The sequence below is a fragment of the Haladaptatus sp. CMSO5 genome, from assembly GCF_036689885.1.
Taxonomy (GTDB): Archaea; Halobacteriota; Halobacteria; order Halobacteriales; family Halococcaceae; genus QDMS2.
In genome coordinates, this window is record NZ_JBAHVW010000001.1 from 2435399 (window position 1) to 2491477 (window position 56079).

Below are 56079 nucleotides of genomic sequence, written 5' to 3' on the forward strand. Positions count from 1 at the left end.
GACGGTCACGAGGAGCCCGAAAATGAGACCAAGCACCCCAACGCTGGCCATGATACCGCCACTGTCTGCCTGGGCGCCAGCGGCGAACCCAACGCCAAGAATCGCGAAGCCAATCAGCGCGAGAATCGAGGGGATGGCGACGTACGCGATGCTGATGACGAACACCATCAGCCCGTCGGTGAACAAGTCTGCCCACTCATCGAACTTCGGCGGCGTCTGTTCACCGCTGACGCCCGCACGGAGGACGCGAACGAAGTATCCCTGTACCAAGAAGACAGGGAGGATGAACACGCTCAAGATACTCAACACACCGCCGATTGCGATGGTTTTCACCCAGTCGTCATCGTTTCGCGGAAATGACAGTGCTTCACTAAGCATTACAGCTACTCATTGGGTAGCGGCTGTCTTATATATTATCGAAAATATCACATGAAAAATTATCAGGGCTGCTCGTTGTTCATTCTTCCAGCTATATCGCAACAAGAGAGTCAGGATTAACGGACAATGAACCGATACCCGGAGCCAAAACAACCATTTTATTGAAATGTAAGTAGTTCATACCAATAGTCACACCACCCCCTCCTTCTAGGGTCTATGGCCACTGAAACTTCACAACCAGTTGACGAACCACAAATGTCCCAGCGGTCGGGAACCGGGCTCGACGAAAACGTCGGCGGTGCGCTTTCCTACTTACTCGGATTCATCACGGGTATCATCATGTACTTCGTGGAACCCGAAAACGAGTTCGTGCGCTTTCACGCCGCACAGAGTATCGCGCTCTCAGCCGTCCTCATCGTCGTCAGCATCGTGTTGAGCATCATCTCGACGCTCGTCACCACGCTGTTCTTCGTGAATAGCGCCGGGACGTTCGCGCTCGCAAGCATCCTCTCGCTCATCATCGGGCTCATCTACCTCGTGTTCGCCGTTGGGTCGTTTGCCCTCTGGATTTACATGATGGTTCGGGCCTACCAAGGGAAGACCCCGCGCATCCCCATCGCCGCGGGCATCGCAGACCGGATGGTTTAATCGCGCATCCGACTCCCGCCCGGCGGGAGGAACTCCTGAATTTTATCCGGTGATGCCACCTTCCTGACGAACGACGTGTCCGCAAATCGCTCGCGGAACTCCCGATAGCACATCTTCGCCATGTCGTTTTGGGCGTACTGCCCCGGTTCGAGTTCGATGTACGTCTCGGCTTGCCCCTTGATTGCAGACGGTGGGCCGCCGATGACCTCCGTGCGCGGCTCACAGCGAATCCCGACAGCAACGCCAACCTCGGTGTTCTTGAAATAGGTTCGATCGCCGCGGATGGTGAACGCGCCTTTCTCTAAGTACTCGCCGCTCTCTGGCGTTTTCGACACCTGGTCTTTGCTCACCATGTACGCCTCGTCGGCGAACCGCCCGTCTTTCCAGACCGACGAGTAGGAGACGGCGAACTGAGCAGCCTCCTTTTTGCTCTGCTCGGGGATGTCCACGTCGCGGGCGGGTTCGCTCGGACCGGTTGCCTTGAGAATCGTGATGGGGCCACCGTGGGCTTGCGTGTGGAAGAACAGGTCGCTCTTGTCGAGGTACTTTTTTACGAGTTCCTCGTTGTCGTCGGCGTTTCGCCCGCCGATGACGAGGAAGCCGTCGCTCGTGTGGAACCAACGGAATCGCTCGTACCACTGCTCGTTTTTCCGGACGGGAATCGACTGTCGGTTGAGCCAGTCGATGTCTTCTTCGTCGTCCGTAGGTTCGTCTGGCTCTGCGTCACCAGCTTCCCACTCGTCGCGCTGGCGTTTGACCGACGCCAACTCTTCGCGGGTATCTTCGATGGCGGCGAGCGCGCCCTCTTTCTTCTCTGCGATTCGCTTTGCCTCGGTGTAGAGGCGGTCTGCGTTGTGTTCGACGCCTTGGGTGGTGTCGAGGTCGATTGTGTAATCGTCAATCTGAATCGTCACCGTTGCCGTCGAACCATCGACGCTCACCACGGCCTCTGCGGCGGGAATTTCCCGTTCCTTTCCCTCCTCGAACTTCGCTTCGATTTCACGCCACGGGACGCCCTCGTCGCGTGCGCCGCGCACGGTCGAGAGGATGTCGTTTACGAGGTCGTACTCGCGGTAGAGCAGTTCTGCGCGCTCGCGCTCTGCGTCCGCTCGCTCGTCGAACCCGGAGATGGCCTGTTCTTGTTGCTCGATGATGCGCTGTTGGCGCTCGATGCGCTCTTCGAAGTCGGGACGATTGCTCCCGGCGCTCTTTTTGGGTTTGCCGCTCTGTTTCGCGTCGTCGGCTTCGAGCCGCATGAAGTACTCATCAAGCGCGTCGTTGAACGTCGAGAACGCCTCTGTGTCGAACTCAGCGTGTTCTTCGAGTGGAATCGGCGTCACGTCGACGGGACGGTCGTCTTCAGTGTAGAGCCGTGGGTCGATGTTGCCCGGATTCAACGACTCTTTGAGGCGGCCGAGTGCGTCGTACAGTGCCTCGAAGTCTTCATCAGTCGCGCTGTCGATGTCTTTTGCCTTCTCGACGCCGGCGCGAGTACAGAGTTCTTCTGCGTACAGCCCGCCGAAATTCAGTTGCGTCGCAAGCGTCCGCACGAGGTCGGTGTCGGATTGCTCCATCTTCGCCACGAACTGCTCGTAGCTTGCCTTGAACGGGTGGAAGCGCGAGGAGGGGAACTCGTAAATCGAACCGGGTGCGACCGTCCGCGATTTGAGGCGGACGGTTTCGAGGCTGCTGATAACCTCTCGGTCTTCGTTGAGGACGGCGATGTTCCCCTGCCCGAACAGTTCTGCGACGATGATCGTGTCTTGGTCTTCACGGGTGAAGTGAAAGGAGAGAATCCGGTCGAACTCGAACTGTTCGACGCCGGCGAAATCCGCACCCGACAACCGGTTTCTGAGCATCATAGCGAAATTCGGCGGACGACCTGGTGCGTCCGGGACGTGTTCAGGCGCGAGGAGGTGGGCGCGTTTTTGCTCCCCGACTTCGATCATCAACTCGATGCGCCCCCGCTCGAAATCACGCATCTTCAGCCGGAGCAGGTCGTCGTCGTAGAGGTAGGCCTTGTCGACTTTGGCCCCCTCGTACGACCCGAACTCCGTGACGAGCGCGGCGAGGTCAACGCTCGTCAACTCACGTTTCTGGTCCATATCCGACAAAGCGGGTGAGTTGGGAAAGGTATGTCGCTATGAGAAGTCCAAAAAAGGCCTACGCAGACGGCGGCGCGACCATCCCATGGCGCGCGAGAATCACGCGAACCGCCACCTCCGTCCACCGTATGCGCATGTCGAGCGTGGTGTCGCGTTTCGCCGTCTCGATGAGGATGGCAGACGCGCCGAGTTCGCCAACGGCGCGGCGGGTGAGCGAGTGGCCCGTTCCCATCAGAATGTTCCCGCGTTTGAACTTGTGGTCGGCCATCGAATCCGGTACCTCGTGTTCGTTCAGATACGCGATGGCCGCGTTCGTATCGTCTCGCGCGGAGCCTTCGACGCCGGGGAAGATGGCCTGTCCGACGCTGCCCTCGTCAACCTTGAAAATCCCCTTTGAGCTATGGAGGTCGATGACGATGTCGGGGTCGTGGTATTCGATGGCCGTCCAGATGGCGTTTGCGAGCGACGAGTTGCTCGGCTTGCCGACGGGGAACTGGTTGTTCAAGTCAGTGCCGAACGCCTTTCGCGTCCGGTTCATCACCGCGCGCTTGTTCGCCTCGGGGATGATGACGAGCGTCCCGCTCGTGACCGTCCAGTTGGTCATGTTGTGTGCCGCCGTGAACCCTGCCACCTCGTTGCCGTGCATGCCGCCGACGACCACCGCGGTCGGGCCGGGCTGATTGGATTCGATAACGTACACGTCCGTCTCGTTTGCCGTGCCCGGCAACAGCGAATAGCGCGACACGGTTTGGGTCTCCGATTGCCGGACAATCTCTTGGTCAGGGTTCGGAAACGGCTCCGGGGTGGGCCACGGCGTTCGTGGTGTCGCCGTCTCTGCCTCATTTCCGGGCTCGTCGGGTGCGCCGGGCACTGACGCATTTATACCGGGCGCTACCGGTGGGCTTCCGCCAAAGAGCGCAACCCCCACCCCGGCGAGCACCACGATTGCGACAGCGACGATACCGGCCAGCCGTGCGGCCTGACTCGTTCCCATCTCGTAGTAAAAATGACGCGCTACGAGGTGATAATTAAACGCCGCGTAGCAGTTTGCTTATTCGACGCATAACGCCTGAAATTGTCTGCAAAAGCGGCAATCGGCGGTCTACAGACGCTTGCTCACGTACGGGCCGTCTTGGTGGTAGCCCAACTTCTTGCGGTAGTACTCGCGCACGCCGATACCGGAGATGACGCTCATCTTGTCGAAACCGGCCTCACGGGCGAGTTCCTCTGCGTGGGCGAGCAGTTTCTTCCCGTAGCCCCGGTGTTGCCAGTCGCCTTCGCCCTTTCCGACGCCGATTTCGTTGCCGTAGACGTGGAGTTCGCGGATGAGCGCGGCGTTGTCGAGTTCGCGGCGCACGGGGTTGCCGGGGAAGCGCAGGCGGCAGAAGCCAATCAACAGGTCTTTGACGGGATCTTCGAAGCTGATGAAGTGTTCTGTGCCGCCAGCCGCCTCGTACTCTAACACCTGCAACTCGATGTTCTCCGGGTCGGGGTCTGCGTCGTTCATCCCGACCTCGCGGGCGCGGATGTCGCGGCATTTGCCGCCCTTCTCTTCTAGGCGTTTCTCTGCGAGTTGCCGGAGGTTCGACTTCCAGACACCCGCGTCGATGAAGTCTGCGGGGATGTCGCGTTGGACGCGCTGGAGGCGGGTGTACGGCGGAATCATGTCCATTGCCTCTGCGACGATGTCCGCGGCTTCCTCATTGTCGAGTGGCTCGTACTCGTCGCGTCGCCACATGTCGTACGTAATCGTATCGCGGACGACGAGCGTCGGGTAGATTTTGAGGAAGTCTGGCCGCCAGTCGGGGCTCTCGAACAGTTGGCGGAAATCTTCGATACACATCTCGTGGGACATACCCGGCTGGCCGGGCATCATGTGGAAGCCAACTTTGAACGCCGCATCGCGCAGCCGGCGATTCGCGTCGAGCGAGGCCTGAATCCCGTGGCCACGATGCATGTCGCGGTTGATCCGTTCGTAGGTCGTCTGGACGCCTACCTCGACTTTCGTCCCGCCAAGGTCGAGCATGCGGTCGATTTGTTCGGGGTCACACCAATCCGGTTTCGTCTCGAAGGTGGTGCCGATGTTGCGAATGGCCCCCGTCTCGTTTTCCGCGATAACGTCCTCTAAATATTTGAACTCGTAGTCGTCGAAGTCCTGTGCGAAGCTGACGCCCTCTGCGGGTTCCGGTCGCTTGTCCAGGTTGTAGTCGTTCAGGGCTTCGAGCGCGCGCTTGACGAACCACTCCTGATAGTCGTGGCTCCGCGCGGTCATCGTCCCACCCATCAAGATGAGTTCGACTTTGTCCACAGGATGGCCAATCTCTCGAAGCTGTTCGAGCCGCAGCGTGACCTGTCCGTAGGGGTCGTAGTCGTTTTGCACGCCGCGGGCCGCAGCGGGTTCGTGGCCGGTGTAGCTCTGCGAACTGGAGAACTCAGAGGCCGGGCCGCCGGGACAGTAGAGACACTTCCCGTGGGGGCACATGTGCGGGCTGGTCATGATGGCGACGGGGGAGACGCCGGAAGCCGTCCGTACGGGTTTGCGTTGGAGCACCTCGATGAGTTCTTCGCGGCGCTCGAACGGGCCGTAATCGAGCAGTTCTGTGTTCTTCGGCACTTTTGGCGAGGAGAATTCAGAACAGACGTTCAGCTTCTCCTTCTCCAGATTGTCGCTGTCGATGTCGCCCGCGAGAATCCGTTCGACAAGCTCTGCACAGGCCTGTTCAAACGCATCGGTTTCCGTGGGTTCGGTGTCAGTTCGCATCAGCAGTTGCTATGGGTAGGTCATGGCGTCTGGCGAATAAGATTGTCGCTCGGAAACCGGCGCACGCCCCGTGTAGACAGTTCGCACACCTATTTCTCCGTCACTCGCGTAGAAACTCGCATGCACTCGTTCGAGTTTCACGTCGTCACCGCCGACCGCTGGGACGACTTCGAAACCCTGTTCGGCGACAACGGCGCGTGCGACGGCTGTTGGTGCATGTGGAACCGACAGACGCAGGCCGAGTACAACGCCAATCGAGGCGATTCAAATCGCCGGCAGATGCACGACATCATCCACGCTGACGGGAAACCCGGCATCCTCGCCTACGCCGACGGCGAGCCGGTTGGCTGGTGTTCGGTCGCGCCCCGCGAGGAGTTCGGCCGCCTCGCGCGCTCTCCTGTCATGAAACCCGTCGATGATACGCCGGTCTGGTCGGTCGTCTGCTTCTACGTGGACAGAACTGCACGCGGACAGGGCCTCACCGTCGCCCTGCTGGACGCCGCAAAGGAGTACGTCCGTGCGGAGGGTGGGACGGTGCTTGAAGGCTATCCAGTAGACCCACAGGGTGAGCGCGTCTCGCCTACGTCTGCATGGTACGGCCTCGCGAGCGCGTTCGAGGAAGCAGGGTTCGTGGAAGTGGCTCGCCGCAAAGAGACGCGGCCAGTCATGCGATTTGAATTGGAAACGTAGTCACTCAGGGCTGGTGAGAACGGGGAGAGAATGCCGAGTTACGCGAGCTGTTCTGCGACCGTTGCGATGACGGCTTCGAGAACGGCGTCGCGCTCGCCGACGAGGAATTCGAGTTTCCCGTCGTGGGCGCTGCGCGGAGTGACGCCCGCGTTTGGCACGCGGAGGCGTGCGGCTTCTGCGACTTCGCGTACGTCCACGTTGGTCGTCGCGCGGATGTGGATTTCGTCGTCTGCGAGGCCGATGGTCACGAACGGTTCGCCCTCGCGGTTGCGGCGGTGGACCTCGTCAAGGAGGAGTTCCGTTGGCGGGAAGTCGAAGCGGTTCGTGTAGGCGTCGGTGTCGAGGACGGCGAAGTTGACGCCGCCTTCGTCCACGTAGTCTAAGTTGGCTTCCGCCGTTTCGAGTTCGTCGTCGAGCTTGGTGCGGAACTGCTGGGCGATGTGGCTTGCAAGGCCGCCGACTTCGCCGAACAGGAGGTCGGTGATGACCTCGCGTTTGTCCTCGTAGGACTGGTAGTAGGCTTCGAGTGCGATGGCTTCGCGGAGTTCGCGGGTCGCCTGCTCGTCGTAGCCAGCGTTTGCGGCGAGTTCGACGTACTGTTCTGGAGCGTCCTCCCAGAAGCTGACTGCGGGGAGGTGGGCGAGATCGTCGCGCACACCGGAGTTGACGCTCGCGGCGACGTTCGCGCCGAGGACGGTGCTCGTGAGGTTCGCCTCGAACGCCTCGTCTTTGAGGTTCGGGTTGAGCATCGTATCGACGACTTCAGCGACTTCCTCGTCTGCGACGGCGGCGTCAACGACGACCTTCGGCGCTCCGTAGATGTCGAGGAGTTCGAGGCCGTCGAGCGATTCCTTCGTGGAGCCTGCGGCGGCGAGGACGAACAACGGGAACTGCTCGTCGTGGCGGTCGCGGTTCGAGAGCATGTTGGTGACGTCGCCAGTGGCGTCGTCCATGCCGTAGACGCCGTCCTGCAGCGGACGACGGTCGAAGTAGTGGTAGATGGCGTCTTCGCGGGAGTGCTCCTCGCGGATGAGGGGCAGGGTGGCGCGCTCGATTGCGGCACCGGTGAGGTAGCCGTCTGCCGTTGCGCTATGGCGGACGATGACCGGGCGGCCCTCGATGACGGCGCGGCGGATGGCGGTTGCGACGTCACGAATTTCCGCAGAGAGCGCGGAAACGACGGCGTCCTCTGCGAGTGGCTCGGTCGCTTCGGGGCGGGCGCGGGCGTCTAAGGCGTTCTTGAGACGGCCTTCGACGGCGTCGCGTTCGCCGCCTTCTAAGATATCGAGGTCTTCGGTCTCGACCTGGAGTTCGTCGCGGCGCATTTCGACTTCGCCGTTGAGGCCGATGATGTCGCCAACTTCGACTTCGGGGTAGGCGCGGACGCCTGCTTCGACGAATGCGGCGGCGTCTACGGTGCCGGTTTCGTCGCGGATGGTGAACACGGTGGGGCCGCTCGTCTGGCGGACACCGGTGACCGTCCCTTCGAGGCGGGCGTTCTCGCCTACGTGGTCTGCGAGCGTGCCGATTTCGACGCGCTCGTAGGTGACGCCCGCATCGTCGGCGTCTGCTGGCGTCGCCGGGGTTTTGTCAGGCGTTTCGCGCTCGGTTTCTTCTGCTTGCTGTTCGTCTGCTTGCTGTTCTTCTGCTTGCTGTGCTGACTCTTCCTCTTCTTCTTTCTGCTTTTGCGTGCGACGCTCGTCGTCTTTCTGCTGTTTGGCTTTCTGCTTGTCAGAAAGCGTCTGGCGGACGACGGCGCGCTTTTCTTTCTTTGGCTTCTCCGCCGGCAGCTCGTCGCCCTGTGGCGTCTGGATGAGCTTGCCGCGGAACTCGCTGTCGGCTTGGCGAATCGACCATGCAAGGTCGATGTTGCCGTTGTTGTGCACTTTCGTGACTTGGACGTAGACCGGGTCGCCTTCTTCCCAGTTGAGGGAGTCGAGACGGCGGTCTAGCTCGCTTTTGTGGAGGAGGCCGGTGACGCGCTCGCCGATGTCGATGAACACACCGAACTCAGCGAAGCCGTCTACGGTGCCTTTGTAAAAGCGGCCGGGGGTCAGTTGACCGGGTCGATTACCAGTGAACTCGAACACGACGTCCTCTTGATGGACGTCGCAGATGGGGCCGTTTGCCTCAGCCCCGCAGATGATACACTTATCCATTAGCCGGTAAAAACGGCCCTGGACTAAAACGGTTATCGGATTCCTGCTGTCAGCGACCTACTCGAATATCGCAGTTTCTGCTTCGAGTGAGTCTATCTCGTCTCGCACTTTTTTGGCGTCATCCGGGAACAGCGCGACCTGCACTTCGTTGCCCTCATCGTCGTGAAACACGAGTTTGACGCGCTTATCCCCGAAGGCTCTCGCCTCCGCCTCAGCCACGTCGAACAGCTTCGCCGTCGCGGATTTGTTGGCCGGGCCGACGTTTTTTATCGCACCGTCTTTCAGTTCCACCATGAACTCAGCGAGTTGGAGTGTCAGCATGCCTCCCGATTCACAGCGGAGGGGTTAAACGATACCGAGAAGCGTCGCAAACGCGGGGAACCCACGGAAGCCGAAGCCGAAGATGATGGCCGCGGGTATCGCCCCGAGCACCAGCGCGCGCGGAATCGAGACTTGATGGATTTTATGGACGCCAACGACGAGGAGCACCGCGCCGTACAGCGCACATGCCGCCCGCACCGCGGGTATCGGAATCCCCGCAAACACACACGGGGCCGCGGCGTAGGCGAGCAGTTGCACCGTCTCGCTCACGCCGCCGCGCTCGGGGGCGAACGGAATCAACAGGAGCGTCTGGATGGCGGCGGTCAGGTGGAGTGCGGCGGGCGCGACGAACAGCGCCGCGAGCGCGAGCGCGAAGATGAATGAGAGTGATTCCTGTCCGCCGAAGATGGGATAGGCGTTCTCGACGAGCAGAAAGCGCGTCGCCTCTTCGATGGTCACGACGAGACCCGCGAACACGAGGCCCGGCGCTTGGTCGCCCGGCGCGACGGCTGCGCGAAAGAAGCGCCGAGGGCGAACCAAGACTTCGACCCATGCCTGCGCGAGTGCGACCGGCCCGCGGTCGCGGCCACCGGTCGGATTTTCAACCCACTGCGTCACAGGTGTCCTAGTCGGTGCGAAGGGTATGACAGTTGCGACAGCGCGCTTCGTAGCTCTCCTCTGCGCCGACGAGAATCGTCGGGTCGTCTACGTGCGCGGGCACGCCGTCGATGAGTCGCTGGGTGCGGGTCGCGGGTTCGCCACATTTGATGCAGATGGCTTGTACCTTATCGACGTACTCTGCGACCGCAATCAGGTTCGGAACCGGCTCGAACGGCTCGCCGCGAAACGTCATGTCGAGGCCGCTCGCGATGACCCGGCGACCGTCTTCTGCGAGCTGTTCGCAGACGGCAACGAGATTCTCTGAGAAGAAATTTGCCTCGTCGATGCCGACGACCTGCTCGCCGTTGAGTGCCTCGAAGATTTCCGGGCCGGGATTCTCAGGGTCTACGACGAGCGCCTCCCACTTCGCGCCGTCGTGGGAGCCAATCGTTTCGGTGCCGTAGCGGTCGTCGATGGAGGGTTTGAACGCCGCGACCTCCTGACCCGCGATTTCGGCGCGTCGAAGACGACGGAGAAGCTCCTCCGTTTTCCCGGAGAACATACAGCCGGAAATCACCTCGACCCACCCGCTGTTGGTGATAGCGTGCATATCCTCTACACGGACGAGCGAGTAGCAAAATAGTTGTCAATCGCGGCGGCGCGACACTCCGGATTGCTTAATCGTCCGCGCCGACGTTCTCCTCGCTCTCTGCGGTGCGCGGGTCGGCTTCGATGTTCCAGAACTGCACCACGCGACGGCCGAGTGTGCGAACGCGTTTTTCCATCTCTTCGTCGACGAACTCGCCGTCGTAGAACTGGTCGCGGACGCCCGGAATCGCGGCCTGGTGGGGCAAGACCCACGCGCCGAGCGACCGGCCGACGCTCCGGAGGTGTTCGAGCGCCGTCGTCGGGAATCGGCCACCAGACACCGCAAGGAGGCCAACGGTTTTGTCGTCGAACTCGTCGAACCCGGCGTAGTCGAGAATTGTCTTGAGCGGCGATGAGTAGGAGCCGTGGTACATCGGCGTCCCGAGGACGATAGCGTCTGCGTCCTGCAGTGTCTGCATCAGGGCAGGCACGTCACCCGGCTCGCGCTCGTCTGCGTCGAAAATAGGGATGTCAAACTCTCGTGGGTCTACGAGTTCCGTCGTCGCGCCCGCGAGTTCGGCTTCAGCAAGGACGTGTTTGAGCGCGGTTCGCGTGTAGCTCTCGTCACGGAGGCTACCACAGACGGCAACGACGTGTGGGGCGTCAGTCATAGCTGTTGGTCACGACCGGGTATTGAAAAGCAGACGGATTTCGGGGCTATCGGCGGAGCGCCGCTTCGTTCGTCTCCGGGTCGAATGCGACGAGTTCGTCGCGGTCTAAGTCTGCGAGCAAGCCAGCAAGCCACTCGCGACCATACTCGCCCTCCGGCGTGTAATCGACGCGAATGCGCGGCCCGAGTTCGTCGACCGTGAGCGAATCGTACTCTTTGAGCACGTTCACGACGCGACCGCGGAACTGCCGACGACTCCCCTCGAACTTCGGTTGGGTGGGCACGTCCGGCGCGGTGAAATCACCCGTCTCGTAGGCCTGACACCATGTCCGCCACGGACACTCAGCCGCGTCGCACTCGGGAACCTTCCCGCAGGCCACCCCACCTAATTCCATGATGGCGTTGTTCCACACCCGCGATTCGCCTTCGGGCATGAGGTGGTTTGCGGCCTCCTCGAACACCGCGTCGTCGTCCGGCAGGTCGAAGGCGCGATACGTGACGCGTTTGACGTTCGTGTCCACGACGGCATCGCCGGTGTTGAACGCGAAACTCGCCACCGCATTCGCGGTGTACGGGCCAACGCCCATGAGTTCCTGTAAGCCCTCGGGTGTTTTTGGGAACTCGCCGTCAAACTCTTCGACCACCTGTCGGGCGGCCTCGTGGAGGTACTTCGCCCGGTTGTTGTAGCCAAGACTCATCTCGCTCCAGAAGCCAACCACGTCGGCGCGGTCTGCGTCGGCGAGTTTTTCAGGAGTAGGCCAGCGGTCGAGGAACGCCTCCCACGCCTCCACGACGCGCCCGAGTTGGGTCTGCTGGCTCATCACCTCGGAGACGAGAATGGCGTAGGGGTCGTCGGTTTGCCGCCACGGGAAGTCGCGGTGGTCTGCCTCGTACCACTCGACCAGCGCCTGCTGGACGGCGTCTAAGTCTGCGGGAAGCGACCACGCTTCAGTCATTGGCGGAGGTAGGCACAGCGCGCGTTTAGGGGTAGTGGTTTTCTCCCCGCACGGAGTGGGGTCAGCCATGGCACGACAGAACGTTTCGAGCGGGACGACGTGGGAACTGATTGTTGGGTATTCGCGGGCAGTTCGAATCGGCAAGCGCGTCTCGGTGTCGGGAACCACCGCGACAGACGAGGCGGGGAACGTCGTCGGCGAAGACGACCCCTACGCCCAGACGAAGCAAGCACTCGCAAACGTCGAAATGGCGCTCAATGAGACGGGAGCTGGATTCGAGGACGTGATTCGCACCCGTATGTTCGTCACGGACATCGAGGCCTGGGAAGCGATTGGTCGCGCCCACGGGGAAGTATTCTCTGAGATACGCCCGGCGACGAGCATGGTCGAGGTGCGGCGGCTCATCGACCCCGCGATGCTGGTCGAAATCGAAGTCGAAGCCGTCGTGGAAGCCACGAACTGAACAGGCGAAACCGGTTTCAGTCGTCCCATCCACCTACCGGCTATGAGTCTCGACGACCTCTCCGAGGATATCGAACACCAGTATACGGCGCTCGATGAATCGTTGCCCGTGAATTTAGACCGGGAGACGAAAAACGAACTCGCAGTGCTCACGACCGCGCTCGAACCCGACAACCCGGACGAACTCGTCCGCCGGGCAGTACACCTGTTGTTTCAGTCGATTGTCGAGCGCGGGACGCTCGATTTCCACCTCCGGCGGCGCTACGACGTGACCTACGACGAGTACCTCTCGGGGATGACTTACGAAGACATGACCGGCGGTGGGTACGACTACCCACAGCGCGACGACGAACGGCGCTACCAGTTCTGATTACTTCGGCCGTTCGAGCGCGTAGCGGTCTGATGTTTTCGCATACCAGTTGCCCGACAGCCGACCCACGGCATCGAGTTTCTCTACGTCGAGCTTGCCGCCGGTCGTCACCTCGTCTGCGACGTGGACGTTCACGACCTCACCGAGCACCATCGACGACGCGCCCACGTCGACGAAATCAGCGAGGCGACACTCGTAGGCGACCTTCACGCCCGCGACGCGCGGCGGGTCAACCTTGGTCGAGTCGGCGCGTTCGAGACCTGCGTGGTCGAACTCGCTTTCGCCGTGGGGGAGCGTGGCCGAACTCTCGTTCATCTGTTCGACGAACGCCTCGGTGACGACGTTCACGACGAATTCTTCGGTATCAAGAATGTTCTTCGGCGTGTCTTTGAGGTCGTCACCGCGGTCTACGGGCGCGAACATGACCGTCGGCGGTTCGACGCTCACGACGTTGAAAAACGAGTACGGTGCGAGATTGTCTACACCGGCTTCGCTGTGGGTGCTCACCCACGCAATCGGGCGCGGGATGACGCCAGCGGCGAGCGTGCGATACAGGGTTCCGTCGAGGGTGTCCGGGTCGATTTCCATGGGTAGTAAACGACGTGGGTACGGCCGCGTCGTGAAGGTGGTTGCGTGTCAGGGCTCCTCGTAGATGAGCGTGGTGGTGTCGGTGGTCGTCGAAGCACCATTTTCTTCAGACATAAATAGACATGATTTTATACCATTGTGAACATCTCCCAGTCACACGCCGACGTGTGGGACTGTCGGCACCCGGCGAGGGGGGATAGGTTGTGACCGAATTTCAATCGAGCAAAATGTACAACGACGCAGTCAGTGACAATGGAAGCGCCGGAGAGCAAGCAGCGGTTGCAGCGGGTGAAGAGCAGATTGCGCAGTGCGCCGCCGTCGTAGAGGGGTACGACGACGCACCCGATGAGTGTACGATTTTCCCGCTCTACGTGGACGAGGGAGCACAGACGACGACGTGGATTTCGGCCGCAGAAGGGTCGTTCGTCCCACGCAGCGAGATGTGTTAGCCCGTTAGAACAGGCCGATGTCGAGCGCGTAGGGCCACGAGGCACCGCCGAGGGCGAGCAAGACGAGGACGCCGCCGAGCAGTCCAACGTTTTTGAGGAAGGCCGTCATCTCGGACTGCTGTTGGTCTTCGGGCGCGTTCCAGAAGTCGTGCATCTTCGGCGTGGCGACGACGAGGAACACCGCAAGCGCGCCCGCACCGACGACGGGGTACACGCCGAGAATCAGCGAGAGGCCGCCGAAGACGAGCATGACACCGGAGGCCACCACCGAGAACGTCGGCGCTGGGACGCCTTTCATCTCCGCGTAGCCGCTCATCTGGTCGGTCTGCATGAAGTGGTTGAGGCCGGTAAAGGCGAGCATGCCGCCGAGGAGGACGCGAGCGAGCAGGAACGCAATCGCACCAGCGGTCGTTTCGAACACCATCAGACAGCCACCTCCACCGGGTGAGCAGGTTGCAGTTCGATACGTGATTTCTGACGGGGAGTTAGTAGCATCACGTTACCAGTCACGGGCCTGCCGAATATATAATTTAGCTGACATAGGTGTTACCAGGTGACTTCGACAGCCACTACGTTACACCGGTGTCACTGACAAGGTATCACACCGGGGAAAAGAAACGGGCGGTTAGTCGTACTTCTCGGGGTACGCCGCTGTGAGGAGGTCGCGCTGTGCGGCGAAGCGTTCTCTGATTGGGTCGATGATGTCGGAGATGTACGCTCCCGTTGCCTTCTTTAAGTCGAGGGGGTGGAGGTCTTCTGCGACGAAGTCGGCTTCCAAGTCGTCGTAGTCGTCGTAGACGATGTCGCCGCCGTACTTCTCGGGGCGGTCTATGACGAACGGCTCGCCGCGCTCTTCGAGAATCGGGAAGACGAGGAAGCGGAGGTATTCGAGCACGCCGTTTTCCTCGACTTCGCCCTGCGGACAGTACGCGTCGGTGATTTTCTCGATGACAACGTCCTCGGCGTCGGTGAGGTTCACCTTCGACGATTCGTCAGACGCGCTCATTTTGCCGCCCGAAAGCCCCGAGAGCAGCGGCGCGAAGACGCAGATTGGCGTCTCGAAGCCGTGCTCGGGCAGAATTTCGCGGCTGAGCATGTAGATGCCACGCTGGTCGATACCGCCGTAGGCGATGTCGGCGTCGAGAGCGGGAATGTCCAGCGTCTGCATCAGCGGGTAGATGAGGCCGCCGAGTTTCGGATTGTCACTCTGGCGGACGACCTCGCTCCCGGCGCGCTGGACGCGGCTGATGGTCGTGTCTGCGGCCATGCGAAGCAGGTCGAGTGAGTAGTCGCGTTCCAGTTCGAAATCGCGCCCGCGGATGAACTCGATTTGTGAGCCATCTGCACCGGCGGCGTCAATCATGCCCTCGATGGCTTCTTGGTAGTAGTCGGTGCGGGCGTCTAAGAGGTCGAACGGACTCTTTTCGTCGTCTAAGTGCGCGTGGAGGTCTGCGACGAGCACTTTCACGGTGAGACCGGCGTTGAGGAAATCAGCGAGTTTGCGCATCGTCGTGAAATGACCGATGTGCATCTCGCCGGTCGGAGCCAAGCCGATATAGACGGTGGGCGTCTCCGATTCCGCAAAAATTGCCGACAGCTCATCTTCGGTGACGACCTCCTCTGTATTGCGCGAAACGAGGTGTACGCGCTCCTCTCGGTCCATACGGGTGTTTGCCGTGGGCGGTGGTTAAAGGGTTTGATTCACGGGACGTCACCTCTCAGGAACAGCAACATTATTAGGTTCAGAAACATCCTTTGCGTATAGTACTCTTCAGGAAGCAGAACGCAGACGAATCTTCGTCTGTGAACCACCGGATCTGGCCCTGAGGAAGCACGGAGGAATGCAGACTCCTCGATTCCTGTCTTCGGACGTAAACAGGCACACCCGTTACCGCCGTCGAAGGAAGAGGGGGACTACGACTGCACACTAACCCAGTCGTGTGGTACCGCGCCTGCGAGAACCCACAAAAGAGACGAACTTCCGTCCGATGAAACGACGGCAAAAAACGCGTCGTTTCTCTTACATACACCGCGAACACACCCACCTTGTCATCACGCACGATATGACCGAACCCACGTCCGATAAAACACCGCTTGCCCGCCTCACGGAGACGGTACAGCACCTCACAGCAAGCGATTCGCCCACTGCCCTCTATGACCAACTCGTCGCGGGTGGCGAGCGGCTTGCTGGCTGTGAGAAACTCGTCGTCTACGAGTTCAACGAGGAGCGTGGCGTGTTAGACCCCGTATCTGGGTCCGGCAGTGAGACGATTCCCCCGGTCGAACACGGCGACGGTATCGTCTGGGAGGCGTTCATGGAAGGCCACGTGGTTCGGTCTGCGTTAGAGACTGAGACCATCGTCGCCGTCCCCATTTCCACACACGGCGTGGCGGTTGCAACCCTCGACCAAGACGTGCCAGCCGAAACGAACGAGGCGCTCACTGTACTCGCACACACCGTCGGCGCGTTCCGCGACCGACAAAAAAGCGACGAGCGGGCGCAAGCCCACGAACACCGCGTTGACGAACAGGCGCGCAACCTCGAACGGGCGGCGACGCTGAACGCCATCTTCTGTGATATTGGCGAAGCAATCGTGACCGCCACGTCGCACAGCGATCTCACCGAGGCGGTGTGTGAGAGTTTCGAAGCGGCGAAACCGTACGTGTTCGCGTGGCTGTGTCGATACGATGAGCCGCCGCTCGAAGTCGTTTCACACGCAGGCATCGCGAGGGACTACGGCGAGCAGTTTACGAGCCCAGACCGCACGCCGAATCTGATGGAGACACTCGCGGAGAACGCGACGGCTACAAATCAGGCCACCGTCGAAAGCGTGCTCGATTCGACTGAGTGGCGCACGGAGCGAAAAGACGCCCTCACACACGGCTTCAACTCGGTGGTGGCGATTCCCATTGGCACGGGCGAGCAGACGACCCACGTCTTGTTCGTCCACGTCGCAACGGCCCACACCGTGACAGACCGCGAACTCACAGCGTTCTCGAACCTCGGCCAACTCATCGGTCACGGCCTCCAGTCGTCCGTTCGGTCGGGTCGCCAACTCACAGACGAGCGCGTCGAAATCGAGGTCCACACCGCAGACGAACGCCTGCTCTGTAATCGACTCTCCGCGACGCTCAACTGCCGACTGAACGTCGAGGGCATCCTAGAGCAGGTAGATGGCCAGACGCTCGCCTTCGTCTCGTTCGTCGGCGTTCAACCGGACACCATTCTCGAAACCGCAGCCGAGATGGAAACCGTCGTAGAGCTGGGGCTGATTTCCGCGACGGACAACATCTGCCTGTTCGAGATGCGCTTTTCAGAACCCGCACTGCTTGAGATTCTCGACGCACACGGTGCGGTGTTAAAGGAGATGACCACCCAGCACGGCCAAAGCCGCATCCTCATTGACGTTCATCCCGACATGTCTGTTCGAGAGATATTAGACGCAATCAAACGTGCCTACCCCGACGCCGAACTTGCGGCGCGCCGCGACCACACCACGCCGCGCCAGACGCGCCACACGTTCTACGCACTCCTCGAAGCAGAGCTGACCGAAAAGCAGTTTACCGCGCTCAAAACGGCGTACTTAGGTGGCTTTTACGAGTGGCCGCGTGTGACCAACGGCGAGGAACTCGCTGCGACGCTCAACATCTCAGCACCCACGTTACAGTACCACCTACGCGCCGCAGAACGCAAGCTCGTCACGCTCGCACTCGAGGGGAAACTCTAGGTATGTAGAGTGTCTCCGCCAGACCCTCTAGTCAAATAGGAGATTTACTTATCCACCTATCCTCCATATGATAGGTTGACCACAGTGAGTGTGGTCGTGAACTCAGACACCCCCCCCCCCACGGTGGTGATTGTCGTTACCCCCCACTCAACGACGCCGGACAACCCCCAACATTTTGTCCGGTCACCATCACACTTGCGTTCATACTACGATCCGAATACTACCAAACAAGAGCATGACTGAATCCGAAAACACGATTCTGATTGTCGATGACGAGAGCGACATCGTCGAACTGTTCTCGATGTGGCTGTCCCCGGACTATACGCTCCGGGTTGCCACAGACGGGAACGAGGCGCTCGAAATCCTCGATGAATCCATCGACCTGGTCTTGCTCGACCGACACATGCCGCGGCTCACGGGCGATGCGGTGCTCGAAACAATCCGTGACCGCGGCCTTCGCTGTCGGGTGGCGATGGTAACCGCAGTCGAACCCGACCTCGATATTACCGAGATGTCGTTCGACGCCTACCTCTGTAAACCCGTCACAAAATCGGCGCTGCGCAGCGTGGTCGAAACCCTGCTCGCACGCGACCGCTACGACTCCGAAATCCAAGAACTCGCAATCCTACTGACCAAACGCAGTCTGCTCGAACAGCAGCTTACACACCAAGAAATCGAGCAGAGCGAACAGTACGCCGCGTTAGTCAACCGAATCGAATCGATGCGACCGTAGCCCGGTCGGCGCTTTCTATACACCATTTCCTTCCTCAGCGACGGCTTTCGTCACAGCGACCGCCCGAGCCGAATCCGTTTTCTTTCCGAGTGAAAAAGCAGGCCTATGCGCGACCTTCCGAGCATGGGGCTTGGCACGTACCTGAACGACGACCACGACCAGTGTGCACAGAGCGTCGAAACCGCCCTCGAACTGGGCTATCGACACGTAGACACCGCCCAAGAATACGGCAACGAAACCGCCGTCGGTGAGGGACTTGCGGCCGCCGACGTGGCCCGCGAGGACGTGTTTCTCGCCTCGAAAGTCGAAACGACGAACCTCGCCTCCGAGGACGTGCTCTCAACCACCGAACAGAGCCTCGACCGCCTCGGCGTAGACACCCTCGACCTGCTCTACATCCACTGGCCGCTCGGCGCGTACGACCCAGCAGACACCCTCCGGGCGTTCGACGAACTCTATGCCGAAGGGAAAATTCGACACGTCGGCCTCTCGAATTTCACGCCCGAACTGCTCGAAGAGGCACTCGACCATCTCGATGCGCCGCTCTACGCCCACCAAGTTGAGATGAATCCCCTGTGGCAGCAAGCCGAACTCCGCGAGATTGCAGAACGCGAGGGCCACCACTTTGTCGCCTACTCGCCGCTCGCCCAAGGCGCAGTGTTCGAAATTCCGGAGATTCAGGAAATCGCCGCCGAACACGACGTGAGCGAGGCGCAAGTTTCGCTCGCATGGCTCCGCGAAAAGGGCGCGAAGGTGATTCCGAAAGCGACCAGCCGCGAACACATCGCAGACAACTTCGCCGCGACAGACCTGACGCTCACCTCGGAGGAGATTGCGAAAATAGACGGCATCGAGCGCGCAGAACGCACCGTCGAGTTCGACGCCGCGCCGTGGAATCAGTAGCTCAGTCTTCGTTTTCGAAGTTGAGGCAAATCGAGTTAATGCAGTAGCGCTTGCCCGTCGGATTCGGCCCGTCGTCGAAGATGTGTCCGAGGTGGCTGCCGCAGTTCGCACAGTGAACCTCGGTGCGAACCATGCCGTGGCTCGTGTCGCGTTCGAACTCGACTGCGCCCTCGATGGCGTCGTAGAAACTCGGCCAGCCCGAGGAATTGAACTTCGTATCGGAGGTGAACAGCTTCTGGCCACAGCCTTTGCAGGTGTAGGTTCCGGGGTCGTCTTTGTCGATGAACTCGCCGGTGTACTTCGGTTCGGTTCCCTGCTCGCGGAGCACTTTGTACTCCTCCTCTGAGAGGATTTCTCGCCACTCGTCGTCTGTTTTCGGAACCTCGTGGGTGGCTGATTTCTCGCTCATACCCACCTAGACGGCCGCGAGGCTCTTTTCCGTTTGGTCGGGTGAATGTAAAACGGGTCTTTGAGTTTACCGAACGTTATTGCGGTAGTGTCGGGAACGAATTTCATGGACATTCGGACTTCCGGTTTCTGGAGCACTCTCCTCGCTGGAACAATCCTCGTGTTTGGAGGGTATGGAATTCTCACTGTCTCCTATCCACACGTTTCAACTGGCCGATTCGGCGGACTGATTTTCGGCATCCTCTCGTATGGAATCGTTGCGGGACTCGCTGGTAGTGGGGCATACAGCTTTTCTCACATCCAGACTAGCCGCCCACGGCTTGGGGTCGTCGTTGGCCTCCTCGTCGTTCTCGCAGGAATTGGATTTACCTCGCTGAACCATCCGCTGTTCGGGCCGCTCATCGTCTCAGGCGGATTCGGCATGTTGCTCTCTGCAGCCAAGCGATTTGATTCCCGTATCCCAACCGGTGTTCGTCCAATTGCTGCACTCACGGTGGGCGTATACAGCCTCCTCTTCGTGGCCGGAATCATTCGCTATCCATTCATTGGCCCGGTTATCGACTATTTCAGTAGCTTTGGGCTGGTCCTTCCGGTACTCTTCGTTGCGATTGTGTACCTGATTGCAACTGCACCCTCCACGACGACATACCTTCCGCGGGGACTGATTTCGGTCGGACTACTAGCTGGCACATTGGGGACCATGAGCGGTGGAATCGGTTGTATGCCGACAAACTCCTTGCTTCCAGTCACCGCGAAGTCTCTCGAATTCTATGGAACCGCAATCCACTACCGCACTGGCATCATGTCCTGTACGGTTCGTCCCGACATCATGGTAATCGGGGCAGGACTCGCACTGGTGATACTCGGTGTCGTTCTAGCCCGTACGACGCGCCGCACTCCGAAACTCGCCCGCGCCTGAGCAGTCGCTTAGCGGCTTGAAAAACCGAAAAAGAATGACGACAGTTATTCGATGACGATGAGCACGTCGCCCATGTTGACGCTCTCGCCTTCGGAGACGCCAACGTGCGTGACCGTACCGGAGGCGCTTGCGACCACGTCGTTTTCCATCTTCATGGCTTCGAGCACGCAGACCACGTCGCCCGAGGTGACCTCGTCGCCTTCTGCGACGTTGACCGCGAGGATGGTGCCCTGCATCTCGGCTGCGACCTGCTCGCCGTCGGTCGGCGCGGCCGAGCCACTGTCCTCAGAATCGCTCTTCGATGGGCGTGGCGCAGACGATTTCTTGCTGCCGCCGGTTGCGGCGACTGCGGGTGCGCCGTGTTCCTCTAAGTTGACCTCGAAACGCTTGCCGTTGACTTCGACGACGAATTCACGTTCGACGGTCTCTTCGTCGCCCGCGGCACCGTCGCCTTCGGTGCCCCACTTCGCTTGGGCGTCTTCGATGCGGGAAACGTCGAGTTCTTCGTCGAGATACTTCGTCGTGTGCGTCCCAGCGACGAAGTGATCGTCGGTGAGCATCAGCCGGTGGAACGGGATGACCGTCACGACCCCTTCGACATCGAACTCTTTGAGCGCGCGCTTCGACCGAGCAATACACTCATCGCGGTCTTTGCCGTGGACGATGAGCTTCGCAATCATCGAGTCGTAGTCGCCGCCGATTTTGTCGCCCTCGCGGAGCGCATCATCAAGGCGCACGCCGATGCCGCCCGGTGGCGCGTACCTTTCGAGCGTGCCCGTGGCGGGGGCGAACTGCTTTGCGGCGTTCTCTGCGTTGATACGGAACTCCATCGCGTGGCCATCGATTTCGACGTCGTCCTGTGCGAAATCGAGTTCTTCACCCATGGCGACTCGAAGCTGCCACTTCACGATGTCGATGCCCGTGATTTCCTCAGTGACACAGTGTTCGACCTGAATCCGCGTGTTCACTTCGAGGAAGTAGAAGTTGCCGTCTTCGACGAGGAACTCGACGGTGCCTGCGTTGACGTAATCGGAGGCTTTGACACCCTGGCGGGCCGCCTCACCGATTTCTGCGCGCAGGTCGTCTGAGAGCGCCGGGCTTGGGCCTTCTTCGATGACCTTCTGGTGGCGGCGCTGGAGCGAACAGTCACGTTCGCCGAGGTGTCGGACGTTGCCGTGTTTGTCGGCGATGATCTGTACCTCGATGTGACGCGGGCTTTCGAGGTACTTTTCGACGTACACAGACGGGTTGTCGAAGTAGGCTTCACCCTCGCGCTGGGCCGATTCGAACTGGTCTTGGGCTTCGTCGGCCGATTCGACGACCTTCATCCCGCGGCCGCCACCGCCGCCTTCTGCCTTGATGGCGACGGGGTAGCCGTACTCGTCACCGAACGCTTTGACTTCCTCGCCGGAGTTGACCGGGTCGGTCGTCCCGGGGACGATTGGGACGCCCGCGGCTTCCATCACTTTGCGGGCTTTCGTCTTCTCGCCGAGCTGTTCCATCGACTCGGCGTTCGGCCCAATCCAGTTGATGCCAGCGTCTGCGACTTTGCCCGCGAACTCGGCGTTCTCTGCGAGGAAGCCGTAGCCGGGGTGGATGGCGTCTGCGCCGGCCTTCTCTGCGGCTTCGATGACCGCTTCGTGGTCGAGGTAGGACTCTGCTGCGCGCGCCGGGCCGATGTTGTACGCTTCGTCGGCGTAGCGGACGTGGCCAGCGTTTTTGTCTGCATCGCTGTACACTGCAACGGTGCCAATCCCAAGCTCTTCGCAGGCACGCATGACGCGAACTGCGATTTCACCTCGGTTGGCGACGAGAACTTTATCGAACATTTGTGAATAAGGGTGTATAATCAGTCGCGTTATCTCATTCTATCGGTTCTACCTGCGGCCGCCCACGCGTTGGTGGGCGCACGCGATGGAACTCGAACGGTGCGTTGTTGGAGGCTCTCCATCCGCCCGGCGAACGTCCAGCGTTTGCCGTCCCACGTTTCGTCTTCTCCCTTCGACGCGGCGGCGACGGCGCGGTCGTGGAGGTGTGCGCCGATGGCGGCGGCGATGGCTGCAGCTTCGTCTGCGTTCGCGTCGTCAATATCGAGCGCCGCGAGTAGCTCTTCTATGTCCATCTCAGAGCGGGATGTTGCCGTGTTTGCGGTCTGGTTGGCTCTTGCGCTTCGTCCGGAGCATTTCGAGGTCGTTGATGAGTCGTGGGCGGGTCTCCTGTGGCTCGATGACGTCGTCAACGTAGCCCTTCTCTGCGGCCTCGTACGGGTTGGCGAAGGCGTCGCGGTACTCATCGATGAGCTCTTGGCGCTTTGCCTCAACGTCGTCTGCGTTTGCGAGTTCCTTGCGGTAGAGGATGTTCACCGCGCCCTGTGGACCCATCACCGCGAGTTCGGCGGTTGGCCAGGCGTAGTTCACGTCCGCGCCGAGGTGCTTCGAGGCCATCACGTCGTACGCACCGCCGTAGGCTTTGCGCGTGATGACGGTCAGCAGGGGCACGGTGGCTTCCGAGTAGGCGTAGAGAAGTTTTGCGCCGTGTTTGATGATGCCGCCGTGTTCTTGGTCGGTGCCGGGCATGAACCCGGGCACGTCCACGAAGGTGACGAGTGGAATGTTGAACGCGTCACAAAAGCGCACGAAGCGCGACCCCTTCAGGCTGGATTCGATGTCCAACGTCCCGGCGTTGATTTTCGGCTGGTTGGCGACGACGCCAACGGCGTGGCCGTCGAGTCGGGCGAAACCGATGACGATGTTGCGGGCGTACTTCTCTGCGACCTCGAAGAACGACCCCTCGTCCATCACGCGGTCGATGACGTTCACGATGTCGTAGGGCTTCTGTGGCTGGTCGGGGACGACTTCTTTGAGTTCGTCATCCATGCGCTCTGGGTCGTCCCACGGCTCGACACGCGGTGGGTCTTCGACGTTGTTCGAGGGCATGTACGAGAGCAGGCGACGGATGTCGTCTAAAGCTGCTTCCTCGTCTGCCGTCGAGAACTGGGCGACGCCACTTTTCGTGTTGTGGGTTTTTGCGCCGCCGAGTTCTTCCATGGTAATCTCCTCGCCCGTGACGGTCTTGATGACCTCGGGGCCGGTAATCATCATGTGGCTCGTGTCTTCGACCATCAGGATGAAGTCAGTGATGGCGGGTGAGTACACCGCACCACCCGCACACGGCCCCATAATCGCCGAAATTTGCGGGATGACGCCGGAGGCTTGCTGGTTGCGGTGGAAGATGTCCGCGTAGCCTGCGAGTGAGACGACGCCTTCCTGAATCCGCGCGCCAGCGGAGTCGTTCAAGCCGATGATGGGTGCGCCGACGTCCATGGCTTTGTCCATCACTTTCACAACTTTCTCTGCGAACACTTCGCCGAGCGACCCGCCGAAGACGGTGAAGTCGTGGGCGAAAACGAAGACGGTGCGCCCGTCAACCTCGCCGTAGCCGGTCACGACGCCGTCGCCGGGAATCTGTTCTTCTTCCATCCCGAAGTTGTGCGACCGGTGGGTGCGCAGCTGGTCGAACTCGGTGAAGGTGTCCTCATCGAGGAAGTAGTCGATGCGCTCGCGCGCCGTCATCTTCCCCTTCTCGTGTTGGGCTTCGATTCGGTCTTCGCCGCCACCAAGGAGCGCTTCCTCGTGCTTCTCACGCAACTCAGAGACCTTCTCTTCCATCGTCATGGGGACTCACTCCAAACCGAATACATGCTACATCGATACAGAAGCGCCCCAAAAAGGATTCCGTAAAGAGGCAAATGTCTGTTCGACAGCTGTCGAACCTTACAGCACCGAGGTCGGCCTGCGCAGGCCGAAAAAGGCGACGAGACCGATGACGGCGCTGAGAAGAAGCGTCATCCACGTCTCAACGGAGCCGGTGAGGCTGAGTGCCCCAAAGATGCCAGTCAGGAGGGTGAACAGCAAGAACAGCGGCAGGACGACGCCCGCCGCGAACAGCCACGGCGTGGCGAGTGACTCGCCGAAGTCAGAGGCCCCTTTTGCGAACTCGGCTGCGGCGTCGCGGCCGAGCACCCAGCCAACGAACAGCAAGAACGCGAGAATTCCGGCGGTGAGCATCAGGTCAACGAGCGTGCCCGCGATGAAGCCGAACACGGCGGGGCGAAGCGCGTTGACGGTCATAATAACCGAAATGAATACGAGCAGGCCACCGGTTGCATAAGCGCGTTCGACGCCGAACTCGTCAACGAGGAAGGAGACGGGGATTTCGAGCATACTGATGGAACTCGACAGCGCCGCGAGCGCGACGACGCCGAAAAACAGCGTCGCAACAAGCGGGCCAATCTCGATGCCAGCAACGGGCGGCAGGTTCGCAAACGCACCAGCGATGCCGATGAACAGCGCGCCGGGGCCGCTTTGCCCTACCATCTCGGGGGCGAAACTGAACAGGAGCGGGAACACAACGAGCCCGGCAAGAACCCCAACGAACGTGTTGAGCACCGCGATGGCGGAGCCGTCGAACGGGAGCGAGCGGTCTTCACCGAGATACGAGGCGTAGGTGATCATCGTCCCTGCGCCCACCGAGAGGGTGAACAGCGCCTGGCCGGCAGCGGCAGGAAGGATGGTGAGGAAGTTTTCGCTGAGGTAGGACCAGTCAGCGCCGAGGTAGAAGGCGTAGCCCTCCGCGGCGTTCGGCTGGAAGAAGGCCCAGAGCGCGAAGGCGATGAGCAGGATGACGATGGCGGGCATCATCACCTTCGTCGCCAGCTCGATGCCCTTGCGGATGCCGGCAAAGACGATGAGCGCCGTCAAGACGAGAAAGAGCAGGCCAAAGCCGACGGCTCCGGTCGTCCCGAAGGAGATGGCGTCGTAGAACGCGCCGGGCGAGCCGAAGTACGCGCCAGTTGGACTCGCAACGAGGTAGCGGAGAATCCACCCGCCGACCACGCTGTAAAACGAGAGAAGGACGACGGCAGTGATGACGCTGAAGCCACCGACGAACTCCCACGCCCGCGACCCGGAGAGCTCTCGCATCGCGCCGACGGGGTTGCGTTTTGCACGCCGGCCGATGACGAACTCACCGAGCAGGCCGGGGACGCCAACGAGGAGGACGATACCGAGGTAAACGATAAGAAATGCGCTGCCACCGTTTTCAGCCGTCATCCACGGGAATCGCCAAATGTTCCCGAGTCCAACGGCGCTGCCGACAGCCGCGAGAATGAACCCAATTTGGGTTGCCCAGGTTTCTCGTGTCATTGTCGCGCACTCACCAAGGCGCACCTAAGTGACTTTCGAGTTCCAACCCATCAATCCGGCAATAGCATGGCAGTACAGCCGCTCAGACGGCCGGTTTGGGCGAAGCGTTTGTGAGGTTTGGGGGTTAGAGCGGCGGCATGATGCCTTTCTCCAGAAGCGTCTGGATCCCAAAGCCGAGGGTCACGATGACGCCGAGGAGAACGACCGTTCGAACCGTCCAAAGCCACGTGGTGCTGAACGTCGTCCGATTCCGCATGCCCTTGAGGAGTTCTCGACTCGCATCGCCACCGAGAACCCAGCCAACGAAGAACAGGAGCAGAAGAACCCCGAACGGCAGGAGGAACTTGTAGGCAAGCGTGTCGAACCAGCCGAGCCACGCGATGTCGAGCGCAGACGGGATGCCGAGGGCGAAGATGATGCCCCCGACGCCGAGTGCGGCGGGCTTGCGGCCGACGTCGTAGTGGTCAACGATGTACGCGACGACCACTTCGAGGAGGCTGATAGCCGAGGAGAGCGCGGCGATGAGCACGACACCGAAGAAGATGACGCCGACGATTCGGCCGAGTCCACCGAGGTCGGCAAAGGCGCTCGCCACGGCGACGAACAGCGCGCCGGGGCCGCTCGTGTTCGGGTCGATGCCCTGTGCGAACAGGAGCGGGAACACGACGAGTCCGGCGAGAATCCCGACGAGCGAATTCAGGAAGACAATCGTGAGGCCGTCTTTGGCGAGGTTGTCGTCGTTGCCGAGGTAGGAGGCGTAGGTAATCATCGCGCCCATGCCGAGTGAGAGCGAGAAGAACGCCTGTCCGACGGCGAACGGCACGATTTCGGTGAAGTTCGCCCGGAGCGTCCCGAGGTCGGGATTGAGGAAGTAGGCGTAGGCGTCCATCGCGGCACTCGGGTTGTTCACGTACGCGAACCCGGCGAGGCCGACGAGGATGAGCGCAATCGAGGGAACCATCAGCTTCGTGGCTTTCTCGATGCCGCCTTCGATGCCGAAGGCGACGATGCCGATGGTGATGGCCATGAACACGGCGTGGAGCGCGAGCGCCTCTGGCCCCATCGAAATCGTCCCGAAGTACGTGCCGGGGTCGGCGAAGTACGCGCCGGTGACGCTCCCGCCGAGGTAGCGAAGCACCCAGCCACCGACGACGGAGTAGTACGACAGAATCCAGAAGCCGGTAAAGAGGCCGAGCGCGCCGACGACGCGCCAGTTTTTGAAGCCGAGTTTTTTGAACGCACTAATCGTGTTCAGGTTAGTTCGTCGGCCGATGACGAACTCCGCGAGCATCGCCGGGAAGCCGATGGCGATTGCCGCGCCGATGTAGACGACGAGGAACGCTGCCCCGCCGTTGGTCGCCGTCTTGAACGGGAACTGCCAGAGGTTCCCGAGGCCGACGGCACTGCCGACGGCCGCAAGGATAAATCCCATCCGCGTTGCCCATGTCTCTCTTTCACTCATGTGTGAAACCCCCTATCAGTATGGGTCAAATAAGTGTCTCGATTTGTCGTGACTTACCAAACATCTGACTGGTATGTTTGTCATTCGAACATATGTGGAATGCACACACAGAACGAGTGCCAGAGTATGCCAAGACACCACTGGACACATAATTGACAACCATATTATGATAAAGAATCGCAACCAGCGAATCTAGTGGTCAAATTACTTGGCAGAATGCAAATATTGCTCGAACCAACATTTGGATTCAGCGGTGTCCGGTGTGGTGGCGTCTGGAGCGTAAGTTACAGAGGAATTATTTCTGGAAAAAGTGAGACGTGTTCGCCGCTGTGGGATAGTGGTTCTGAGAAGGCGACGAGAATTGACGCGTCAGGCTTCACCGTACACCGGCACCGCCGCGCCGCTCGTCACGTCCGCGGCGTCGCTGCAGAGGAACATGATGACGCGGGCGATTTCAGCGGGTTTGACCCATTTGTCGTGGTCTGAATCGGGCATCGCCTCGCGGTTTGCGGGCGTGTCGATGACGCTTGGCATGATGGCATTCGCTCGTACGACTCCTTTGTTCTCCTCGGCGATGGTTTCGGTGAGCAGGCGCACGCCCGCTTTCGCGGCGCGGTAGGGGCCGTCGCCTGTGCCGCCTTCGAGTGAGGCGCGGGCGCTCGTGGAGACGATTGCGCCTTCCGTCTTTTTCAGGTGGGGAATCGCGTGTTTGCTCGCGAGGAACATCGTCTTCAGGTTGACGTTGAACAGCATGTCGAAGGTGTCCACCTCGGTTTCGTCGATGGGCGTCCCGCCGTTCCACGTTCCCGCGATGTTCACAAGGCAGTCGAATTGCCCGTGGTCAGCGACGATTTTCGAGAAAGTCGATTCGACCGTTTTCTCGTCGGTGAAATCACCCTCGTAGAAGTGGACGCCCGCGACGAGCGTGCCCGATTCTGGTTCCACCACGTCCGCCGCACAGACGGTGGCTCCCTTTCTTGAAAATTCGTTTGCGACGGTGCTCCCGAGCGCACCGCTCGCGCCGGTCACGACGACGACCCTCCCCGAAAAGTCGAACTCGACACTCATGGCTACTGGTTGGCGTGGAAACAGGATAAAGGTGGGCTGGTTACGGCGTGACGACGAGTTTCCCGAGGAAGCTCTCATCGAGGACGGCGTCGTGGGCCGCGGCGATCTCATCGAGCGGGTAGGTGTCGTAGACGAGCGGCGTGAGTTTGCCGCTGTCCATCAGCGTGCCGAGTCGTTTGAGGACGGCACCGACGTCGGGCGTGTTGAACATCGAGACGTGGTGCACCGAGAGCGCCTTCGCGCGGGCGGCGGGCACGCTCGGGAAGGTGGCTTCTGCGTCTTCGTTCCCGATGGCGACGATGCGTGCGCCCTTCGCCGCCACCTCGCAGTCGAGCGGGAGGTATTCGTCAAGGCGGTGGTCGAGAATCACGTCGGGTTTTCCTGCGTCTTCGATTGCTTCCTGTAAGTCGTCGCGGGCGTAGTTGAGCACCACATCCGCACCCAGTTCTTCGAGTGTGTCGTGGTACTTCGGAGAGGCCGTGGTGACCACGCGTGCGCCGGTAGCACTCGCGATTTGGACGGCCATGTGGCCAACGCCGCCGCTGCCGCCGTGGATGAGCACCGTCTCTGCGGGTTCGAGATTTGCTGTTGCGATGAGTGACTGCCACGCGGTGACGCCGACGAGCGCGGCCCCGGCGGCTTCCGCGAACGAAACAGATTCGGGGAGCGGCGCGGCCATCTCGGTGGGGACGACGACGTACTCAGCACAGGTTCCCTGCAGCCAATTGCCGAGGGCGGTGGCGTAGATTTCGTCGCCTGCTTTGAACTCGGTGACGCCCTCACCGACCGCGGTTACGACGCCCGCCACGTCGGAGCCGGGAATCCACGGCAGTGAAGCGGGCTTGTACGCCCCCTCGCGGAAGTAGGTGTCCACCGGGTTGATACCGGCGGCGTGGACGGCGACGAGCAGTTCTCCTTTGTCGGGTTCGGGACGCATGACCTCCTCGGTCTGGAGGACGTCCGACCCACCGTGTTCGTGGTAACGTACAGCGCGCATGGCAACGTGAACGTGCGCACCGTGGAAAAGCGTGACCAATCAGGAGAACGGTTCGCTGTGTGCCCCAACCGTGTGAACTGCGCACAGTTCACGCAGATATTGCCACGCGGCGACGGTAGCGGCAATAACCGGCAGTCGGAATGAAAGGGATTTAAGCGACGTGTTCACACGCTAGTATACGTATGAAGCTGCACGAGTATCAAGCGAAGGATATCTTCGCAAACGCGGGGATTCCAACGCCAGACTCGGAGCTCGCAACCACCGTAGACGAGGTTGTTGAAGCTGCTGGGTCGCTTGGTTATCCCGTAGCGGTGAAGGCCCAAGTTCACGTCGGTGGTCGTGGCAAGGCCGGAGGCATCAAACTCGTTTCCGACGAAGACGAGGCACGTGAGGCTGCCGACGCAATTCTCGGCATGGACCTCAAAGGCTACACCGTCGAGAGCGTTCTCGTCGAGGAAGCCGTCGACTTCGTCGATGAACTCTACGTCGGCGTGACGATGGACCGCGGCGAGGGCAAGCCCGTGGCAATGGTCTCGACGAAAGGTGGGGTCAACATCGAAGAGGTCGCAGAAGAAACCCCTGAAGCCATCGCCCGCGAACACATCGACCCGGCGTTTGGCATGCACCCATACCAGGCCCGTCGCGCCGTCTACGGCGCTGGTGTGGACGCAGACGTCGCCCGACAGGTCTCCTCGATTCTCCAGACGCTGTTCCAGCTCTGGGACGACAAGGACGCGAGTGACATCGAAGTCAACCCGCTGATGGTCACCTCGGACAACGAGGTCATCGCGGCAGACGCCGTCATGAACATCGACGACGACGCGCTGTTCCGCCAGCCAGACCTCGCGGAACTCGAAGAAGAAGCCTACGAGGACGACTTAGAGCGCAAAGCCGGCGAGTACGGCTTTGACTACGTCCGTCTCAAGGGGAACGTCGGTATCATCGGCAACGGTGCGGGCCTCGTCATGACGACGCTCGACCTCGTTGACTACTACGGCGGCAAGCCAGCCAACTTCCTCGACATCGGTGGCGGGGCAAAGGCCGCCCGCGTGGCGAACGCGCTTGACATGGTCTTTTCGGACCCGAACGTCGATTCGGTCGTCTTCAACATCTTCGGCGGCATCACCCGCGGTGACGAGGTGGCGAAGGGTATCAACGAAGCGCTCGAAAGCTTCGACGAGATTCCAAAGCCCGTCATCGTCCGACTCGCCGGGACGAACGCCAAAGAGGGCATGGAGATTCTGAACACCGACCTCGTGCAGGTCGAAGGCACGCTTGAATCGGCCGTCCAAGCGGCTGTTGCACGCGCAGAGGAGGTTCAATAATGAGTGTATTTGTCGATAAGGACACCCGCGTCGTCGTCCAAGGGATTACGGGCGGCGAAGGGAAGTTCCACACCGAACAGATGATGGAGTACGGGACGAACGTCGTTGCCGGTGCCGTGCCGGGCAAGGGCGGCCAAGAAGTGAGCGGCGTCCCCGTCTACGACACCGTCAGCGAAGCCGTAGAAGAAGAGGACGCGGACGCATCCGTCGTCTTCGTCCCACCGGCGTTCGCCGCAGACGCCATCTTCGAAGCACTCGACTCCGAACTTGACCTCGTCGTCGCCATCACCGAAGGCGTCCCAACCCAGGACATGGCGAAGGTGTACAAGCGCCTCTCCGAGGTTGACACCCGCCTCATCGGGCCAAACTGTCCCGGCCTCATCACGCCCGGCGAAGCCAAACTCGGCATCCTGCCCGGCAACATCTTCTCCGAGGGCAACGTCGGTCTCGTCTCGCGTTCGGGAACGCTCACCTACCAAGTCGTGGACAGCCTGACCCAGCGCGGCATTGGCCAGACCACGGCAATCGGCATCGGTGGCGACCCAATCATCGGCACGTCGTTCGTCGACGCCCTCGAAGCGTTCGAGAACGACCCCGAGACCGAAGCCGTCGTCATGTGCGGTGAAATCGGTGGCGAGGACGAAGAGGAAGCCGCCGCGTTCATCGCAGAGCACATGGACACGCCGGTCGCTGGCTTCATCGCCGGCCGCACCGCCCCACCAGGAAAGCGCATGGGCCACGCGGGCGCAATCGTCTCCGGGTCGGGGACGGGCACCGCAGAGTCAAAAATCAACGCGCTCAACGAGGCAGGCGCACCCGTCGGCGACACCCCAGAGGAAGTCGCAGACTACATCGAAGAGTTCCTCTAAACCACCGAACTCGTTTTTTGCGTTTTGCTCCGGAGCGGCCGCTCAGCGGGCGGTTGTCGAAAAAATCGGTCTTATGCGGGCTTTTCTGCCATCGGCTTCTCCGCGCGTGCGGAGTAGAGCTGGTACGCGAAGTACAGCTCGTAGATGCCCGCGAGGCCGACGAGGAGATAGATGAGGTTCTCAAGCGTCGGAATCGAGCCGAAGATGAGGTTCACGACGTTCCAGTTGGCGTTGATGAAGCCCCCAATCCCGACGAGGCCCCAGTTAAGCGCACCCACGATAACGAGGATGAGCGACGCCCAGTCGAGAATGTTTGCTCTAATTCTGCCTTCATACTGCATGGTTTAACACCGAATAAAAGAACGCAGTCTGAGGAGAAAAAGATGTCTCGTAAGCGTACATGATTGTCACGTATTATCGTATACACGAGCGTATTGGATTTAATGTAGGTGTGAGTCAGTAGCACGCCAGCAGTCGCTCGATTTACGCGGACGATAACTCTCCGTTTTTTCAGACACTCAGCAGACGCTGACTAGGAGAAAGTATATCATAGAGCAGTTACCGATACCGTCGGTTAGGCTGGCAGATTTGTGAACTATCTGGGCAGATGTGGCAGTTCATGAAAAATTTGACTGGCGCTGGCGGACGCCAGTCGGGGTGGCTAACCCATAGTACAGCTTGCACGACCATGTTGGTCTGGTGGTAATCGTTCCGCGGAGGGTTGTTCCTACCGACCACCCCCACCGCAATCGGAGTTCGTTTCACGCATTACAACACCACCAATGACGATGCAGGTAATAAAAGTTCGCTATAAGGACAATAATAGGTCGTTTTAGTATCGAAGGAGCCTAGTAAATCCCACTATTGCAAAACAAACATCCAGAATAACTCGCTGTAAATTCTCAAAAATCGTTTTCTCCAAGTGCAGTGCTGCCAAAGGTTACACCTGACTGGTTTCTCCGTCGGGGACGACGATGGACCACCGCACTCAATGAACGTGCCAACGAAAAAATCACACAATCAATCACGGCGGGACGGTAGAACGCGCACACACCCGCCGGGTGGTTTTCAGTCGGTGGCTCATTGTCCCGGTGATGACATCAGACACGTCCCTCTTCGACGAAATCTCTCTCGGTGCGCTCACACTCGACAACCGCGTCGGCCTCGCACCGATGACAAGGACGAGTGCGACCGAGGACGGAACCGCAACCGCTGAGATGGCTCGCTACTACGCCAAGTTCGCCCGCGGTGGCTTTTCGTTCCTCATCACCGAAGGCATCTACACCGACGAAGCCCACAGTCAGGGGTATCACAACCAGCCGGGGCTCGCAACCGACGAACAGGCCACCTCGTGGGAATCCGTCGTAGACGCCGTCCACGACGAGGACAGCCCCATCTTCGCCCAGTTGATGCACGCCGGGGCACAGGCGCAGGGCAACCGCTACACGGACGAGACCATCGCGCCAGCCGCGGTCCAGCCGAAAGGCGAGCAGAGTCCGCTCTACGGCGGCGAAGGCGAGTTCCCCGTACCGCGCAAGATGACGCACGAAGACATCGAAGCGGTCACCGAAGGCTTCGTCGCCGCAGCGCAGCGTGCCGAAGCCGCCGGGTTCGACGGCGTTGAAATCCACAGCGCAAACGGCTACCTGCTCCACGAGTTCCTCTCTGCTGAGTACAACACGCGCGACGACGAGTACGGTGGCTCCGCGGAAAACCGGGTTCGCTTCACCCGCGACATCGTCGAAGCCGTCCAAGCAGCGACCGCAGACGAGTTCGGCGTTGGCGTCCGTATCTCACAGGCCATGGTAAGCGACGAAGAACACAAATGGGAAAACGGCGAGGACGACGCCGCCGTCTTCTTCGACGCCCTGAGCGAGGCGGGCGCAGACTACATCCACACGACCGACGGCGACGCAACCGCCCCAACGTTCGGTGACGACGGGCCGACGCTCGCCGAAGCCGCCATCGAGCACGGTGACGCACCCGTCATCGCAAACGGTGGGCTTGGCGACCCCGAAACGGCCCGCTCCGTCGTCGACTCGGGCGCGGCACTGCTCACGCTCGGAACGAGCGCCCTCGCAAACCCAGACTGGCCAACGAAGGTCAAAAATAACGAAGCGCTCGACGATTTCGACTTCGAAAAGACGTTGCTGCCAAAAGCCACTATCAGCGACTTCGAAGTGCCAGCCCCCGCTGACGACTGAGGTCTACGTTTCGCCTTCCCACGGCGCAAACTCCGGATCGATTGCCCGGTCCCCTCCATCGAGCGCATCGATTCGGTCGAGGTCTTCGCTCCGCAAGTCGAGTGTAAGGCTCTCGTAATTCGCGCGGAGATGGGCTTCACTGCTCGCTTTTGGAATTGCCGCAATCCCGTTTTCGCGCAGCCATGCGAGGCTGATTTGTGCTGGGGTGGCGTCGTACTTTGCGCCGATTTCTGCGAGTACCGGATGGTCGAGAAGCCGCCCTCGGGCGAGCGGTGAGTAGGCAACGAGTTCGATATCGTGACCCACACCGTAGATGCGGAGCGTGCGCTGTTGGAGCAACGGATGACATTCTACTTGATGCGCGAAAATCGGCGCGTCGAGGTGCGTGCGCGCCTCGTCTAAGAGGTCGGGTGTGAAATTCGAGACGCCGACATGGTCTGCAACGCCGGCGTCGGAAAGTTCGTCAAACGCCGCGAGCGTCTCTGCCGGTTCGTAGGCTCCCGCTGGCCAATGAACATAGAGCAGGTCAACGTAGTCGAGACCGAGGCGGTCGAGACTCTCCCGGGCGGTTTCGAGTACGTCGCCGTGTGCGAGGTTCGTGTGCCAAATTTTGGTGGCGACGAACAACTCCTCGCGCGGAATTTCAGCGCGGGCGATACCCTCCCCGACGGCCGCCTCGTTTTCGTAGTACTGCGCCGTGTCGATGTGGCGATAGCCGATGTCGAGAGCAGTCGCGACGGCTTCGGTGGCTTCCACCCCGTCCATCCCGGACGTGCCAAGTCCGAGTCGCGGTAGTTTTGGCTGGTCGGCCATATCGTGCATACCTCTCTGTGGGGCACTGAACGCAAAGAGAATTGGGGGACGACGGTGGGAAAACGCTCGCTTAGAACCCGAGTTCGTCGCGGACGAGCACGAGCGTCGTGCGCCCCTCGGTCGTCTCGCGGCGGAAGATGAGCTGTTTTGCAATCACGCTCCCGACGCCGTAGGCCTCCTGCGCACGGGCGTCTTCGAGTGGGTAGGCGACTTCTTCGAGTCGGTCGAGTGCCGCGGGCAAGTCCTCGACAATCTTGTTCACTCCGGCGACGAGCAGGAGGTTCTTCGCCGCAAATGGGTACGCCCCGATGCGACTCCCTGAGGCGTCTGCGGCGACCAACTCGCCCGTCTTGGCGATGGCGTTGACGCTCCCGAGGAAGTAGTCGGCCGTCTGTGCCTCACGCCGGGCGTCGAATCGCGCTTCATGGTCCTCGATGGCGAACACCTCTGCGTGGAGGTTCTGCCAGTCGTGGTCGCCCTCGTTCAGGTAGTCCATGAACCCGATTTCTTCGAGCGTCGTGGAGTGGCCGTCCATCACCGACGCACCGGTCGGAATCTGGCCGATGAGTTCCTCGCGCGCTTCCTCGGCTGAGTCGACGACCAACACGTCGAACCCGCGCGCTTCTAAGTTCTCGACCGCCGCGTCGAGTTCCGCCTCGCTCGGGAGTTCGTCGAGTGATTCGTCGTACGATACCTCGTCCTCGTAATCGGCCTTTGTCTGTGACATGGTTGAGTTGGGGTGCGCCAGCGCATTCGCTCACGAGCTGACACACCAGAGTTCCGTATCACCCGTATGGACGGGACACACAAAAGCCCTCGCGGACATCGGTGTCAGCAGGTGACGCGAGTGTTAGTGGGGTCAGTTGGCTACAACACTGAAGGTACATCGCTCCCGTCACCAACGCATGGGAATCTGTCCATACTGCGAAAACAGCGTCTCAGCCGTCGAAGAAGTAATCCAAGAAGGCCCCGTCCTCGTCTCCCAGTGGGTGTGCCCGAGTTGTAACTACATCCTCGGCGTGGCCGCGAGTGAAGGTGAGCGGTAGGTCGGGGTTCGTTTGCCAGCTGTTGAGTATGGCTAATTGGTAAACCTAGGACGGCCGCCGCGACAGGCGTTCGTCTCGATACATGGACAACGCGGACGGGAGTTGTAAGAGGTTTCACGTAGCTCAATATTGTACATATTAATTCCTTCTGATACGATACAACCTGGCAAAGGTTCATCACATCACACCGGGTGTGATAGGTATGGTTGAGATTCAATCACTAAGGGGGTCAATGAAGGGGGACGTGGTCAGGTTTTTCGATAGCTGGAATATATTGGGTGGAATAGGAGTCTTATTAATAGGCGCAATTTCGTGGGTCGTAGGCGGATTTTCAACCGAAAGCGTACTGGTCACGGTTACGGGGTTATACGCCTTTATTGCGTTTAATCAAATGCGTGAGTCAAGATTGAACCAGCCCGCCAGTCGTCTTGCAGTACGCCCCCACTTTCGTCAAATCGATGATTCACCAACCTACGATTTCGGACTCAAGAATTTTGGTGACAGTCCAGCACTCAACCTTCGGCTTAAAGCGATTCTTAGAGAAGGAAACGATTCTGTAGACACTCTAATGGTCTCCAGAGAGGATTGGCACTTTCACTTGGAAGAAAACCAATTCATATCGTTGATCACAAAGCCATTAGATCAAGATTCATTCGGAGACTTAACAGACGCCGATAACCCCGTTTTTGATAACTACGAGCAGAAATCTATCGAGCTCTACTACACGTTCGAATCGAACAACGGCATCCAGTACCCCCGCGATTGGAACAAACCAATGGAGATGGAGATTGATGAAGTTGTGGAGAAATCGAACAAACCACGAACGGTCAAGCTGGCCGAAATCCGTAAGAAGTGTATTAGCTCCTGAACGGTCCGCAAACCATTTCATCTTGGCTCTTCGGTCGAATTGGGCGAGAAGCGCGCCACTCTGAGATATGCACACAGCTCTCGTCAGCGAATTCATCTGTAGGAAAGGAGAGAATGAGTCGGGGCGGGTTTGAACCTCAGTCGCTCCACTTCGTTTCGCTCCTTGATTCAAACCGCCCGCTCGTCACGACAGCAGTCGCTCACGGGTTTGCTCGCGACAGAAGTAGTGGGTCGGGGCGGATTTGAACCTCGGTCACTTCGCTCCGTTCCCTGCTTCAAATCCTACGTGACCATTTCGACGACACTGACGACTCGCTGCGCTCGTCGTATTGTGTCGTCAGAAAATGGGTCGGGGCGGATTTGAACCGCCGACTTCCTCCGTGTGAAGGAGGTATCATAACCAGCCTAGATCACCAACCCTCTGCAGTACCTCGTTTCCGACGACTGAACTTAAGGGTTACTTTCGGCAGCCGAAAAAAGGCTTAGTCGGACGCTTCTTCGCGGCTCGACCGGTAGTCATCGAGTCGCTCGCGGGCGCTGGCGATTGCCTCGCGGGTTTCGCCCTCAGCTTTCACCTGCAGCTTCTTCAGCTCCTCTCGCACCTCTTCGACACGAGAGGGCTCTGGCTCCTCATCCTCGCGGCCCGTCAGCGTGCGGAACTTCTCCTGGATTGGCGCGAGTTCGTCTGAAACGCCGCGCTTTGCGGTCTCACCGGCGCGCTTCAGGTAGTACTGCGTATCTTCAAAGTGTTTGTTCATAGGTGTTAATACGGCTACACTGGATAAAACCCTTATGCCCAGGACAGTACGCGCGTGGTGGATTTTCAGCAACGGTGGGTGATGAAAAAATCTGCGTCGGCATCGATACCACAACACTTTTGGTTGTTTTAGGCTGACCTAAATCTGCAGGCGGTGCACAGGGGGCGACCATCCGTCGCAGTCGGCGTCTGTCCCAAAGCCGACGCATGGATGAGTGCGCGGGGTCGTCCGAGACCGTGGGCATCACCCGGTCGCTGGCACCCGTCCACTCTTTCGCCCGGCATAACTTGTATAGCACAGCGTGTGAAACTCGTGGCTATGTTCACACGGTTTTCTATCCCGACGCCGTTTCGTGTCGGCGCGGTCAACGCCTATCTCTCCGGTCGCACCGTCGTTGACCCCGGTCCCGACAGCGAGGAGGCGTGGGCCGCCCTCTTAGACGGCTTCGACGAACACGGCATGACGCCAGACGACGTCGAACAGGTCGTCGTCACCCACCCGCACCCCGACCACTTCGGCCTCGCCGCGCGACTCCAAGCCGAAGGCGCAACCGTCATCGCCAGCCCCGAAGCCGCCCGTATCATGGCCGACTTCCCCGGCGAACTCGAACACGAACAGACCTTCTTCGCCGACTTCTTCGAGCGCAACGGGATGTCGAACGCGACCGCAAACGCCGTCGTCAACCTTCCCGAATCGTTCCTCTCCTACGCCCCGAGCGTCGAAACAGACTACGAAGTCGGTGAGGGCGACCAAATCGAAATCAACGGCGAACCACTCGTCGCCCACCGCGTCACCGGCCACGCGATTGGCGAACTCATCTTCGAATTTACCGAAGGCGACGAACGCCACGCCATCGTCGGTGACAACGTCCTCAACGAGATCACGCCAAACCCACTGCTCCAGCCACCAGCACCCGACGAAGACGAACGCCCGCGCCCGCTGCCGGCGTTCAATGACTCACTGCGCGCGCTCAAAGCAGAACAGTACGACCGGTTCCTCCCCGGCCATCGGACTACTATCGAGAATCCGAGCGAGCGCATCCAAGAGATGCTTGAGGCGCACGACGCTCGGACGGAGAAGGTGTATGGCCTCGTCGACGGCCCGACGACGGCCGTTGAAATCATGCACGAACTGTTCGGTGACCTCCCCGTGACCGAATTCTTCCCCGGCATGAGCGAAGCCGTGGGCCACTTAGACGTCCTCGAAGCCCGCGGAAAGGTGCGCCAACACGAAAACGGCGGCGTCATCGTCTACGAGCGGACATGACTCGACTCCAAGCCGTTGCCCTCGGAAACGATCCTGCAGACCTCGTCGTCCGCGGCGCGCGAGTACTGTTTCCCGAGACAGGAGCGAAAAAGAAGCGAGCCATCGCCGTCGTCGACGACCAAATCGCGGCACTCCCAGAAGACCCCGAGCCAATCATCGGCCCTGAGACCACCGTCATCGACGCCGACGGCCTCGTCGCCATCCCCGGCCTCATCGACGCCCACACCCACATCGAAGCCCAACACGCCTTCGAATACGCCTACCCGCACGTCCTCGAAGCGGGCACGACGAGCGTCATAAGCGAGTCGAACTGCCTCGGCTCGCTCTACGGCGCGGCCGCTTCCGAACAGCTGCTACGCGCAACAGCCCCGCTCGCAGTGAGCGTGTTTATCACCATCCCCCCACAGCCACTCGTCTCGACGTTTACCCCCGCGTGGGCAGACGAGGCCGAGAAACAGGCGCTCTGTGACAGCCTGACCCACCCGCGCGTCGTCGGAGTGGGCGAAGTTGACTGGATACACGTCGTCGGCCGCGACCCACCTCTGTTCGACCTCTACGACGAGGCGAGAGCACGGGGCAAGCCAATCAGCGGCCACGGCGCGGGCTGTAAGGGCGCGAACCTGCAGGCGTTTGCGAGCGTTGTGGACAACGACCACGAGGCCATCGCCGGAGACGAGCTGATAGCCCGCCTCGAAGCCGGCATCCACGCGATTGGCCGCTCCGGAACGGTCCGCGACGACACGCAGGCCGTCGCAGATGCCTACCACGAAATTGGCCCCGCAGACCTCTCACTTTCGACCGATAGCGTCTGGCCGGGAGACGTGCGCGAGGGTATCTACATGAACCGCGTCGTCCGCCGCGCAATCGACGCCGGTATCGCCCCCGAAGACGCGATTCGGATGGCAACGCTGAATCCAGCCACGCACTTCGGTCTCACAGACCGGGGCACCCTCTCGCCGGGCAAACGCGCCGACATCGTCCTGCTCTCCGACCTCGAAACAGTCGAAATCGAGACGGTCATCACAGGCGGCGAGGTTGTGGTCGAAAACGGCACCGCGACCGTCGAGCCAGTCCCCTACGAGTACCCCGACCACTTCTACGAGAGCGTCCACCTCCCCGAGACGCTCGACATCACGGTGCCTGAATCGGTCGCCCGCGACGGCTCCGTCCGCGCCATCGAACACGTCACCGGCCTCTTCACCCAAGACGCACTCGCAGAACCAGCGGTCGAAGCCGGGAGCCTCGTCGCTGACCCCGACGGAGACGTGCTGAAAGTCGTCGTCATCGACCGCCATCCCGCAGGCGACAGGGACGCTTTCGTTGGCTTCGTCACCGGCCTCGGCCTCGAATCGGGAGCCGTGGCGACGACCACCGCGTGGGAGGCCGGACTGACCATCGCCGTGGGCGCGGACGACGACGCAATCAACCGCGCCATCGACCACCTCCGCGAGCAGGGCGGCGGCTGGACGGTCGTTGATGACGATGACCTCTCCGCAGCCCACCCGTGTCGCGTCGGCGGCTTTTTGGCAGACGTGCCAATTGACGAGGCTGCTGAGAACATTGAGGCCGTCCGCACAGCACTCAAAAATCAGGGTGTCACCGCAGACCAACCAATGCTCGCGGTGGCGACGCTCACCTTCCTCGGCGTCCCGATTCTCAAACTCACCCCGCAGGGCTACGCGAATATCCTGACCCAAGAACTGGTCGGACTCACTCCCGACTAACTCAGTACGTCGGACTCTCTTCGGGAACGCCCTCGCGCTTGTTGACCACGCGCGCGAGGACGAACAGCGCATCGGACAGTCTGTTCAGGTACTTTACAGCCTCTGGATTGGCTTCTTCTTCGTTGATGAGCGCGACCGCCCGACGCTCGGCGCGCCGACAGACCGCGCGGGCGTGGTGCAGTTTCGCGCCGGGTTCGCTCCCCGACGGAAGAATGAAGTTTCGAAGCGGCTCCAGTTCTGCGTCGAGTTCGTCCATCCACTGTTCGAGCAAGGCAACGTGTTCTGCGCGAACCATGGGGTCGTCCGCGTCCGGGTCGGGGTTCGCAAAGTCTGCCTGCACGATGTGGAGGTGGTTTTGAATCGAGCGAAGCTTCTCGTCGATGTCCTCGTGGCCGGTCGGTCTGACGACGCCGACGAGGGCGTTCACCTCGTCTACGCTCCCGTAGGCTTCGATGCGGTGGCTCGCCTTCGACACGCGAGACATGTTCGAGAGGTCGGTCTTGCCCTCGTCGCCGCGTTTGGTGTAAATCTTCATGCCCGTATCGAGGGCCGCGAGCGACTTATACCCGGGCAGACGGTGAACAGTTTTCAGGTGGCCGTGCGAAGGCGAGCCATGGCCTTCAGCGATACCCTGTGCGAGGAGGGACGTCCCATCCTCGAATCGATTCTCGACCACCCGATGGTCGTCGGCCTCGGCGACGGCACACTCGATGAATCGCCGTTTCGCTACTGGGTGAAACAGGACTACGTCTACCTCGTCGACTACAGTCGCGTATTCGCACTCGGGGCGGCGTCAGCCCCCACGCTCTCACAGCTCTCGACGTTCGCCACCCTTCTCGACGAAACGGTGAACACCGAGATGGATCTCCACCGCGCCTACGCCGCCGAGTTTGGGATTAGCGAGGAGGCACTCGAAGCGACGAAGCCCTCACCGACCACGCAAGCATACACCGACTTCCTCGTCCGCACCGCGGCCACCGAACCCTTCGCCAACCTCGTCGCCGCACTCTTGCCGTGTATGTGGGGGTTCAACCAGACCGCTCGCCACCTCGATGTGCGCGGAAAACCCAACCACGAGCAGTACGCAGAATGGATTGCAATGTACGCGAGCGACGAGTTCACCGAACTCACTGACTGGTGTCTCGACCTGCTCGATGAAGTCGTAACCGAAGCAGGCCCCACCACCCGCGAGGAGATGCGCGAGCGCTTTCTCACCTCGTTTCGCTACGAGTACCGCTTCTGGGATGCAGCGTGGCGAGAGGAGCGGTGGACGGTCTGAAAACGGTCTGCTCTGAGTTCTCACAGAGAAATCGACCCAACACCTTTGAGCCTAATCTCCGAATCAAAAAAATGATGAATCAAAAGGCCGCGATTCAGTTAACTCGCCTTTTCAGTCTCTGCGTCGGTCTGTTGCTTGCGTCAGTTCCTGCACTTGATGACTTCGCTGCCATACCCTACGATGTGCTTGCGGGTGTGCCATTGTTGTTCGCTGGCCTACTCTGTGGACTCTATTTTGGAACCAGCCCGTCGAACAGAGACACTCGACTCGGCTTTGTCGGGGCTGGAATTGGCGTCTGTGCTTTGTTCGTCGCCGCAATCTTCCTCGTGCAATCTGGCTCCCAATCGGGAGTTAGCTTCTTGATCATCGGGCTTCCAGCCGTGACCGGATTCGGCGTCTTTTCAATCATGGTCGCGTACATCCTTTCTACGTCATCTGAGGTTTCTGTGCCACGATGGATTCCGATTGCACTCGTCGTCACCCCGCTTGTAGACCCGCTTGCGAATGCGGTTATCACACCAATGCTCTCGGTTGGCCTCTCGATTACCGGTCTCGTGTGGGTCGGTTTTGGGTTAACGCTCCGCGGTAAAAACCAGACTCTCAACAGCGCGAACGCCACTACAAGCCACGCGAACTGACGAGTAGTTGGTCGTTCAAAACCATATAATCCAGTGGTATTACCAACGTTTAACTAAGCCCATAGCCGAGTGTGCCTCATGTACGAACACGTTGAGGTGGGACGATGGTAACCGCCGCTGTCGCCCTCGGACTGACGGTTCTCACGCTCGTTACCTTCGCGGCCCTCGGTACGTGGTACGCCCGCGGCCGCATCAACTCGGTAGAAGACTACATCACTGCCCGCAATTCGACCGGCAACGGGATGACCACCGCAACGCTCATCGCCTCCGGGATGGGAGCGTGGATTCTCTTTAGCCCGGCAGAGGCGGGTGCGGCCTTCGGCGGGCTTACGGCTGTCCTCGGCTACGCAATCGGAAGCGCGCTCCCATTATTCGCGTTCATCGTGCTCGGTCCGCGCATCCGCAAGCTCATCCCCGAGGGCCACTCCATCACGGAGTACACCCTCGCGCGCTTCGGGCCGGTGATGTACGTCTACGTCCTCATCGTGAGCATCACCTACATGTTCATCTTTCTCGCCGCGGAGATGACCGGGATTGCGGGCGCACTCTCGCTCGTCGCGGGCGTCCCAACGTGGCAAACCGCCGCGCTCGTGGGCCTGTTCGTCCTCGCCTACACCGGCTACGGCGGGCTGAAGGCGAGCATCTTCACAGACACCGTCCAGACGCTCGTCATCCTCCCGATTCTCGCCATCGGGTTTGCGGGCGCGCTGCTCGCCCTCGGCGGGACGGGCGAAATCTACCGGACCGTCGCGGAGACGAGCCCGAGCCTGTTAGACCCCGGCTTTCTCCCCGGCATCGAATTTGGGGCCTACATCGCCGTCGCCGTCCTCGCCGCAGAGATGCTGAATCAGGCGTGGTGGCAGCGCATCTACGCCGCGAAAGACGAACGCACCCTCGCGCGCTCTTTCACTATCGCCGCTATCACGGTGATTCCAATGGTGTTCTTAGCCGGGCTGTTCGGCCTCGCCGCCTCCGGTCTCGGCCTCGTCACGACCGACTTCTCTGCGGGCTATAACGCCGACATCTCCTTTTTCCTCGTGCTTGACGCCGCATTCCCCGAGTGGGTGACGCTCGTCGTCGTCATCCTCGCCATCCTGCTCGTCATGAGTACCGCAGACACGCTGTTCAACGCGATTGCGAGCATCGTGACCGCAGACCTCCCGCTCGTGCTGGACGACCCTGACCGCGGCACGCTCACGAACGCCGCCCGCGCGCTCACCGTCGTGGTCGCGCTCGCGGCCATCTTCGTCGGCGCACAGGGCTACAGCGTACTCACCATCTTCCTCATCGCAGACCTGCTTGCGGCGGCGACGTTCATCCCACTGCTGTTCGGGCTGTACTCGACAGAAGCGACTGGGGCAGGTGCGCTCGGTTCGAGCCTGTTCGGGCTGCTCGTCGGCCTCGCCTACTTCCCGACGCTCAGAACCCCGCTCGCTGCCCTGCCAGTCGTCGGAGACCTCCTGCCGACGGCGTCATACTTCAATTCGTTCGTCGGCGCGGCGGCCGTTTCGGGCCTGGCAATTCTCCTCATCTCGCGGGTGACCCCCGGGTCGTTCGACCTCGGCTCACTCGCCCGCACCATCCACCAACTCGACGAGGTTCGTGCAGACGGGGGTGAAGAGCAATGAGCGCAATCGGCCAAACGCTGTTTTCGGCGCTCGCGTGGGGGTCGGTCGCGCTCGTCGTCGCCATCTTCGCCTACGAAATCTACGCCGTCGTCACCGACTGGCGCGGGTCGTAACTTTTCTGTCCTGCCTTCGTACGCGGAGCATGGCACTGTTCGCCGCCCTCGCTGACCTGCCGCTTTCGATTTCGTCCGTCTCGTACGACCTGCACGAAGCAAAGACGTCGAGCGACTTCACCCGCCTCTCGACCACGATTTCACTCGACGGTGACGGAGAAACCGGTCGTGGCGAGGACGTGACCTACGAACCCGACGACCACCGCGAACTGGTCGAAGCGGCGCCCACGTTCGACCTCGAAGGCGAGTGGACGTTCGAAGAATTCTCCGCCCATCTCGCAGACACAGACATGTTTCACGGCCGCGAACCCGGCCGCCACGACTTCAGAAACTATCGGCAGTGGGGCTTCGAGAGCGCCGCGCTCGACCTCGCGCTGAAGCAGGCGGACACCTCCCTCGCCGCCCAGTTCGGAATGGCGTACCAGCCAGTCAGATTCATCATCTCTATGCGCCTGCCCGACGCCTCCTTCGACCGCATCGAGAGGTGGCTTTCTATCGACGATTCCTATGAGTTCAAACTCGACCCGACAGACGAGTGGGACGACGACCTCGTCACAGCACTCGCAGCCACGGGCACGGTGCGCGTCTGCGACCTCAAAGGCCACTACGAGGGGACGATGGTAGACCAAGCACCCGACCCCGACCTGTACCGTCGCATCATCGACGGCCTCCCGGAGGCCGTCATCGAAGACCCAGCGCTCACCGACGAGACCCGTCCACTCTTTGCGGGTCACGAGGGGCGCGTGTCGTGGGACGCACCCATCCACAGCCTCGACGACATCAAAAATCTCCCGTGGGAACCCGACTGGCTGAACATCAAGCCCACACGCTTCGGCAGCATCGAGTCGCTCCTCGAAAGCATCGAATACGCACAGGCGGCGGGGATACAACTGTACGGTGGCGGCCAGTTCGAACTCGACGTGGGGCGCGAACACATCCACACGCTCGCCTCGCTGTTCTACCCCGACGCCGCGAACGACGTGGCACCGGTCGAATACAACCGTCCAGAACCAAGCGCCGGGCTGGCGAAAAGCCCGTTGACACCGCCTGACGCGCCGCGTGGCTTCGAGTGGTAACACATAACATTCTCGGTAACTCCCCATTTTCGACCTGTCCGTAAGGAGAAATTCGTCAGACTGCGGTCTGACAGGGCTTAAAGGGGGGGCCGAAACAATATTACACTATGGTAGGGCAATTAGGTGGGCGGCAGCACCGCCGCACGCAACAGGGGCGCTCGCCACTTGCGTCCTCAGAACGGAGAAACAGAGAGCAAGCAGAGGCGAAACTCGTCACGCTGAATCACCTGATGGTGGCGGCGGGTATCTGGCTGCTCTCTGTTGGACTGTTCGTCGCACTGTTCTCGCCAGCGCTGTGGCTCACCGGCATCTTCGGACTCACGCTTCCGGCACTGCCGTCTGCGACGCGATGGGCCGTTGGGAGAGCACGAGCACGAAACGCAGCCACGAACCGCCACGGCCGACGCCGAACGAACACCACACTTCGTCTCCGCGTCCACAAATGGCTGCGAACGCGACGCGCGAACTCGTCTGGCCGCGACCGGCTGTAACCCACACTCCGCTTTTTTCACACCACTCCCCACAGCACGCGATTAGGTACGCGCTTTCTGCACGACTAGGACGGTATTGCCCTCGGATCGCGCGTCCACCACACCAGCCACTGAATCCGCTCTTTGTGTGAGCGCACCGTCAAATACAAATGTCGTGTCATAGATGTTTCGAGTGACCCCTTGATGACCGACCGGCTTGTGCGTAATCCGGTGTTCAATCCGCTCGCGCCTCACGCTTCGCGGGTAGCCCGATAGCCGCAGCACTCGGGTTCGCTTCGCTACGTTCTGTAGTCGCACTTTTTCGACCGAACACACACGCACATGCCGACATTCGCTGAGTTCCCGGCACACAGCCGGTGCTCATCCGACCTTGCAACGCTCCTCAAACAACAGACGCATCGCCCACGTTCACACCACCCGCTCGACTCGCGGATTGGAGCCACTGGCGGTGGTCCAGAATGACCACAAACACGCCGGAAGCATCGTCGTTGTGGCGCAATCGTAACTTCCGGCGGTTTTTCGTCGGACAGTTCGTGACGAACGCCGGAGACAGCCTCTACACTGTCGCTGTCCTGTGGCTCGTCTTCGACCTCAGCGGCTCGACCGTCCTCACGGGTATCGCAAATTCGCTGTTGTTGCTCCCGTGGCTCTTACAGATACTCGCCGGGCCGGTCGTAGACCGACTCCCGCTCAAGCCCCTTCTCGTCGGCTCGCAAGTCCTCCAAGGCGTCGTCGTACTCGCACTCCCACTTGCCGCGGTGACGGGACGGCTGAGCGTCGGCGTCTTGCTCGCGGTCGTTCCGCTCCTGACACTTGCGACGCTGGTGATGTCACCGATGCAAGCGACGCTCGTGCCGCGTCTCGTCACCAAGCCACGGCTCTCGCGGGCCAATTCCGCGCTCGCAACCATCACACTCGGACTCGACATGGTGTTCGATGCACTCTCCGCGGCGTTCATCGCCGTCTTCGGCGCGACGACGCTGTTCCTGTTCGACTCAGTGACGTTTGCCGTCGCCGGACTGTTGTTCGCCGGGATTGCCGTGCCACCGCCGACTGTTGACTGTGGCACGCCGGACGGCGAGGAGGAGTCCATCCTTCAATCCTACCTCGATGACCTGCGGGCTGGCATCGACGTGCTTCGCGGAACCGTGTTTGTCGAATTCGTGCTCATGACCGCGGTGGCGAACTTCACGACTGGCGTGACGCTCGCACTCCTCCCGGCGTTCGGAGCCGGACGGGGCGGCCCTCTCATCTACGGTCTCCTGCTCGGTGCGCTCGGTATCGGCCGACTCGTCGGCTCGCTCGTCGCACCGGCGTTCGAACGAGTGTCGTACGGCTGGCTGTTGCTCATCGGCCACTCGTTTGGCGCAGGTTGCTGGGCTGCGTCGGCGTTCGCCCCAACGCCCGCGCTCACCATCGTCCTGTTCGGTCTCGCGTGGATTCCCATTGGCATTGGCGGCGTGCTTTCCTCGACGCTGAATCAAACCGTGTTTCCGGCTGACCTGCTCGGGCGCGTGTCGTCAACCAAAGGAACTGCGTCGGGGGCAACCCTACCGCTTGGTTCACTCGTAGGTGGGTTCGTCGCGGAGATGCTCGGAACGACTACCACGATGGGGTTGGCCGCGTTCGGCTGCGGGTTCACCGGGCTATATATTCTGCTCCGCCCGCGGCTTCGACGCCTTCCCTCAGTCGCTGACGCAGACCCAGCCGCATTCGGCGTGACGAGGCCAACAGAACTCGACGGGGAATAGCAACCGAACCCCGCCTTGGCAGGTCACCCGCGCCAGTACGAGGGAGTAAGAAGTACGAGCACGGGGATGATTTCGATTCGGCCGACCCACATGAGGAACGTCATGAGTAGTTTGGTCGTTTCGGGGAACGGTTCGTAGCTCTCGAACGGCCCAGCGACACCGAACGCAGGCCCGACGTTGAAGAAGGTGGACGCGGCAGCGCTCATCGCTTCGAACTCAGTGATCGGTGACGCCACACGCGAGGAGTTGACGACGACGAAAATCGTCGCGATGATGAAGATAACGAGGCTCACGAGTGTATAGGCGTAGATGTCACGGATAGTCTCCTCTGAGACCACACCCCCGCTCAGTCGAACGGGCCTGATGACGCGTGGGTGACCAGCGATAAACAGGTCTCGCCGGAATGCCTTCAAGACGACCAGCCAGCGCAGCGCCTTAATCGAACAAGTGGTACTCCCCGCCATTCCACCGATAAACATACAAACGAACAGGAGGTGTTTCGCCCCCGACGACCAGAGGTTGAAGTCGGTGCTCGCGTAGCCGGTCGTCGTCACGATGGAGACAACCTGAAACAGTGAGTGGCGTGCGATCTCCTCGAGACCGGTGTGCGGACCATCGGCGAGAAGAATACCACCGACGCCCAGGGTGAACACCGCAAGGATGCTCACGTAGAAGCGAAACTCGTCGCTTTGGCGCAGGCGGGCTGTGTTCCCGTGGATGACGAAATAGATGAGGATGAAACTCGTCGCGCCGAGTGCCATAAACGGGATGGTCGCCCACTGCACGGCCGGAGAAAACGCCGCGAGACTCTCGGCGCGTGGGGAAAACCCACTCGTCGAAATTGTCGTGAACGCGTGGGCCACTGCGTCGTAAAAGGTCATTTCCGGGGCAAGTCCGACCACGTGGAGCCCGTAGAGGGTGGCGATATTCACCCCAGTCAAGCCGAGGTACAGTTGCCAGATTAACCCGGCTGTCTCCGAGATGCGAGGCGTGAGTTTGTTGATATCCCGCGTCTGGGTTTCCGTCTCCATGAGCTGTGCGCCACCAACTGAGAGCTGGGAGAGGACCGCCGTTGCGAGGACGAGAATACCCAGTCCACCGAGCCACTGGAGGACGGCCCGCCACATGAGAATCGCCCGTGAGTGAATCTCAAAGTCCAAGATAACGGTCGCACCGGTCGTGGTGATACCGCTCATCGCCTCGAACAGCGCGTTCACCGGCGCGGCGAGCGCACCTTCGCCCGCGAGGATGAACGGCACCGCCCCGACGATTGCCATACTCAACCAGATAAGCGAAACCATCAAAAAACCCTCTCGGGGACCCAGGTCGCGCCGGTCAGTGAGCTGTTCGAGTCCGAGGCCAACAAGGGCGGTTCCCCCCATTGGGACGACGAACGGAATCACCGACGTGGCGTCGTACAGAGCGATTCCAAGTGGGATGAGAAACGGAACCCACAACCACTTGAGAATCGTTCCAACCAACCGAACGCTGACGCGCCAATCGACTCGTGGTTTCATGTGTCGGGCGGGGTGGACTCAGCAACTGCTGTCGCGTCAGCAGCGCTCGAACCATCCACGACACGTGCAGACATCGCTGGTCTCTCGAAGATACTCATTTCCAACTGATTGTCTGTCGTCTACTAAAAAGCGATACGTCGGCCTCCGAACAAAGACACCCGTCGACACCCGCAACGACTGAATTAGTATAGTGTCATGGAGTTTATACAGGGTGGGCGTGGCTGGATCAAGAGTGTTTGAGCGACGGCTCGCTCCGCATGTGGGGTGCCTTCGACTTTAGGGCGTGCGTGGACAGAGCCTGCAGATACACGAACCAGTACGTTCAATTGGGCTGGCGATAGATACGAAATTATGAGCCTCGAACTCGAACACGACTGCCCACACTGTGGGGAAACCCGCGTCTTCTACAAGGCAGCCAGCATGACGGTTCACCTCGGAACCAAGACCAAGTGGCGCTGCCCCGAGTGCAACTACGCCTTCATCAAAATCAACGGCATCGACTCAAGCGTCTCCGCGTAGACCACACGCAGTTTTCAGAAACACCAACCGTCGAGTGCCGACAGTGTCCGCCAAACTCCGGGGGTTCGGGCGGTAGAAACACAGGTGTAGGTTTGCAGACAGTCTCCAAGCTATTTTCCGACAAGTGAGCGGTCACCTCACACTGGCCGGCAGTTGGGGGCGAAATTGGGGCAGAAGTCGGTCTGCGGGACGAATTTGTCGGTTGTGAGCGCACAGTTTCACCTCCCACACCCAACTCATAAACCCTATAGTAGGATATCAAATTGGGGTTGCTGTGGTCTTAGCCGAGGCGTTGAAGCGTATCGACACCGAGGAGCCGGTGTGAGCCGATTTCAGCACACGCGACAGCCAGATTGGGACTGGTGGAGCGAACTCTGGCCTGACCCAACCGGACTGTTAGATTGGGTCGGTGTTCTCCCGGGTGAACAGCTCGTGGATGTTGGCTGTGGCAACGGCTATTTCACGATTCCCGCCGCGAAGCTGCTCGAAGAGCCACTCTATGCAGTTGACCTCGACGAATCACTCCTCGCGCAGTTGCGAGCAGAACTCAACGAGCGTGGCATCGAAACCGTCACTTGCGTCCGGTGTGACGCCCGCTCGCTCAGCGACCACATCCCGCCGGTGGACGTGGCGTTCATGGCGAACACGTTCCACGGCGTCGAAGACCAGACCGAATTTGCCGCAGAGATTCGACGCGCCCTCAACCGCGAGGGACGGTTCATCGTCGTCAACTGGCACGACCTGCCCCGGAGTGAAACGGTCGTCGCTGGAAAGGCTCGGGGCCCGCCCGAAGCCCTTCGGCTGACGCCAGCAGAGACGACCACAGCCGTCGTTCCGGCTGGGTTCGAACTGGTAGAAACGCTCGACGTGCCACCGTACCACTACGCGCTGGTGTTCGAACGAGAAGAAAAGGCCTAGCGAAGCCGGTTCAACACGGGCAACTTCCACGGGTCTTTTCGTAGGAACTCGAACACCTCGTAGTGGTGGCGCGCGATGTGGACGCTCCCGAGGCCGAGAATCGTTCCGGCGACGACGTCAGTTCCCCAGTGGATGCCGAGGTACATCGTCGCGGTCACCACGCTTACAGCGAGGAAGATGCTCGTTGGCAGCCAGTAGGGGTACTCCTCGCGTGTGAACCACGCGAGATACGCCACCGACACCGACAGTGAGGTGTGAAGCGACGGGAAGACGTTCGTGTTCGAGTTGACCTCACCCGTGAGCAGTTGTGACTGTGGGTACATCGAGTACATGAGCGGGTCAACGAGGTCAGGAATCAGGTTTCGTGGCCCATACGAGACGAACAGGATGTAGAACACGAGGCCGAGTGAGTAGTTGAGCGCGAAGGCAACGGCCGTCTGTTTCAGGTGTTTCGTATCCCGCATCGCAAACGTGAGCACGAACGGGAAGACGAGCAAGAACACGTAGCCATAGAGGTAGATAAAGGAGAAGTACATCGTGAACTGGTCGCTCGCAATCGACTGGATGAACGCGACGAAGTCGCCCTCTAGCTGGTAGATGTAACTTGTGATATTGAGGCCGACCACCCACGATATTTCGGGGCCAACCTGCCTCGCTACCTTGTTGATGCCGAGGATGCCGAGGAGTAAACCAAGATACGGGCCCGCCTCACGCAGGCGCGTCCGCCACGTCTCGCGCAGCAACGAGAGTTTGGTGGGGCCGATGAACGTAATCGAGCCAACGGCAATCATAACGCCAACGCCGGCCGCGAGATATACGAGGATGTCGAGTAGTGCCATGTGATTATCGCCTCAGGAGTTCGCCAGATTCGTTGTATCGAAAGCCCGCCTCCCGGAAGGACTCTTTTGCGAGTTCCACGTCGAGCGTGCCGTCCTCGCCTGGGAAGGGGAGTTCGGGGTCCGTGTCCGTCCAGACCAGACTCGGTGCGACCTCGGGATACGGGGCAAGCGGCGAGGCGATTGGCTCTGCATAGCCACCGAACACCTCGCTTACGATGTACTGCTTGTCGAGCAGTTGCGCAACCGCTCGGCGAAAGCGCGGGTTGCTGAGCGGCGACTCGCGCACGTTAAATCCGACGTGATAGAACGCCGAGGGCTTCGAGACGTGCAGTCTGAGTGCATCGGAGCTGCCAATATCTGCGATGACATCAGCACCGAGTGGCGAGGCCGTCGCATCGACTTCGTCTTCTTCTAGCAGCGCAAGGGCGGCTCCGTCGGAGGGCACGACGGTGAATTCGAGTTCCGACGGCTCGAACCCACCTTGGTACGGGGCGAGTGGCCCCTCGAACTCACCCTGGCTGAGAAAGTGTTCTGTGAACGGAACGAGCGTCAGCGAGGCTCCGGCTTCCGAGCTCTCGAATCGCAGCGGTCCCGAACCGATGGGCTGTTCGTTGCTCCAGATGAGTGCCTCGGTCACACCGCCACCAGTGTCGAGGCCGGCAATCGTCGCCTGCCCTGTTTTCGTCTCCCAGATGTGCTTTGGGAGCAGTGGAAGCGTGAACGCCGCCGTTGCCACGTCGCGGCTGACGGCTTCGAACTCGATGCGGACGGTGCGGTCGCCCGTTTCAACTGCGTCGGCCACGAGCGAAGAGCGGTCACGGAATCGCGGTGCTGGAACCGGACTCTCCAACTCTCCGACCGACGTGTCATTGAGGAATCTGTAGGTAAAGGAAACGTCCGCTGCGGTGATGGACGTGCCGTCGTGCCACTGGAGGTCGTCGCGGAGGGTGAGTTCTGCGGTCGGGCCGGTTTCGGACGACGCCATCCACTCCCACGAACTTGCGAGCCACGGGACGAGGTCGCCGTCGATGCGGCGAGCGAGCGGGTCGTACAACAGGTCGGTGATGTCGCCGTCGCCGCGGAACTCAACGGCGATTGGGTTTAGGTTGCGCGTCGCCCGCGAGTCTTTGAGCGTCATCCGAAGCGGCGGCTGGGTCGTCTCTTGGGTGGTGGCCGTCTCGTTCGTGGTTTGATTCGTGGGTGTCGTCGGGTCTGCGACGTCCACTGTCGTTCGAAGCCGGAGATAGCCAAGCGTCGAGTGCATGTCAGCCGCAGACCAGCCAGCAAAGCGGTCGCCTTGGGTCGCGCGTATCTCGTTTGGGATGGCAACAGGCGTAAACGGCTGGTCGCGGGCGACGGCCGACTGTGTTTCGTGGAGGGTTTTTACCCGCGCGGTGCCCGCCTGTCGGCGCTGGGTGTCAAGGAGGTCGTCAACGCCGAGATTCGCGTAGCCAAACGGGTTCTGCCACCCGGGTTCAGCGTCGAACCGCGAGTGGAGCAACGAGTAGAGAAACGTATCCCCGTCGGTCGCTGGATGGCGCATCACGTAGATGTCGAACGACTGGTTCAACAACGTATCACGCAGGAGTTCTTCTTCGGTCATCGGGACGATCGAGGTCTCGATGCCGACCGCGTTCAGGTTCGACGAGAGCTGTCGCGCAATGCGCGTAGACCGGGGGTCAGCATCCGCTGGCACGGTCTTTATCGAGAGTGAAATCTGCTCTGGTGTGTCGCGGTTGGCGAGCGAGCGAAGCTGGCGGATACACCCGCTGGTGGCGAGGAGGCCACCGCCCGCGAGTCCGGCGAGCAGGTCGCGGCGTCGAAGGGACGGCGGTGAAGGGACAGACGGAGATGGGGGGTCAGGGGACATGGTGAAGGTGGCCGAAATCGATATCGGCGTCGTTCATGAGAGTCAGACGCTTTCGTAGTGAAAGCGTTTACTACACAGTTACTACGAGGGGCCTAATACAGTCTCGTTGACGTGTTTCGTCCTACTGCGTGAACCCTAAAAAGATTATAGATTTCTTACACCCACCCGAGCAGTGGCCAGACGAGCGAGCACACCCAGAGGACGACGCCGCCGATAAAGTGGCGATTAAATCGGCCGTCACCTGCCCCGTAGCGCGCGCCGCCAGCCGCGATGATGCCAATTGCCACCGAGAGGACGATGCGGTGGAGCATGACGTTCACCGGAATCACCTCGATGCCGATGTAGGCGTAGTCTGCGAGAATCCCGAAGCCGAGGCCGAACATCGCGAGGAAGAACGCATCGTCGCGTTCGAGCGGCTTGGCAAGGAGGTACGCCGTGAGCGGAATCCCGGCCGCGAGCAGCGGGTAGAAGAACGCCGCGATGAGCTTTGGCGACTCCGTGATACCCCACGATTCGACGGTTACGGCACCGATTCTGACGGCCAGCATGATGGCGACCATCGACCCGAACAAGAGCACGCTCCGGGGCGGAAGCGGCCACTGCGCGCTGCGCTCGCGCACCTCGTCTAGAACGCCGTCGACGCGCCGGGCGAATGCGGGAACCAACGCGAGGCCGAGCAGTGGGGCGAGCGACATCGCAGTCGAGTTCGTCTCGTCCACTCCGACACCGCTTCGATACCCCTCATCGAGGTCAATGATGGTCGTCCAGCCGTCCGCGTCGATGGTGCGGCGCGTTGCGTGGTACTCTCTCGTGACGTCCGTCACGAATGGCGCACCGATGAGGTCGCGTTCGACTTCAGTCCGGCCTTTTTCGAGGCTGCCAACGGTGTGACGAAGCCGGAACCAGTCCCAGTGTTCGTGGTGGATTTGCATGGCCGTCCACGCAGATTCGCCCGAACCACCCGAGTAGAGGCGGATGTGCGTGCGCGTGCCGAGATACGTGCCGTCGTGGACCTGGTAGGTCTCTGGAACCCAGATACCACCCTCATTCGTCGGGTCGACGCCGGTTTCGCCGGTCTGTCCGGCGGGGTTGTGGATGTAGACGTAGCGGTCTGCGCCACGCGTACTCCCCCAGTCGATGCGCGGGCCGGGCTGTTGGGCAACGGGTTTCTCAGGTTGGGCGGGAACCCACTCGTCTCGCGTGACGTTCCACTCTGCGTCCGTTTGTTCCATCAAAATATAGCGAACCCGCGTCGCGTTGCCGGTGACAATCATGTTGATTGGAAGCGTGCGCTCGCTGAACGAGTGCGACCGACTCGTGTACGGCCACAGTCTGGCCGTGCTGTTGGCGTCGGGTTCGACGAGGTGGACGCCTTCGGGGGTTTGTTGAAGCGTAGAAACCCGAGAGGCGTCTTGAACCGTCGTCGGATTGGCGAAAACCAGCAGCGAGAGGACGACGATTACGGCGGCAGAGAGGATGAGTACTCGTCGTCGGTCGAGTTTGTCAATCATCCATATGGGGAGTATGGGCATACCCTACTTTATTTATTTGGTAACAAAACAATCGGAATTAACTGACTGTTGGTTATTCGTCAGTGTCGAGCGCGTGCCACGAGAGTTGTGGGTTGCGAGCGGCCTGTACTTGGTCGATTCTGCGCGCGGCCGTCCGATTCGGTGCGGCTTCGAGTACCTCCGTGTCTTCGCCAACCACGTTGTTGAACGCGGTGGCGAGCTGGTCTAACGTCTCACGGTTTTCGATTTCCGTCGGCTCGGTCATGAGCGCCTGCGAGACGATGTCCGGCCACTTCGTCGTCGGTGGGTGGACGCCGAAGTCGAGCATGCGCTTTGCCACGTCCGCGGCGTCTTGGTCGCCAGCGCTGGCGACGAACTCGTGGTGGAACGGCCCGTAGGGCACCTCGTACTCTATCTGGCTTGCGAGATAGTTCGCATTAAGCACCGCTTTCGCACTCGCATCCGAGAGGCCAGCGTCGCCAAGGCGGTCGATGTAGGCGAACGCCCGGACGAGGACGAGCCAGTTGCCGTGGAAGCCGTGGACCTTCCCAATCGACTGTTCCGGGTCGTACAGTTTGAAGCCACCCTTGTGGCGCTTGATGTGCGGGCGCGGGAGGAACTCTTTCAGGCGTTCTGTGACCCCGACCGGCCCGGCACCCGGCCCGCCGCCGCCGTGTGGCGTAGCGAACGTCTTGTGGACGTTGTAGTGCATGATGTCGAAGCCCATGTCGCCGGGGCGCGCCCGGCCGAGCAGGGCGTTCAGGTTCGCGCCGTCGTAGTAGAGCAGGCCGCCGGCGTCGTGGACGACTTGCGCGATGTGCTCGATGTCCCGCTCGAACAGCCCAAGCGTGTTCGGGTTCGTGAGCATGAGCGCCGCCGTCTTCTCCGAGACCGCGGCTTCGAGGGCGTCTACGTCGACGCGCCCGTCGTCGTTGCTCGGGATGGAAACGACGTCGTAGCCCGCGAGTGCCGCGGTTGCGAAATTGGTTCCGTGTGCCGAATCCGGGATGATGATTTCCGTGCGCTCATCGTCGCCGTTTTCCTCGTGGAAGGCTTTGGCGATGAGGATGCCCGTGAACTCACCGGCCGCGCCCGCGGGTGGCTGGAGCGTGACGGCGTCCATGCCACCGATGCGCCCGAGGTAGTTTTGGAGTTTGTAGAGCAGTTCGAGGGTTCCCTGAATCGTCTCGTCGGGGCGTTCTGGGTGGACGGCTCCGGCCGGAATCGTCGAGATATCGTCGGTGAATTTGGGGTTGTATTTCATCGTACAACTGCCAAGTGGGAACGGCCCCGACTCGATGCCGTAGTTCATCTGGCTCAACCGGGTGTAGTGGCGCGCAAGCTCCGGTTCAGAGAGGTCAGGGAGTTCGAGTGAGTCGCGCGTGAGCGAGGACGGAAGCGGCGAGTCCTCGATTGTCACGTCTTTCGAACTCTTCTCTGAGAGGAGTGGCTCGTACACGTCGCCTGAGTCGTCCGTCCAGCGGGCTTGGTCGTAGAACATCTAGGCAACCTCCGTGAATGCCGCGACGAACTCATCGACGGAGACGGCGTTCGTTTCGGTGACACACACTTGGACTTCGTGTTCGCCGACTTGGTGGACGGCAAAGCCCTTCGCCGCGAGGTCTGAGACGATAGCCGCGGCCGGTTGGTCGGTGTGGGCGACGAACTCGCGGAAGTGATAGCGGTCGTGCACCGGCGCTTGGACGCCGCTGATGCTATCGAGTCGTTCTGCGAGTTCGTCCGGGCGCGTCACACAGTCTTTTGCGAGGTCGACGAGGCCGTCCGGGCCGAGCATCGCGATGTGCATCGCCGCACGGAGCGCAACCCACGCCTGATTCGAGCAGATGTTCGACGTGGCGCGCTCGCGGCGGATGTGCTGTTCGCGTGTCT

General features: G+C 60.7%; 56 protein-coding genes and 1 tRNA gene (2 of these 57 only partly in view). 24 read left to right on the forward strand and 33 right to left on the reverse strand.

Features of this window, described 5'->3' with window-relative positions; translation table 11 throughout:
* Nucleotides 1-378, reverse strand: partial view of a DUF4013 domain-containing protein gene (locus V5N12_RS12955; RefSeq protein ID WP_332899582.1) — the 5' portion only. It extends 309 nt beyond the left edge of the window; only the first 378 of its 687 coding nucleotides appear in the window; it begins with the start codon at nucleotides 376-378; its stop codon lies off the left edge, out of view.
* Between the two features lie 255 nt (nucleotides 379-633).
* On the opposite strand from V5N12_RS12955, the gene V5N12_RS12960 reads away from it, so the two are divergent.
* The gene (locus tag V5N12_RS12960; RefSeq protein ID WP_332899583.1) at nucleotides 634-1026 is read left to right on the forward strand and encodes a DUF4870 domain-containing protein; all 393 of its coding nucleotides are present in this window, start codon (nucleotides 634-636) and stop codon (nucleotides 1024-1026) included.
* Here the strand turns inward: V5N12_RS12960 and rqcH are convergent.
* The 3 genes from rqcH to V5N12_RS12975 form a co-directional block, all read right to left on the reverse strand.
* The gene (gene rqcH, locus V5N12_RS12965; RefSeq protein ID WP_332899584.1) at nucleotides 1023-3131 is read right to left on the reverse strand and encodes a ribosome rescue protein RqcH; all 2109 of its coding nucleotides are present in this window, start codon (nucleotides 3129-3131) and stop codon (nucleotides 1023-1025) included. The genes V5N12_RS12960 and rqcH overlap by 4 nt on opposite strands.
* 58 nt (nucleotides 3132-3189) lie before the next feature.
* Nucleotides 3190-4125, reverse strand: coding sequence for a succinylglutamate desuccinylase/aspartoacylase family protein (locus tag V5N12_RS12970; RefSeq protein WP_332899585.1), 936 nt, complete (start codon nucleotides 4123-4125; stop codon nucleotides 3190-3192).
* A 108-nt stretch (nucleotides 4126-4233) separates the two neighbouring features.
* Nucleotides 4234-5892, reverse strand: coding sequence for a tRNA uridine(34) 5-carboxymethylaminomethyl modification radical SAM/GNAT enzyme Elp3 (locus V5N12_RS12975; RefSeq protein WP_332899586.1), 1659 nt, complete (start codon nucleotides 5890-5892; stop codon nucleotides 4234-4236).
* A 120-nt stretch (nucleotides 5893-6012) separates the two neighbouring features.
* On the opposite strand from V5N12_RS12975, the gene V5N12_RS12980 reads away from it, so the two are divergent.
* Nucleotides 6013-6582, forward strand: coding sequence for a GNAT family N-acetyltransferase (locus V5N12_RS12980; RefSeq protein ID WP_332899587.1), 570 nt, complete (start codon nucleotides 6013-6015; stop codon nucleotides 6580-6582).
* Nucleotides 6583-6620: 38 nt separating this feature from the next.
* On the opposite strand, the gene V5N12_RS12985 is transcribed toward V5N12_RS12980, so the two are convergent.
* From V5N12_RS12985 to V5N12_RS13010, 6 genes are all read right to left on the reverse strand, one after another.
* Nucleotides 6621-8741 carry a DHH family phosphoesterase gene (locus V5N12_RS12985; RefSeq protein ID WP_332899588.1) on the reverse strand — a complete coding sequence of 707 codons (2121 nt, stop codon included), beginning with the start codon at nucleotides 8739-8741 and terminating at the stop codon, nucleotides 6621-6623.
* A 57-nt stretch (nucleotides 8742-8798) separates the two neighbouring features.
* Nucleotides 8799-9062, reverse strand: a complete 264-nt coding sequence (locus V5N12_RS12990) for a hypothetical protein (protein ID WP_332899589.1) — start codon at nucleotides 9060-9062, stop codon at nucleotides 8799-8801.
* A gap of 24 nt (nucleotides 9063-9086) precedes the next feature.
* A complete protein-coding gene (locus V5N12_RS12995; protein WP_332899590.1) occupies nucleotides 9087-9680 on the reverse strand; it encodes a YIP1 family protein in 594 nt (197 codons plus the stop codon).
* A gap of 7 nt (nucleotides 9681-9687) precedes the next feature.
* Nucleotides 9688-10272 (reverse strand): thymidine kinase, encoded by a 585-nt coding sequence (locus tag V5N12_RS13000; RefSeq protein ID WP_332899591.1) that lies wholly within the window; start codon nucleotides 10270-10272, stop codon nucleotides 9688-9690.
* Between the two features lie 67 nt (nucleotides 10273-10339).
* The gene (locus V5N12_RS13005) at nucleotides 10340-10921 is read right to left on the reverse strand and encodes an NADPH-dependent FMN reductase (protein WP_332899592.1); all 582 of its coding nucleotides are present in this window, start codon (nucleotides 10919-10921) and stop codon (nucleotides 10340-10342) included.
* Between the two features lie 46 nt (nucleotides 10922-10967).
* The gene (locus V5N12_RS13010) at nucleotides 10968-11876 is read right to left on the reverse strand and encodes an A/G-specific adenine glycosylase (protein ID WP_332899593.1); all 909 of its coding nucleotides are present in this window, start codon (nucleotides 11874-11876) and stop codon (nucleotides 10968-10970) included.
* Between the two features lie 67 nt (nucleotides 11877-11943).
* Between V5N12_RS13010 and V5N12_RS13015 the strand changes: the two genes are divergently transcribed.
* Nucleotides 11944-12339, forward strand: coding sequence for a RidA family protein (locus tag V5N12_RS13015; RefSeq protein WP_332899594.1), 396 nt, complete (start codon nucleotides 11944-11946; stop codon nucleotides 12337-12339).
* Nucleotides 12340-12381: 42 nt separating this feature from the next.
* On the forward strand, nucleotides 12382-12708 hold the full coding sequence (locus V5N12_RS13020; protein ID WP_332899595.1) for a hypothetical protein: 327 nt from the start codon (nucleotides 12382-12384) through the stop codon (nucleotides 12706-12708).
* Here the strand turns inward: V5N12_RS13020 and V5N12_RS13025 are convergent, their stop codons facing one another.
* Nucleotides 12709-13296 carry a flavin reductase family protein gene (locus V5N12_RS13025; RefSeq protein ID WP_332899596.1) on the reverse strand — a complete coding sequence of 196 codons (588 nt, stop codon included), beginning with the start codon at nucleotides 13294-13296 and terminating at the stop codon, nucleotides 12709-12711.
* Nucleotides 13297-13499: 203 nt separating this feature from the next.
* On the opposite strand from V5N12_RS13025, the gene V5N12_RS13030 reads away from it, so the two are divergent.
* Complete coding sequence (locus V5N12_RS13030; RefSeq protein WP_332899597.1) at nucleotides 13500-13745, forward strand: DUF7511 domain-containing protein; 246 nt, start codon at nucleotides 13500-13502, stop codon at nucleotides 13743-13745.
* Nucleotides 13746-13749: 4 nt separating this feature from the next.
* Here V5N12_RS13030 and V5N12_RS13035 read toward each other — a convergent pair whose 3' ends face one another.
* Nucleotides 13750-14169 (reverse strand): DoxX family protein, encoded by a 420-nt coding sequence (locus V5N12_RS13035; RefSeq protein ID WP_332899598.1) that lies wholly within the window; start codon nucleotides 14167-14169, stop codon nucleotides 13750-13752.
* A gap of 201 nt (nucleotides 14170-14370) precedes the next feature.
* Nucleotides 14371-15408, reverse strand: coding sequence for a tyrosine--tRNA ligase (locus V5N12_RS13040; protein WP_332899599.1), 1038 nt, complete (start codon nucleotides 15406-15408; stop codon nucleotides 14371-14373).
* Between the two features lie 400 nt (nucleotides 15409-15808).
* Here V5N12_RS13040 and V5N12_RS13045 point away from each other — a divergent pair, with 400 nt between their 5' ends.
* From V5N12_RS13045 to V5N12_RS13055, 3 genes are all read left to right on the forward strand, one after another.
* Nucleotides 15809-17473, forward strand: coding sequence for a bacterio-opsin activator domain-containing protein (locus tag V5N12_RS13045; protein ID WP_332899600.1), 1665 nt, complete (start codon nucleotides 15809-15811; stop codon nucleotides 17471-17473).
* Nucleotides 17474-17708: 235 nt separating this feature from the next.
* On the forward strand, nucleotides 17709-18206 hold the full coding sequence (locus tag V5N12_RS13050) for a response regulator (RefSeq protein WP_332899601.1): 498 nt from the start codon (nucleotides 17709-17711) through the stop codon (nucleotides 18204-18206).
* Nucleotides 18207-18311: 105 nt separating this feature from the next.
* A complete protein-coding gene (locus V5N12_RS13055) occupies nucleotides 18312-19109 on the forward strand; it encodes an aldo/keto reductase (RefSeq protein WP_332899602.1) in 798 nt (265 codons plus the stop codon).
* A 1-nt stretch (nucleotide 19110) separates the two neighbouring features.
* Here V5N12_RS13055 and msrB read toward each other — a convergent pair whose 3' ends face one another.
* Nucleotides 19111-19518: a peptide-methionine (R)-S-oxide reductase MsrB gene (msrB, locus tag V5N12_RS13060; protein WP_332899603.1), complete on the reverse strand. Its 408-nt coding sequence runs from the start codon at nucleotides 19516-19518 to the stop codon at nucleotides 19111-19113.
* A gap of 105 nt (nucleotides 19519-19623) precedes the next feature.
* Here msrB and V5N12_RS13065 point away from each other — a divergent pair, with 105 nt between their 5' ends.
* Nucleotides 19624-20436, forward strand: a complete 813-nt coding sequence (locus tag V5N12_RS13065) for a hypothetical protein (RefSeq protein ID WP_332899604.1) — start codon at nucleotides 19624-19626, stop codon at nucleotides 20434-20436.
* Nucleotides 20437-20480: 44 nt separating this feature from the next.
* Here V5N12_RS13065 and V5N12_RS13070 read toward each other — a convergent pair whose 3' ends face one another.
* The 7 genes from V5N12_RS13070 to V5N12_RS13100 form a co-directional block, all read right to left on the reverse strand.
* Nucleotides 20481-22265, reverse strand: coding sequence for an acetyl/propionyl/methylcrotonyl-CoA carboxylase subunit alpha (locus V5N12_RS13070; protein WP_332899605.1), 1785 nt, complete (start codon nucleotides 22263-22265; stop codon nucleotides 20481-20483).
* A gap of 29 nt (nucleotides 22266-22294) precedes the next feature.
* The gene (locus tag V5N12_RS13075; protein ID WP_332899606.1) at nucleotides 22295-22558 is read right to left on the reverse strand and encodes an acc operon protein; all 264 of its coding nucleotides are present in this window, start codon (nucleotides 22556-22558) and stop codon (nucleotides 22295-22297) included.
* A gap of 1 nt (nucleotide 22559) precedes the next feature.
* A complete protein-coding gene (locus tag V5N12_RS13080) occupies nucleotides 22560-24104 on the reverse strand; it encodes an acyl-CoA carboxylase subunit beta (protein WP_442904980.1) in 1545 nt (514 codons plus the stop codon).
* 105 nt (nucleotides 24105-24209) lie between these two features.
* Entirely contained in the window at nucleotides 24210-25640 is a 1431-nt protein-coding gene (locus tag V5N12_RS13085; RefSeq protein ID WP_332899608.1) for a sodium-dependent transporter, read from the reverse strand.
* 124 nt (nucleotides 25641-25764) lie between these two features.
* A complete protein-coding gene (locus V5N12_RS13090; RefSeq protein WP_332899609.1) occupies nucleotides 25765-27102 on the reverse strand; it encodes a sodium-dependent transporter in 1338 nt (445 codons plus the stop codon).
* A 369-nt stretch (nucleotides 27103-27471) separates the two neighbouring features.
* Nucleotides 27472-28170: an SDR family oxidoreductase gene (locus V5N12_RS13095; RefSeq protein ID WP_332899610.1), complete on the reverse strand. Its 699-nt coding sequence runs from the start codon at nucleotides 28168-28170 to the stop codon at nucleotides 27472-27474.
* 40 nt (nucleotides 28171-28210) lie between these two features.
* Nucleotides 28211-29167, reverse strand: coding sequence for an NADPH:quinone reductase (locus V5N12_RS13100; RefSeq protein ID WP_332899611.1), 957 nt, complete (start codon nucleotides 29165-29167; stop codon nucleotides 28211-28213).
* 182 nt (nucleotides 29168-29349) lie between these two features.
* On the opposite strand from V5N12_RS13100, the gene sucC reads away from it, so the two are divergent.
* Entirely contained in the window at nucleotides 29350-30492 is a 1143-nt protein-coding gene (gene sucC, locus V5N12_RS13105) for an ADP-forming succinate--CoA ligase subunit beta (protein WP_332899612.1), read from the forward strand.
* Nucleotides 30492-31361, forward strand: coding sequence for a succinate--CoA ligase subunit alpha (sucD, locus tag V5N12_RS13110; protein ID WP_332899613.1), 870 nt, complete (start codon nucleotides 30492-30494; stop codon nucleotides 31359-31361). Before sucC ends, sucD begins: the two co-directional genes overlap by 1 nt.
* Before the next feature lie 71 nt (nucleotides 31362-31432).
* On the opposite strand, the gene V5N12_RS13115 is transcribed toward sucD, so the two are convergent.
* Nucleotides 31433-31702: a DUF378 domain-containing protein gene (locus V5N12_RS13115; protein ID WP_332899614.1), complete on the reverse strand. Its 270-nt coding sequence runs from the start codon at nucleotides 31700-31702 to the stop codon at nucleotides 31433-31435.
* Nucleotides 31703-32455: 753 nt separating this feature from the next.
* Here V5N12_RS13115 and V5N12_RS13120 point away from each other — a divergent pair.
* Nucleotides 32456-33565, forward strand: coding sequence for an NADH:flavin oxidoreductase (locus V5N12_RS13120; protein WP_332899615.1), 1110 nt, complete (start codon nucleotides 32456-32458; stop codon nucleotides 33563-33565).
* A gap of 3 nt (nucleotides 33566-33568) precedes the next feature.
* On the opposite strand, the gene V5N12_RS13125 is transcribed toward V5N12_RS13120, so the two are convergent.
* Together V5N12_RS13125 and V5N12_RS13130 are read right to left on the reverse strand one after the other, a co-directional pair.
* Complete coding sequence (locus V5N12_RS13125) at nucleotides 33569-34387, reverse strand: aldo/keto reductase (protein ID WP_332899616.1); 819 nt, start codon at nucleotides 34385-34387, stop codon at nucleotides 33569-33571.
* 61 nt (nucleotides 34388-34448) lie between these two features.
* Entirely contained in the window at nucleotides 34449-35105 is a 657-nt protein-coding gene (locus tag V5N12_RS13130) for a lactate utilization protein (RefSeq protein ID WP_332899617.1), read from the reverse strand.
* Between the two features lie 178 nt (nucleotides 35106-35283).
* Here V5N12_RS13130 and V5N12_RS13135 point away from each other — a divergent pair, with 178 nt between their 5' ends.
* On the forward strand, nucleotides 35284-35424 hold the full coding sequence (locus tag V5N12_RS13135; protein ID WP_332899618.1) for a hypothetical protein: 141 nt from the start codon (nucleotides 35284-35286) through the stop codon (nucleotides 35422-35424).
* Nucleotides 35425-35626: 202 nt separating this feature from the next.
* Entirely contained in the window at nucleotides 35627-36292 is a 666-nt protein-coding gene (locus V5N12_RS13140) for a hypothetical protein (RefSeq protein ID WP_332899619.1), read from the forward strand.
* A 344-nt stretch (nucleotides 36293-36636) separates the two neighbouring features.
* Here V5N12_RS13140 and V5N12_RS13145 read toward each other — a convergent pair.
* Nucleotides 36637-36711, reverse strand: a tRNA-Val gene (locus V5N12_RS13145).
* A gap of 62 nt (nucleotides 36712-36773) precedes the next feature.
* Nucleotides 36774-37049, reverse strand: coding sequence for a DUF7553 family protein (locus V5N12_RS13150; protein ID WP_332899620.1), 276 nt, complete (start codon nucleotides 37047-37049; stop codon nucleotides 36774-36776).
* Nucleotides 37050-37367: 318 nt separating this feature from the next.
* On the opposite strand from V5N12_RS13150, the gene V5N12_RS13155 reads away from it, so the two are divergent.
* The gene (locus V5N12_RS13155; protein ID WP_332899621.1) at nucleotides 37368-38315 is read left to right on the forward strand and encodes an MBL fold metallo-hydrolase; all 948 of its coding nucleotides are present in this window, start codon (nucleotides 37368-37370) and stop codon (nucleotides 38313-38315) included.
* The gene (locus V5N12_RS13160) at nucleotides 38312-40039 is read left to right on the forward strand and encodes an adenine deaminase C-terminal domain-containing protein (RefSeq protein WP_332899622.1); all 1728 of its coding nucleotides are present in this window, start codon (nucleotides 38312-38314) and stop codon (nucleotides 40037-40039) included. Before V5N12_RS13155 ends, V5N12_RS13160 begins: the two co-directional genes overlap by 4 nt.
* Before the next feature lies 1 nt (nucleotide 40040).
* Here V5N12_RS13160 and V5N12_RS13165 read toward each other — a convergent pair whose 3' ends face one another.
* Nucleotides 40041-40574: a cob(I)yrinic acid a,c-diamide adenosyltransferase gene (locus tag V5N12_RS13165; RefSeq protein WP_332899623.1), complete on the reverse strand. Its 534-nt coding sequence runs from the start codon at nucleotides 40572-40574 to the stop codon at nucleotides 40041-40043.
* A gap of 78 nt (nucleotides 40575-40652) precedes the next feature.
* On the opposite strand from V5N12_RS13165, the gene tenA reads away from it, so the two are divergent.
* From tenA to V5N12_RS13195, 6 genes are all read left to right on the forward strand, one after another.
* Nucleotides 40653-41318: a thiaminase II gene (gene tenA / locus V5N12_RS13170; protein ID WP_332899624.1), complete on the forward strand. Its 666-nt coding sequence runs from the start codon at nucleotides 40653-40655 to the stop codon at nucleotides 41316-41318.
* A gap of 71 nt (nucleotides 41319-41389) precedes the next feature.
* Nucleotides 41390-41956, forward strand: coding sequence for a hypothetical protein (locus V5N12_RS13175; RefSeq protein ID WP_332899625.1), 567 nt, complete (start codon nucleotides 41390-41392; stop codon nucleotides 41954-41956).
* A gap of 104 nt (nucleotides 41957-42060) precedes the next feature.
* Nucleotides 42061-43584, forward strand: a complete 1524-nt coding sequence (locus V5N12_RS13180) for a sodium:solute symporter family transporter (RefSeq protein ID WP_332899626.1) — start codon at nucleotides 42061-42063, stop codon at nucleotides 43582-43584.
* A 142-nt stretch (nucleotides 43585-43726) separates the two neighbouring features.
* Nucleotides 43727-44773 carry a hypothetical protein gene (locus V5N12_RS13185; RefSeq protein ID WP_332899627.1) on the forward strand — a complete coding sequence of 349 codons (1047 nt, stop codon included), beginning with the start codon at nucleotides 43727-43729 and terminating at the stop codon, nucleotides 44771-44773.
* A gap of 107 nt (nucleotides 44774-44880) precedes the next feature.
* On the forward strand, nucleotides 44881-45264 hold the full coding sequence (locus V5N12_RS13190; protein WP_332899628.1) for a hypothetical protein: 384 nt from the start codon (nucleotides 44881-44883) through the stop codon (nucleotides 45262-45264).
* A gap of 458 nt (nucleotides 45265-45722) precedes the next feature.
* Nucleotides 45723-47015 (forward strand): MFS transporter, encoded by a 1293-nt coding sequence (locus V5N12_RS13195; RefSeq protein ID WP_332899629.1) that lies wholly within the window; start codon nucleotides 45723-45725, stop codon nucleotides 47013-47015.
* A 23-nt stretch (nucleotides 47016-47038) separates the two neighbouring features.
* On the opposite strand, the gene V5N12_RS13200 is transcribed toward V5N12_RS13195, so the two are convergent.
* Nucleotides 47039-48532, reverse strand: coding sequence for a TrkH family potassium uptake protein (locus tag V5N12_RS13200; RefSeq protein WP_332899630.1), 1494 nt, complete (start codon nucleotides 48530-48532; stop codon nucleotides 47039-47041).
* Between the two features lie 351 nt (nucleotides 48533-48883).
* On the opposite strand from V5N12_RS13200, the gene V5N12_RS13205 reads away from it, so the two are divergent.
* Both V5N12_RS13205 and V5N12_RS13210 read left to right on the forward strand, forming a co-directional pair.
* A complete protein-coding gene (locus V5N12_RS13205; RefSeq protein WP_332899631.1) occupies nucleotides 48884-49051 on the forward strand; it encodes a DUF7838 family putative zinc beta-ribbon protein in 168 nt (55 codons plus the stop codon).
* 321 nt (nucleotides 49052-49372) lie between these two features.
* Complete coding sequence (locus tag V5N12_RS13210; protein ID WP_332899632.1) at nucleotides 49373-49969, forward strand: class I SAM-dependent methyltransferase; 597 nt, start codon at nucleotides 49373-49375, stop codon at nucleotides 49967-49969.
* Here V5N12_RS13210 and V5N12_RS13215 read toward each other — a convergent pair.
* The 5 genes from V5N12_RS13215 to gcvPA form a co-directional block, all read right to left on the reverse strand.
* On the reverse strand, nucleotides 49966-50808 hold the full coding sequence (locus V5N12_RS13215; RefSeq protein ID WP_332899633.1) for a phosphatase PAP2 family protein: 843 nt from the start codon (nucleotides 50806-50808) through the stop codon (nucleotides 49966-49968). The genes V5N12_RS13210 and V5N12_RS13215 overlap by 4 nt on opposite strands.
* Before the next feature lie 4 nt (nucleotides 50809-50812).
* A complete protein-coding gene (locus V5N12_RS13220; RefSeq protein WP_332899634.1) occupies nucleotides 50813-52678 on the reverse strand; it encodes an ABC transporter substrate-binding protein in 1866 nt (621 codons plus the stop codon).
* Nucleotides 52679-52833: 155 nt separating this feature from the next.
* Complete coding sequence (locus tag V5N12_RS13225; RefSeq protein WP_332899635.1) at nucleotides 52834-54189, reverse strand: hypothetical protein; 1356 nt, start codon at nucleotides 54187-54189, stop codon at nucleotides 52834-52836.
* A 73-nt stretch (nucleotides 54190-54262) separates the two neighbouring features.
* Nucleotides 54263-55690 carry an aminomethyl-transferring glycine dehydrogenase subunit GcvPB gene (gcvPB, locus tag V5N12_RS13230; RefSeq protein ID WP_332899636.1) on the reverse strand — a complete coding sequence of 476 codons (1428 nt, stop codon included), beginning with the start codon at nucleotides 55688-55690 and terminating at the stop codon, nucleotides 54263-54265.
* Nucleotides 55691-56079, reverse strand: partial view of an aminomethyl-transferring glycine dehydrogenase subunit GcvPA gene (gcvPA, locus tag V5N12_RS13235; RefSeq protein WP_332899637.1) — the 3' end only. Its footprint extends 946 nt past the window's final position; the window shows 389 of its 1335 coding nt (coding positions 947-1335); its start codon lies off the right edge, out of view; its stop codon occupies nucleotides 55691-55693.

Coding starts and splice junctions, on each gene's coding strand:
- V5N12_RS12960 (WP_332899583.1), top strand. CDS start 634: ATGTCCCAGCGGTCGGGAACCGGGCTCGACGAAAACGTCGGCGGTGCG.
- rqcH (WP_332899584.1), bottom strand. CDS start 3,131: ATGGACCAGAAACGTGAGTTGACGAGCGTTGACCTCGCCGCGCTCGTC.
- V5N12_RS12970 (WP_332899585.1), bottom strand. CDS start 4,125: ATGGGAACGAGTCAGGCCGCACGGCTGGCCGGTATCGTCGCTGTCGCA.
- V5N12_RS12975 (WP_332899586.1), bottom strand. CDS start 5,892: ATGCGAACTGACACCGAACCCACGGAAACCGATGCGTTTGAACAGGCC.
- V5N12_RS12980 (WP_332899587.1), top strand. CDS start 6,013: ATGCACTCGTTCGAGTTTCACGTCGTCACCGCCGACCGCTGGGACGAC.
- V5N12_RS12985 (WP_332899588.1), bottom strand. CDS start 8,741: ATGGATAAGTGTATCATCTGCGGGGCTGAGGCAAACGGCCCCATCTGC.
- V5N12_RS12990 (WP_332899589.1), bottom strand. CDS start 9,062: ATGCTGACACTCCAACTCGCTGAGTTCATGGTGGAACTGAAAGACGGT.
- V5N12_RS13000 (WP_332899591.1), bottom strand. CDS start 10,272: ATGCACGCTATCACCAACAGCGGGTGGGTCGAGGTGATTTCCGGCTGT.
- V5N12_RS13005 (WP_332899592.1), bottom strand. CDS start 10,921: ATGACTGACGCCCCACACGTCGTTGCCGTCTGTGGTAGCCTCCGTGAC.
- V5N12_RS13010 (WP_332899593.1), bottom strand. CDS start 11,876: ATGACTGAAGCGTGGTCGCTTCCCGCAGACTTAGACGCCGTCCAGCAG.
- V5N12_RS13015 (WP_332899594.1), top strand. CDS start 11,944: ATGGCACGACAGAACGTTTCGAGCGGGACGACGTGGGAACTGATTGTT.
- V5N12_RS13020 (WP_332899595.1), top strand. CDS start 12,382: ATGAGTCTCGACGACCTCTCCGAGGATATCGAACACCAGTATACGGCG.
- V5N12_RS13025 (WP_332899596.1), bottom strand. CDS start 13,296: ATGGAAATCGACCCGGACACCCTCGACGGAACCCTGTATCGCACGCTC.
- V5N12_RS13035 (WP_332899598.1), bottom strand. CDS start 14,169: ATGGTGTTCGAAACGACCGCTGGTGCGATTGCGTTCCTGCTCGCTCGC.
- V5N12_RS13040 (WP_332899599.1), bottom strand. CDS start 15,408: ATGGACCGAGAGGAGCGCGTACACCTCGTTTCGCGCAATACAGAGGAG.
- V5N12_RS13045 (WP_332899600.1), top strand. CDS start 15,809: ATGACCGAACCCACGTCCGATAAAACACCGCTTGCCCGCCTCACGGAG.
- V5N12_RS13050 (WP_332899601.1), top strand. CDS start 17,709: ATGACTGAATCCGAAAACACGATTCTGATTGTCGATGACGAGAGCGAC.
- V5N12_RS13055 (WP_332899602.1), top strand. CDS start 18,312: ATGCGCGACCTTCCGAGCATGGGGCTTGGCACGTACCTGAACGACGAC.
- msrB (WP_332899603.1), bottom strand. CDS start 19,518: ATGAGCGAGAAATCAGCCACCCACGAGGTTCCGAAAACAGACGACGAG.
- V5N12_RS13065 (WP_332899604.1), top strand. CDS start 19,624: ATGGACATTCGGACTTCCGGTTTCTGGAGCACTCTCCTCGCTGGAACA.
- V5N12_RS13070 (WP_332899605.1), bottom strand. CDS start 22,265: ATGTTCGATAAAGTTCTCGTCGCCAACCGAGGTGAAATCGCAGTTCGC.
- V5N12_RS13075 (WP_332899606.1), bottom strand. CDS start 22,558: ATGGACATAGAAGAGCTACTCGCGGCGCTCGATATTGACGACGCGAAC.
- V5N12_RS13080 (WP_442904980.1), bottom strand. CDS start 24,104: ATGGAAGAGAAGGTCTCTGAGTTGCGTGAGAAGCACGAGGAAGCGCTC.
- V5N12_RS13085 (WP_332899608.1), bottom strand. CDS start 25,640: ATGACACGAGAAACCTGGGCAACCCAAATTGGGTTCATTCTCGCGGCT.
- V5N12_RS13090 (WP_332899609.1), bottom strand. CDS start 27,102: ATGAGTGAAAGAGAGACATGGGCAACGCGGATGGGATTTATCCTTGCG.
- V5N12_RS13095 (WP_332899610.1), bottom strand. CDS start 28,170: ATGAGTGTCGAGTTCGACTTTTCGGGGAGGGTCGTCGTCGTGACCGGC.
- V5N12_RS13100 (WP_332899611.1), bottom strand. CDS start 29,167: ATGCGCGCTGTACGTTACCACGAACACGGTGGGTCGGACGTCCTCCAG.
- sucC (WP_332899612.1), top strand. CDS start 29,350: ATGAAGCTGCACGAGTATCAAGCGAAGGATATCTTCGCAAACGCGGGG.
- sucD (WP_332899613.1), top strand. CDS start 30,492: ATGAGTGTATTTGTCGATAAGGACACCCGCGTCGTCGTCCAAGGGATT.
- V5N12_RS13115 (WP_332899614.1), bottom strand. CDS start 31,702: ATGCAGTATGAAGGCAGAATTAGAGCAAACATTCTCGACTGGGCGTCG.
- V5N12_RS13120 (WP_332899615.1), top strand. CDS start 32,456: ATGACATCAGACACGTCCCTCTTCGACGAAATCTCTCTCGGTGCGCTC.
- V5N12_RS13125 (WP_332899616.1), bottom strand. CDS start 34,387: ATGCACGATATGGCCGACCAGCCAAAACTACCGCGACTCGGACTTGGC.
- V5N12_RS13130 (WP_332899617.1), bottom strand. CDS start 35,105: ATGTCACAGACAAAGGCCGATTACGAGGACGAGGTATCGTACGACGAA.
- V5N12_RS13135 (WP_332899618.1), top strand. CDS start 35,284: ATGGGAATCTGTCCATACTGCGAAAACAGCGTCTCAGCCGTCGAAGAA.
- V5N12_RS13140 (WP_332899619.1), top strand. CDS start 35,627: ATGGTTGAGATTCAATCACTAAGGGGGTCAATGAAGGGGGACGTGGTC.
- V5N12_RS13150 (WP_332899620.1), bottom strand. CDS start 37,049: ATGAACAAACACTTTGAAGATACGCAGTACTACCTGAAGCGCGCCGGT.
- V5N12_RS13155 (WP_332899621.1), top strand. CDS start 37,368: ATGTTCACACGGTTTTCTATCCCGACGCCGTTTCGTGTCGGCGCGGTC.
- V5N12_RS13160 (WP_332899622.1), top strand. CDS start 38,312: ATGACTCGACTCCAAGCCGTTGCCCTCGGAAACGATCCTGCAGACCTC.
- V5N12_RS13165 (WP_332899623.1), bottom strand. CDS start 40,574: ATGAAGATTTACACCAAACGCGGCGACGAGGGCAAGACCGACCTCTCG.
- tenA (WP_332899624.1), top strand. CDS start 40,653: ATGGCCTTCAGCGATACCCTGTGCGAGGAGGGACGTCCCATCCTCGAA.
- V5N12_RS13175 (WP_332899625.1), top strand. CDS start 41,390: ATGATGAATCAAAAGGCCGCGATTCAGTTAACTCGCCTTTTCAGTCTC.
- V5N12_RS13180 (WP_332899626.1), top strand. CDS start 42,061: ATGGTAACCGCCGCTGTCGCCCTCGGACTGACGGTTCTCACGCTCGTT.
- V5N12_RS13185 (WP_332899627.1), top strand. CDS start 43,727: ATGGCACTGTTCGCCGCCCTCGCTGACCTGCCGCTTTCGATTTCGTCC.
- V5N12_RS13190 (WP_332899628.1), top strand. CDS start 44,881: ATGGTAGGGCAATTAGGTGGGCGGCAGCACCGCCGCACGCAACAGGGG.
- V5N12_RS13195 (WP_332899629.1), top strand. CDS start 45,723: ATGACCACAAACACGCCGGAAGCATCGTCGTTGTGGCGCAATCGTAAC.
- V5N12_RS13200 (WP_332899630.1), bottom strand. CDS start 48,532: ATGAAACCACGAGTCGATTGGCGCGTCAGCGTTCGGTTGGTTGGAACG.
- V5N12_RS13205 (WP_332899631.1), top strand. CDS start 48,884: ATGAGCCTCGAACTCGAACACGACTGCCCACACTGTGGGGAAACCCGC.
- V5N12_RS13215 (WP_332899633.1), bottom strand. CDS start 50,808: ATGGCACTACTCGACATCCTCGTATATCTCGCGGCCGGCGTTGGCGTT.
- V5N12_RS13220 (WP_332899634.1), bottom strand. CDS start 52,678: ATGTCCCCTGACCCCCCATCTCCGTCTGTCCCTTCACCGCCGTCCCTT.
- V5N12_RS13225 (WP_332899635.1), bottom strand. CDS start 54,189: ATGATTGACAAACTCGACCGACGACGAGTACTCATCCTCTCTGCCGCC.
- gcvPB (WP_332899636.1), bottom strand. CDS start 55,690: ATGTTCTACGACCAAGCCCGCTGGACGGACGACTCAGGCGACGTGTAC.